Annotated in this window: 42 protein-coding genes (1 of these 42 only partly in view); 17 read left to right on the top strand and 25 right to left on the bottom strand. The window is 64.2% G+C overall.

Features of this window, described 5'->3' with window-relative positions; all coding sequences use genetic code 11:
- Positions 1–180 precede the first annotated feature (180 nt).
- From GAK28_RS13230 to GAK28_RS13215, 4 genes are read right to left on the bottom strand one after another with little or no spacing between them, the layout of a single operon-like run.
- Positions 181–954, bottom strand: coding sequence for an SDR family NAD(P)-dependent oxidoreductase (locus GAK28_RS13230; RefSeq protein WP_291779773.1), 774 nt, complete (start codon positions 952–954; stop codon positions 181–183).
- Positions 951–2,384: a TolC family protein gene (locus GAK28_RS13225; RefSeq protein WP_291779769.1), complete on the bottom strand. Its 1,434-nt coding sequence runs from the start codon at positions 2,382–2,384 to the stop codon at positions 951–953. Before GAK28_RS13225 ends, GAK28_RS13230 begins: the two co-directional genes overlap by 4 nt.
- A 3-nt stretch (positions 2,385–2,387) precedes the next feature.
- Positions 2,388–5,579, bottom strand: coding sequence for an efflux RND transporter permease subunit (locus tag GAK28_RS13220; protein WP_291779766.1), 3,192 nt, complete (start codon positions 5,577–5,579; stop codon positions 2,388–2,390).
- Positions 5,580–5,586: 7 nt separating this feature from the next.
- Positions 5,587–6,786, bottom strand: coding sequence for an efflux RND transporter periplasmic adaptor subunit (locus GAK28_RS13215; protein WP_291779763.1), 1,200 nt, complete (start codon positions 6,784–6,786; stop codon positions 5,587–5,589).
- 186 nt (positions 6,787–6,972) lie between these two features.
- On the opposite strand from GAK28_RS13215, the gene GAK28_RS13210 reads away from it, so the two are divergent.
- The gene (locus tag GAK28_RS13210) at positions 6,973–7,956 is read left to right on the top strand and encodes a LysR family transcriptional regulator (RefSeq protein WP_291779759.1); all 984 of its coding nucleotides are present in this window, start codon (positions 6,973–6,975) and stop codon (positions 7,954–7,956) included.
- Between the two features lie 15 nt (positions 7,957–7,971).
- Here GAK28_RS13210 and GAK28_RS13205 read toward each other — a convergent pair whose 3' ends face one another.
- Complete coding sequence (locus tag GAK28_RS13205; protein WP_291779757.1) at positions 7,972–9,492, bottom strand: alpha/beta hydrolase; 1,521 nt, start codon at positions 9,490–9,492, stop codon at positions 7,972–7,974.
- Positions 9,493–9,687: 195 nt separating this feature from the next.
- Here GAK28_RS13205 and GAK28_RS13200 point away from each other — a divergent pair, with 195 nt between their 5' ends.
- Positions 9,688–10,797, top strand: a complete 1,110-nt coding sequence (locus GAK28_RS13200; protein ID WP_291779754.1) for a serine hydrolase — start codon at positions 9,688–9,690, stop codon at positions 10,795–10,797.
- On the opposite strand, the gene GAK28_RS13195 is transcribed toward GAK28_RS13200, so the two are convergent.
- From GAK28_RS13195 to GAK28_RS13165, 7 genes are all read right to left on the bottom strand, one after another.
- Complete coding sequence (locus GAK28_RS13195; protein WP_291779751.1) at positions 10,785–11,645, bottom strand: alpha/beta hydrolase; 861 nt, start codon at positions 11,643–11,645, stop codon at positions 10,785–10,787. The two genes, GAK28_RS13200 and GAK28_RS13195, sit on opposite strands and share 13 nt — an antisense overlap.
- A gap of 65 nt (positions 11,646–11,710) precedes the next feature.
- A complete protein-coding gene (locus GAK28_RS13190) occupies positions 11,711–12,349 on the bottom strand; it encodes a hypothetical protein (protein ID WP_291779748.1) in 639 nt (212 codons plus the stop codon).
- A 37-nt stretch (positions 12,350–12,386) separates the two neighbouring features.
- The gene (locus GAK28_RS13185) at positions 12,387–14,003 is read right to left on the bottom strand and encodes an alpha/beta hydrolase (protein WP_291779745.1); all 1,617 of its coding nucleotides are present in this window, start codon (positions 14,001–14,003) and stop codon (positions 12,387–12,389) included.
- A gap of 22 nt (positions 14,004–14,025) precedes the next feature.
- A complete protein-coding gene (locus GAK28_RS13180) occupies positions 14,026–15,621 on the bottom strand; it encodes an alpha/beta hydrolase (protein ID WP_291779740.1) in 1,596 nt (531 codons plus the stop codon).
- A 24-nt stretch (positions 15,622–15,645) separates the two neighbouring features.
- A complete protein-coding gene (locus GAK28_RS13175; RefSeq protein WP_291779737.1) occupies positions 15,646–17,178 on the bottom strand; it encodes an alpha/beta fold hydrolase in 1,533 nt (510 codons plus the stop codon).
- Positions 17,179–17,375: 197 nt separating this feature from the next.
- A complete protein-coding gene (locus GAK28_RS13170) occupies positions 17,376–18,929 on the bottom strand; it encodes a winged helix-turn-helix transcriptional regulator (protein ID WP_291779735.1) in 1,554 nt (517 codons plus the stop codon).
- Between the two features lie 16 nt (positions 18,930–18,945).
- Entirely contained in the window at positions 18,946–19,740 is a 795-nt protein-coding gene (locus GAK28_RS13165) for an undecaprenyl-diphosphate phosphatase (RefSeq protein WP_291779732.1), read from the bottom strand.
- Positions 19,741–19,899: 159 nt separating this feature from the next.
- Between GAK28_RS13165 and GAK28_RS13160 the strand changes: the two genes are divergently transcribed.
- The 3 genes from GAK28_RS13160 to GAK28_RS13150 are packed head-to-tail and all read left to right on the top strand — an operon-like array spanning position 19,900 to position 24,299.
- Complete coding sequence (locus tag GAK28_RS13160; protein WP_291779729.1) at positions 19,900–21,396, top strand: efflux transporter outer membrane subunit; 1,497 nt, start codon at positions 19,900–19,902, stop codon at positions 21,394–21,396.
- Complete coding sequence (locus tag GAK28_RS13155) at positions 21,393–22,751, top strand: efflux RND transporter periplasmic adaptor subunit (RefSeq protein WP_291779726.1); 1,359 nt, start codon at positions 21,393–21,395, stop codon at positions 22,749–22,751. The genes GAK28_RS13160 and GAK28_RS13155 overlap by 4 nt, the downstream gene beginning before the upstream one ends.
- Positions 22,752–22,754: 3 nt before the next feature.
- Positions 22,755–24,299: a DHA2 family efflux MFS transporter permease subunit gene (locus tag GAK28_RS13150; protein WP_291779724.1), complete on the top strand. Its 1,545-nt coding sequence runs from the start codon at positions 22,755–22,757 to the stop codon at positions 24,297–24,299.
- Between the two features lie 60 nt (positions 24,300–24,359).
- Here the strand turns inward: GAK28_RS13150 and acpA are convergent, their stop codons facing one another.
- Positions 24,360–26,027: an acid phosphatase gene (gene acpA / locus GAK28_RS13145; RefSeq protein WP_291779721.1), complete on the bottom strand. Its 1,668-nt coding sequence runs from the start codon at positions 26,025–26,027 to the stop codon at positions 24,360–24,362.
- Positions 26,028–26,254: 227 nt separating this feature from the next.
- On the opposite strand from acpA, the gene GAK28_RS13140 reads away from it, so the two are divergent.
- Both GAK28_RS13140 and glnA read left to right on the top strand, forming a co-directional pair.
- A complete protein-coding gene (locus tag GAK28_RS13140; protein ID WP_291779717.1) occupies positions 26,255–26,845 on the top strand; it encodes a hypothetical protein in 591 nt (196 codons plus the stop codon).
- A 278-nt stretch (positions 26,846–27,123) separates the two neighbouring features.
- Positions 27,124–28,536, top strand: a complete 1,413-nt coding sequence (gene glnA, locus GAK28_RS13135) for a type I glutamate--ammonia ligase (protein ID WP_291779714.1) — start codon at positions 27,124–27,126, stop codon at positions 28,534–28,536.
- 54 nt (positions 28,537–28,590) lie between these two features.
- Here the strand turns inward: glnA and GAK28_RS13130 are convergent, their stop codons facing one another.
- The 9 genes from GAK28_RS13130 to GAK28_RS13090 form a co-directional block, all read right to left on the bottom strand.
- Positions 28,591–30,186 carry an alpha/beta hydrolase gene (locus GAK28_RS13130; protein WP_291779711.1) on the bottom strand — a complete coding sequence of 532 codons (1,596 nt, stop codon included), beginning with the start codon at positions 30,184–30,186 and terminating at the stop codon, positions 28,591–28,593.
- Between the two features lie 124 nt (positions 30,187–30,310).
- Positions 30,311–31,885, bottom strand: coding sequence for an alpha/beta hydrolase (locus tag GAK28_RS13125; protein ID WP_291779708.1), 1,575 nt, complete (start codon positions 31,883–31,885; stop codon positions 30,311–30,313).
- A gap of 520 nt (positions 31,886–32,405) precedes the next feature.
- Complete coding sequence (locus GAK28_RS13120) at positions 32,406–32,966, bottom strand: hypothetical protein (RefSeq protein ID WP_343161874.1); 561 nt, start codon at positions 32,964–32,966, stop codon at positions 32,406–32,408.
- Positions 32,967–33,212: 246 nt separating this feature from the next.
- Complete coding sequence (locus GAK28_RS13115; RefSeq protein ID WP_291779702.1) at positions 33,213–33,584, bottom strand: hypothetical protein; 372 nt, start codon at positions 33,582–33,584, stop codon at positions 33,213–33,215.
- A 29-nt stretch (positions 33,585–33,613) separates the two neighbouring features.
- Positions 33,614–35,200, bottom strand: a complete 1,587-nt coding sequence (locus GAK28_RS13110) for an alpha/beta hydrolase (protein ID WP_291779699.1) — start codon at positions 35,198–35,200, stop codon at positions 33,614–33,616.
- A gap of 170 nt (positions 35,201–35,370) precedes the next feature.
- On the bottom strand, positions 35,371–36,147 hold the full coding sequence (locus tag GAK28_RS13105; RefSeq protein WP_291779695.1) for a 3-hydroxybutyrate dehydrogenase: 777 nt from the start codon (positions 36,145–36,147) through the stop codon (positions 35,371–35,373).
- A 40-nt stretch (positions 36,148–36,187) separates the two neighbouring features.
- Positions 36,188–38,362: a glycoside hydrolase family 3 N-terminal domain-containing protein gene (locus GAK28_RS13100; protein WP_291779692.1), complete on the bottom strand. Its 2,175-nt coding sequence runs from the start codon at positions 38,360–38,362 to the stop codon at positions 36,188–36,190.
- Between the two features lie 148 nt (positions 38,363–38,510).
- Positions 38,511–41,375, bottom strand: a complete 2,865-nt coding sequence (locus GAK28_RS13095) for a response regulator (protein WP_291779689.1) — start codon at positions 41,373–41,375, stop codon at positions 38,511–38,513.
- Positions 41,376–41,431: 56 nt separating this feature from the next.
- Complete coding sequence (locus tag GAK28_RS13090) at positions 41,432–42,241, bottom strand: serine/threonine protein phosphatase (protein WP_291779686.1); 810 nt, start codon at positions 42,239–42,241, stop codon at positions 41,432–41,434.
- Between the two features lie 309 nt (positions 42,242–42,550).
- Between GAK28_RS13090 and GAK28_RS13085 the strand changes: the two genes are divergently transcribed.
- The 6 genes from GAK28_RS13085 (at position 42,551) to lanKC (ending at position 51,694) form a co-directional block, all read left to right on the top strand.
- Complete coding sequence (locus GAK28_RS13085) at positions 42,551–43,315, top strand: ABC transporter ATP-binding protein (protein WP_343161873.1); 765 nt, start codon at positions 42,551–42,553, stop codon at positions 43,313–43,315.
- Positions 43,312–45,669, top strand: coding sequence for an ABC transporter permease (locus GAK28_RS13080; protein WP_291779683.1), 2,358 nt, complete (start codon positions 43,312–43,314; stop codon positions 45,667–45,669). Before GAK28_RS13085 ends, GAK28_RS13080 begins: the two co-directional genes overlap by 4 nt.
- A gap of 43 nt (positions 45,670–45,712) precedes the next feature.
- On the top strand, positions 45,713–47,089 hold the full coding sequence (locus GAK28_RS13075) for a sigma-54 dependent transcriptional regulator (protein ID WP_291779681.1): 1,377 nt from the start codon (positions 45,713–45,715) through the stop codon (positions 47,087–47,089).
- A gap of 9 nt (positions 47,090–47,098) precedes the next feature.
- Positions 47,099–48,463 (top strand): ATP-binding protein, encoded by a 1,365-nt coding sequence (locus GAK28_RS13070; protein WP_291779678.1) that lies wholly within the window; start codon positions 47,099–47,101, stop codon positions 48,461–48,463.
- A gap of 216 nt (positions 48,464–48,679) precedes the next feature.
- Complete coding sequence (locus GAK28_RS13065) at positions 48,680–48,805, top strand: hypothetical protein (protein WP_291779675.1); 126 nt, start codon at positions 48,680–48,682, stop codon at positions 48,803–48,805.
- A gap of 168 nt (positions 48,806–48,973) precedes the next feature.
- Positions 48,974–51,694, top strand: coding sequence for a class III lanthionine synthetase LanKC (lanKC, locus tag GAK28_RS13060; RefSeq protein WP_291779673.1), 2,721 nt, complete (start codon positions 48,974–48,976; stop codon positions 51,692–51,694).
- On the opposite strand, the gene GAK28_RS13055 is transcribed toward lanKC, so the two are convergent.
- From GAK28_RS13055 to GAK28_RS13045, 3 genes are all read right to left on the bottom strand, one after another.
- On the bottom strand, positions 51,691–53,988 hold the full coding sequence (locus GAK28_RS13055; RefSeq protein WP_291779671.1) for a TonB-dependent receptor: 2,298 nt from the start codon (positions 53,986–53,988) through the stop codon (positions 51,691–51,693). The two genes, lanKC and GAK28_RS13055, sit on opposite strands and share 4 nt — an antisense overlap.
- Positions 53,989–54,029: 41 nt before the next feature.
- On the bottom strand, positions 54,030–54,383 hold the full coding sequence (locus tag GAK28_RS13050; protein WP_291779668.1) for a DUF2946 family protein: 354 nt from the start codon (positions 54,381–54,383) through the stop codon (positions 54,030–54,032).
- Between the two features lie 213 nt (positions 54,384–54,596).
- Positions 54,597–55,058, bottom strand: a complete 462-nt coding sequence (locus GAK28_RS13045) for a hypothetical protein (protein WP_291779665.1) — start codon at positions 55,056–55,058, stop codon at positions 54,597–54,599.
- A 290-nt stretch (positions 55,059–55,348) separates the two neighbouring features.
- Between GAK28_RS13045 and modA the strand changes: the two genes are divergently transcribed.
- The 4 genes from modA to GAK28_RS13025 all read left to right on the top strand — a co-directional run.
- Positions 55,349–56,107 (top strand): molybdate ABC transporter substrate-binding protein, encoded by a 759-nt coding sequence (gene modA, locus GAK28_RS13040; RefSeq protein WP_291779662.1) that lies wholly within the window; start codon positions 55,349–55,351, stop codon positions 56,105–56,107.
- A 7-nt stretch (positions 56,108–56,114) separates the two neighbouring features.
- Positions 56,115–56,789, top strand: coding sequence for a molybdate ABC transporter permease subunit (gene modB / locus GAK28_RS13035; RefSeq protein WP_291779659.1), 675 nt, complete (start codon positions 56,115–56,117; stop codon positions 56,787–56,789).
- Positions 56,786–57,445 (top strand): ATP-binding cassette domain-containing protein, encoded by a 660-nt coding sequence (locus GAK28_RS13030; RefSeq protein ID WP_291779657.1) that lies wholly within the window; start codon positions 56,786–56,788, stop codon positions 57,443–57,445. The genes modB and GAK28_RS13030 overlap by 4 nt, the downstream gene beginning before the upstream one ends.
- A 62-nt stretch (positions 57,446–57,507) precedes the next feature.
- A protein-coding gene (locus GAK28_RS13025) for a YbhN family protein (protein WP_291779654.1) crosses the window boundary here: on the top strand, positions 57,508–57,671 show its start. 781 nt of this gene lie beyond the right edge of the window; only the first 164 of its 945 coding nucleotides appear in the window; its start codon is at positions 57,508–57,510; its stop codon lies beyond the right edge, outside the window.

Here is a 57,671-nt window from a genome sequence, read left to right as displayed (position 1 = left end):
AGCGGCTCTCCTTTCCCGAGGGACACCGCAGGCCGGCGCGCCAAGGGCCGCCCCCGCCGTCTCTGCATCGCCACGTACGAGCGCCGAATGCGAGGCCGTGAGGCGAGCCCTTCCAACGAAGCGCAACGTTTCAGACGGTCGCGCGCAGAGCGCGCTCCTACCATGGCGGCTCGCCACGCTTTACCACCCAATCCGCGCCCGATCCCGATAGAACTGCCCCGTCCCCGACTCACGTTCGGAAACAAGCGCAGCCCACACCACGCCCTCGGCGCTCTCGGCAGCAGGGCGTCCACCCTTGCCACCCATCGTCGTCGCGGTCCAACCCGGTGACACGGCATTGATAAGGATGCCGCTACCGCTCATCTCGCGCGCGATGACTTGCGTATACGCATTGAGCGCCGCCTTGGAGACACGATAAGCGGGGGCCTTGTCGCCGCACATGGCGACGGTGGCGCATTCGCTGGAGACGTTGACCACGCGGCCGTAGCCGTGGCGTCGCATCAGCGGGAGGGCGGCGGCGGTGAGCATCCAGGCGCCGAGCAGGTTGACGTCGAGGGCGCCGCGGATGCCTTCGATGTCCGGACGCTCAGCGCGCGCGTCATGGTCGAAGTATCCGCCCGCGTTGTTGACCAGGATATCGAGGCGACCGTACTTGCCGTCGATGCTGGCGATGGCGGCTTCGATGTCCGCCGCCTTCGTCACGTCGAGTTTCAACGCGTAGGCGTCGCCGCCGAGTTCGCGTACTGCTTTCACGGCCTTGTCGTTCTTGCCGGGCTCACGCATGCCCATGAACACCGTGATGCCAAGCGAGGCGAGTTGCTTCGCCACCTCAAGGCCGATGCCGCGGTTGGCCCCCGTCACCAGCGCGATGCGCTGGGTCAGGGGCGGTTCCACGGCGGTCGGTGACGCACGCTTGTCCTTGACGGGCAAGCGGTGGACCTTCGCCGTGTTCATGGGGCGGCGGCCACTTGCGAACAAGCGGTGTCACCGCACGCCTGCCAGCCGCCGCCGAGTGCCTTGTACAGCTGGACGGCACGGGTGTTGATCGCGGCTTCGGCTTCGGCGAGCTGGTCTTCGGCGGAGAGCTGGGTGCGCTCGGCGTCGAGCAGTTCGAGGTAGTCGGTGCGGCCGGCGTCATAGCGGAGCTTCGCGAGTTGCGCGGCCTTGCGGCTTTCGTCGGCCTGCACGATCAGCTTTTCGACGCGGTCGCGCTGGAGGTTGAAGCCCACCAGCGAGTTGTCCACGTCTTCCAGCGCGGCTAGCACGGTGCGGTCGTAGTTGGCGCGGGCTTCTTCGGCTTGCGCCTTGGCACCCTTCACGCCCGCATTGACGCGCTGCACGTTGAGGCCCTGCCACGAGATGCTCGGGGCGATGGACCAGGCGCGCGACTGTGCGCCACCGAAGTCGTTGCTGCGGCCGGCGAGGAAACCGACGAAACCGCCCAGCGAGATATGCGGGAACCAGTCGGCCTTGGCGACGCCGATGCGCGCGTTGGCGGCGGCGAGCTGGCGTTCGGCGATGCGGATATCCGGACGACGCGACAGCACTTCGTCGGCGCCGCCGATGGCGAGGCTGACGTCGATCGGCTTGAACGTGGCCGGGGAAAGATCGACATCGAGCTCGCCCGGGCGCTCGCCCAGCAGCACCGCGATGCGGAACTGGTCGGCGCGGGCCTGGGTTTCCAGCACGGGCAGCTGCGCTTCGACGGCGGCGAGGCGAGCCTTGGCGCTGGCGAGATCCTGCTCGGCACCGGTGCCGACCTCGACACGGGCGGCGATTACCTTCAGCGAATCCTGCTGGTTGGCGATGTCGCGCTTGGCCACGTCGATGCGCAGCTGGGTGCCACGAAGGTCGAAGTAGTTGCGCGCGACTTCCGCGAACAGGCTGACCTGCGCGTTCTGCAACGCCGCCTCACCGGCGTCGGCATCGGCGCGGGCCGCTTCCACCGAGCGGCGGATACCGCCGAACAGGTCCAGCTCCCAGGAGGCGTCGAAGCCGGCCTGGTAGCTGGTGACGGTCTGTCGCTGATCGGTGAAGCCCGGCTGCTGCTGGCGTGCCCGGGAGTAGGACACGCCAGTGGAGACATCCGGGATCTGCCGCGATTCTTCGCTGCCCAGCGCGGCACGCGCCTGTTTCAGCCGGGCCACCGCGATGCGCAGGTCGGGCGCGTTTTTGGCGGCGCGCACGATCAGCGAATCCAGGGTGGGATCACCGAACTGCTTCCACCACTGCGCCTGGAAGTCGGTGGCCTGCTGCTGCGTCGTGTCGACGCCTTGCAGGGTCACCGGGGCTTGCTTCGGTGCGTGGTAGTCCGGCCCCACGCTCGCGCAACCGGCGAGCACGAGGGCAGTGAACAGGGCGGTACTGCGGAACAGCGTTTTCATGACTTACGACTCCCGTGCTGCATGGTCGAGGAGGCGGCGTTCGCGGCGTGCCGCGCGACGGGCCTCGGTGCGCTCGTTCCACGCGCGGATCAGCACATAGAAGAGCGGGGTGAAGATCAGGCCGAAGAAGGTGACGCCGAGCATGCCGGAGAACACGGCCACGCCCATGGCATGACGCATTTCCGCACCGGCGCCGTGCGAGGTGACCAGCGGCACGACACCCATGATGAACGCGAACGAGGTCATCAGGATCGGGCGCAGTCGCAGGCGGGCCGCTTCGAGCACGGCGTCCACGCGGTTCATGCCTTCGATTTCGGCTTCGCGGGCGAATTCCACGATCAGGATCGCGTTCTTGCACGCCAGGCCCACCAGCACGATCAAACCGATCTGGGTGAAGATGTTGTTGTCGCCGCCGGTGATGAACACACCGAAGATCGCCGACAGCAGCACCATGGGCACGATCAGAATCACGGCCAGCGGCAGGGTGAGGCTTTCGTACAGCGAGGCCAGCACCAGGAACACGAGCAGTACCGACAGCGGGAAGACCAGCACGGCGGTGTTGCCGGCGAGGATCTGCTGATAGGTCAGCTCGGTCCATTCGAAGGTCATGCCGTTGGGCAGGTTTGCCTTCACCAGCGCTTCCATCGCGTCCTGCGCCTGGCCCGTGCTGTAACCCGGCGCCGCGCCACCGTTGATTTCGGCGGTGGGGAAGCCGTTGTAGTGCTGTACGCGATCCGGGCCGTTGGACTGACGCACGGTGAGGAACGAACCCAGCGGCACGAGGTCGCCGGCGGCGTTGCGCGTCTTCAGACCGACGATGTCGGACGGCTCATGGCGGAACGACGGCTCCGCGGACACGTTCACCTGATAGGTGCGGCCGAAGCGGTTGAAGTCGTTGACGTAGAGCGAGCCTAGGTAGGCCTGCATGGTCTGGAACACGTCGCCCAGGTCGATGCCTTCGGACTTGGCCTTCTCGCGGTCGATGTCGGCGTCGAACTGCGGCACGCTCACCTGGTAGCTGGTGAACAGTCCGGCAAGCTCGGGCGTCTTGTGGCTGGCCGCGATGATGCCCTGGGTCTGCTTGTACAGTTCCTCGAAGCCCATGTCGCCACGGTCCTCGATCTGCATGCGGAAACCGCCGATCGTGCCGAGGCCGTTGACCGGCGGCGGCGGGAAGATCGCGATGTACGCATCCTGGATCGAGGCGAACTTGGCGTTGAGCGCACCCGCGATGGCACCCGCCGACAGGTCGGCCGAGCGGCGTTCCTCGAAGGGCTTCAGTGTGACGAACACGATGCCGGCGTTGGTGCTGTTGGTGAAGCCGTTGATCGACAGGCCCGGGAACTGCACGGCGCTTTCCACGCCCGGCTGGGCGAGGGCGATGTCGCCCATGCGGCGGATCACGTTCTCGGTACGGTCGAGCGAGGCGGCATCGGGCAGCTGCGCGAACGACACCAGGTACTGCTTGTCCTGCGGCGGCACGAAGCCGGTCGGCGTCTTCGAGAAGCCGAGGAAGGCCAGGCCGACAAGACCGGCATAGAGCACCAGTACGATGGCCGAGAAACGCAGGATCTTCTGCACGCCGCCGACGTAGCCGTTGGCCGCGCGTTCGAAGGTGCGGTTGAACGGACGGAACAGCCAGCCGAGGCTCTTGTCCATCCAGACCGTGAGCTTGTCCTTCGGCTCGTTATGGCCCTTGAGCAGGATGGCGGACAGCGCCGGGCTCAGGGTCAGCGAGTTGAAGGCCGAGATCACCGTGGAGATGGCGATGGTCAGCGCGAACTGGCGATAGAACTGGCCGGTGAGGCCGCTGATGAAGGCGGCCGGCACGAACACCGCGCAAAGCACCAGTGCCGTCGCGACGATGGGGCCGGTCACTTCGGTCATCGCCTGGCGCGTGGCCATCTTCGGATCGAGGCCGTGCTCGATGTGACGCTCGACGTTTTCCACCACCACGATGGCATCGTCGACCACGATGCCGATGGCCAGCACCAGGCCGAACAGCGACAGCGCGTTGAGCGAGAAGCCGGCGACGTACATCACCGCGAAGGTACCGATCAGCGAGACGGGCACCGCCACGAGCGGGATGATCGACGCGCGCCAGGTCTGCAGGAACAGGATCACCACCAGCACCACGAGGATGATGGCTTCGAACAGCGTATGCACCACGGCGTCGATCGAGCCGCGCACGAACACGGTCGGATCGTAGACGATGGAGAAGTCCACGCCCTGCGGGAAGTCCTTCTTCAGCACGGCCATCTCGGCGCGCACTTCGTCGGAGATCGCGATCGCGTTCGAACCCGGGCGCTGGAAGATGGGGATCGCCACCGCCTCGCGGTTGTTCAGCAGGCTGCGCAGGGCGTAGCTGTTCGAGCCCAGCTCCACGCGCGCGACGTCGCGCAGGTGGGTGACCGAGCCGCTGGCGTCACTGCGGACGATGATGTTGAGGAAGTCATCCTCGGTGACCAGGCGGCCGCGGGTGTTGATGTTGACCTGGAACGCGTTGGTGTTCGGACCGGGGGGCGCGTTCAGCGCACCGGCCGCCACTTCGATGTTCTGCTCGCGAATCGCCTTCACCACGTCGCCCGTGGTGAGGTTGCGCACGGCAAGCTTCTCCGGATTCATCCAGATGCGCATGCTGTACTCGCCGGCGCCAAACAGCTGCACGTCACCCACGCCGTCGAGACGGGCGAGCTGGTCCTTGATGTGCGTGCGGGCGTAGTTCGACAGGTAGAGCATGTCGTAGCGATGGTCCGGCGAGGTGAGGTGGACCACCATCGTCAGGTCGGGCGAGCTCTTGTTGGTCGTGACACCGAGGCGCTGTACTTCCTCAGGCAGGCGGGGCAGGGCCTGTGACACGCGGTTCTGCACCTGCACCTGGGCGTTGTCCAGGTCGGTGCCGAGGGCGAAGGTGACCGTGAGGGTCATCGCGCCGTCGCTGGTCGACTGCGAGGAGGTGTAGAGCATGCCTTCCACGCCGTTGATCTGCTCTTCGAGCGGCGTGGCGACGGTTTCGGCGATCACCTTGGGGTTCGCGCCGGGGTAGGTGGCTTTCACCACCACCGTGGGCGGCACCACTTCGGGGTATTCGCTGATCGGTAGCTTGAACACGGCGATACCGCCCGCGATCAGGAACAGCACCGACAGCACACCCGCGAGGATCGGCCGTTCGACGAAGAATTGGGCGATTTTCATGGAAGGATCAGTCCTGGTTCTGGGCGACGCTGTCGACGCCCGCCGGGCGCGACGCGACGCTGCGTCCGTTGTCCGGCGTGAGCGAAGCCATCGCGACGCGCTTGGCGTTCACTTCCACGCCCGGGCGGATGCGCTGGATGCCGTTCACCACCACCACGTCTTCGGCGTTCACGCCATCGACGACACGCAGGCCGTCCACAAGCGCACCGGTGGACACGCGGCGGTATTCCACCTTCTTGTCCTTGCCGAGCACGTAGACGAACTTGTTGCCGAGGTCGGTGCCCACGGCCTTGTCGTCGATGAGCGCGCGCGGCTGCGTGTTGCCGCTTTGCAGTTCGATGCGGGCGAACAGGCCGGCGGTGTAGGAGCCGTCGGCGTTCGGGAACACCGCGCGCAGGCGGATCGTGCCGGCGCCGGTGCGCACCTGGTTGTCGACGAAGTCGATCTTGCCCTTGTGCGGGTAGCCGTCTTCGTCGGCCAGGCCCATCTCCACTTCCGGCGCGCGGCCGTTCTGGCGACGCAGGCGGTCGAGCTTCAGGAAGGTCTGCTCGTCCACGTCGAAGTAGACGTACATCGGGTCGACGCTGACGACGCTGGTCAGCGTGTCGGTCGGCGTGACGAGGTTGCCCGGGGTGATCTGCTGGTTGCTGACCTTGCCGTCCACCGGTGCGCGCACCTGGGTGAACGAGAGGTTGAGCTGAGCGGCGTCGAGCGCGGCCTGCGTCGAGGCGATCTGTGCGCGGGCGCTGGCGGCGGCGGTGTCGAGGCGGTCGGCCTCTTCACGCGACACGGCATGCTGCTCCACCAGCTTGTTGCCGCGGGCGGCGTTGGCGTCGGCCAGCTTCGCCTCGGCCTTGGCCTGCACGAGGTTGGCGGCGAGGCGGTCCACTTCGGCCTTGTACGGGCGCGGATCGATGGTGAAGAGCAGGTCGCCCTTCTTCACCGAGGCGCCTTCGCGGAAGTGGGCCGAGTCGATGTAGCCGCTGACGCGCGGACGGATCTGGATGGTGTCCACCGACTGGATGCGGCCGGTGAAGGCTGCCGTGTCGGCGACCGGGCGCAACAGCACCTGGGCGACCGTCACTTCGGGGGTCGGCATGGCGGCCGCCGGTTCGGCGGCATGGCTGGGGCCGCCTGCGCTCAGCCAGAGGGCCGACGCAACCGCAACCGCCAGGGCGGACGAACCGAGCAGGATTTTCTTCTTCATGGGAGTCCTGGTGAACTGATCGGATTGGCGTTGCGGTGCCGCATCATCGAGCCTCAACTTAAGTTGAGGTCAAGGCGGTCCGCTTCAGGTGGCGAAATCTAGGTCTTGCCCGTCAAGCGAAAAATGGGTCTACAATCACCTCGCCTGTGACGGCCAGTCACGAATGCATCCTCTGGGGAGTCGGCGATGGAAGACTTTTCCGCTATCAGCGTGTTTGTCCGGGTGGTCGAGGCGAAGAGTTTTTCCGCCGCGGCGCAGCATCTGGAGATGACCCCCTCGGGGGTGAGCCGGGCGATCTCCCGGCTGGAGGAAAACTTCGGCGCGAGGCTTTTCTTCCGTTCGACCCGTTCATTACGTTTGACCGACGATGGCTCCGCGTTCTACGCGCGTTGCAAGGAGATCCTGGCGGATCTCACTGAGGCGACCGAGGCCCTGGGCTATGCCCGGACCAAGCCGGCGGGCAAGCTGAGGGTGGCCGCATCGTCGGCCGTGGGGCGCGCGGCGCTCATCCCGAACCTCGCGGAATTCGAGCAGCGCTTCCCCGATATCCGCCTCGAAATGACCATGTGCGATTTCCCGTTCGACCTGAACGAGGAAGGTTTCGATTGCGCGATCCGCATGGGCGAACTGGCCGATTCCAGCCTCATCGCGCGCAAGATCGGCCACTTCAGCAACGTGCTCTGTGCGTCGCCGAGCTATCTCTCCCGCCATGGCACGCCCTCGACCATCGAGGAACTGCGCCAGCACAAGACCGTGAACTTCGTGCACCCGAGCACGGGCAAGCCGTCGCAGTGGCAGTTCGACACCCCGGGCGGCCGCGTCTCGGTGGACGTGGACGCGCACATGCTGATCAATGACGGCGAGTCGGTGATCCAGGCGGCCGTCGCGGGCCTGGGCATCATCCAGGCACCGCATTGCCTTGCCGCCTGCGCACTGCAGAAGGGCATGCTCGAGATCATCATGACCGACACGATCTCGACCGGCTCCAACCTGTGGATCGTCTACCCGCAGAAGCGTCATCTCTCGGCGCGCGTGCAGGCCTTCATCGAGTGGACCAGCGAGCTGTTCCAGCGCACCAGCGAACCGCAGTGCAAGATCGTGGAACAGCAGCAGGCCGAGCTGATGAAGCTCCAGAAGAAGGTACTGCCGGCGGTGGCGAAGGTCGCCTGACCGCCGGCCGGCCGCTCAGTCGCCGCCGCAGGCCACGCTGGACGTGGCGGGGCGGCGACCGTCGAGCAGGAAGTCCCGTGCGTAGGCCGCGCTGCATACGCCATCGTCGGGATGGGCATGGGTGGCGGACGCTTCGTCCACCACCAGGTCGCCCTGCATCGTCGCTTCCATGGCCTTGACGATATCCGCATGCAGCGCGTTGTCGTCGTGCCGCCAACGCAGCGCCATCACCGGCGTATCGCCGAACGTGGGATGCACCGGCGTCGGAGGCACCGGCCAGTGCGTGCAGACCAGGCCGGCGAAGCCTTCGCTGTACTGGGCGAGGGGGAAGGCGCGACCGAGATCGACGATGCGTCGCTTCCACGTCGCCAGCGGTGCGCGCAACGAGTCGTCGTCGACGCAGGCGCGGGCGAGATAGTCGCGGGTAAAGGCGTTGGTGTTCGCCTTGTGTCCGCTTCCCAGCAGGTTTTCGCGAGGTTCCCGAGGTGGGGCCGCGATCAGCTCGGCCGTTTCGACCGGCATGTAGTCGGCGCCGGAGCCACCATAGGCATGTACGCAGTATCGACGTGTCCACGGGGATGCCGCCGCCACGCAGCGACCCGCATCGAGCGCGTTGCGCAGCATGTAGGGATGGGCGATGTGGTCGTCGGTCAACAGACGGAACCATTCGGGCAGGGCACCGAAGGCGGCCACCGGGTCGGTCGTCGCGGGCAGGCGCGACAGAGCGGTGGCGTAGTGTTCTCCGCGTGCGGCGATGGCGGAGTTCATCACGCCCCAGCGCGTGTTCGTGAAATCGACGGGTCGCACGAGAAGTGCTCGCTGCACCGCATGGGGGTGGATCGCCAGGTAACGGGCGGCGGTCCAGGCGCCCTGGCCGACGGCGATAATGGCATCGATCCGGCTACCGAGCCGCTGATGGACGGCGTCGAGATCGCCGACGCGTTGTCGGATACCCGCGAAGGCAGCACCCGGGTCGTCGCCGCAGACGAAGGCGATCAATTGGGCGCGATTGGCGGCGGCCGTGAGATTCGCCTCGGAGGTATCGATACCGAAACGGTGGTGTGGATGTAGCTCGCCGAGGCCGCCCGAGGCCACGCAATTCGCGTCTGGCCCCGGGGTGAGGCCGCGCGGTGCGACCGTGACGACGTCGAAGGCGTGTCCGATCTCGTTCCAGCCGTCGACCTGGCTGGCGCGCCAGCGCCCCACGTGCCGACGCAACGCGTCACCGGGCGATTCGTCGATCTCATCCGGCAACAGGAGCAGGGTGCCGCGCCTTGTCGCCTGGGGGGCCTGGAGACGACATACGTCGAGGGTGTGATCTCCAGGCGAAGAATGCCCGTGGTCGAGAGGAACGACGATGCGGGCGCATTCGACGGTCTCCGATATGGGGGCCGGTCCGGGGCGTGGACAGGCGCCAGGGCGCGGGAGGTCAGAAGGTGGGCAGGCTACCCAGTCGAGGGGTGTCGTGGTCGCGTGGGTCGGCAGGCAGGCCAGGGCGACCAGGTAAAGCCATGCGTGGTGCTTGGAAGAGTTCATGGGATTCATGGACAAAAAAACGGTCGTCACTGTAGGTAACGACAGGCGTCGTCCTGAAGCGGCGCGCGCCGACATTCGTGTCCGGTACGGCCGCTGCCAACGGCTCCAGGCGCGCTTCATGAAACTTCATGGAGATTTCAGGCACTTCATCCGGCATCGCGGTGCACTCGGTCTTCCCACACGGAGACCCGAACCATGCGTCACTTCCTCACCTGCCTGCTGTTCCTGGCCAGCACCGCCGCCTTCGCCGGCACCCCGCCGGACTGGCCGACAGCCAGTCCGGTCAGCCTCGGTTGGGATGCCGACCGACTCGCGTCCCTAGACGCGAAGATCGCCGACGGCACCTACAAGAAGATCACCAGTGTCCTGGTGGTGGACCACGGGCGGCTGGTGTTCGAGCGCTACTACAACGGCAGCGCCGTCGATCGGCTCAACGATATCCGTTCGGCCAGCAAGAGCCTGACGGCGATGCTGGTCGGTGCGGCCATCGCACGTGGTGCGATCCATGACGTGCATGCGCCGGTCTACGCGTTCTTTCCCGACGTGCACCTGGAGCGGGACGACCCTCGTCGGGCCGCGATTACGTTGGAGGACCTGCTGACGATGAGTTCGATCTGGGAGTGCGACGACGACAATCCGTTTTCGTCGGGCAACGAGGAGCGCATGTATGTCAGCGAGCGATGGCTGGACTTCGCCCTGAACCTGCCGGTGCGCGGTTACGCGCCCTGGGTGAGCAGGCCAAAGGATTCACCGTATGGGCGCACCTTCGCCTATTGCACGGCAGGTGCCTTCGTCGCGGGTGCGGTAGTGGAGCGCGCCACGAAGCGTCCCCTGGCCGCCTTCGCCCGCGAGGTGCTGGAAGCGCCACTGGGCATCGCGACCTCGCAATGGAACGTGTCCAGCGAAGGGATCGGCATGGGAGGCGGTGGAACGCGATATCGGTCGCGTGACCTTGCCCGCCTTGGCGTGATGGTTGCCGACGGTGGCCGCTGGCAGGGGCGGCAAGTGCTGCCGTCGGCCTGGGTCGACGCCATGCTCACGCCGCACGCCAAGGCGCGCGACGACGCGGACTACGGCTACCTATGGTGGCGTTTCCGTTTCCCCATCCACGGCGTGGAGACGCCCATCTGGGCGATGAGCGGCAACGGTGGAAACTATGTCTTCGTGTCGCCCGAGCGGGGGCTGGTCGTGGTGATCACCAGTCAGGCCTACAACCAGTCCTACGCGCATCCGCAGTCGCAGGCGATCTTCCGTGACATCGTGCTGGAAGCCTCGCCTGCGAGCGCTACGACTCAAGGGCGCTGAACGCGGCAGTTCGTCACCTTCTTCAACGGCGCGAGGCCGGTAAGCAGGTAATGCGAGACGGCATGTTCGACGCAGCGCGATGGACCGCTATCGATCACCCGTCCCGATCCACGCCGCAACAGCACCGCACGGGAGGTGCGCATCAGGCCCATGGTCTTCTGCGCACCATCCCATGGCGTGTGCCTGTCGTATTCGCCGTTGAGCACAAGCACGGGCGGAAGAAGCGATAGCCGGGTGAAGTCCGGTGCCGTCGAGGGGCGTCGGGGCCATTGTGCGCAGGTCAGGGCCGTGACCATGTCGGCTTCATCGAGGCTGAGGGACCAGCTCATGCCCTTGCGGAACAACGCCGACCACTCGTCCACACGACGCCGCCAGGCACCATCATTGCAGCGTGTCGCCAGCGTGACGCTGAAGGACGAGTTACCGGCTTCTTCCTGCGTACCCGCGACCATGGGGGCGGTAAGTGCACGCAGGAGGCGTTTGGCGGAATCGCGCGCGGTGAGGTCGACCTCGGGCGATGGACTGAAGCGGTGCGTGTCGATCGCGGGTTCGATCTGGCGCAGCATGCGTCCTTCCTTGAGCCAGTCCGCCAGCGTGAGCGCGGCCAGTACGTCCGCCGGTTCGGCGATCATCATCTGCCAGACCACGCGCGTAGCAAGGGGAATCCGCATCAGACGGCCGCTGAGATGATTGATGTCGGTGCCCAGGCCGTACAAATGCGGCGCGTCGGTGACGGGCTGCAACGCGGCGTTGATGAGGATGCCGTCACGCAGGTCCATACCTTGGCTGAGCTGATCCTCCTCGCCGATGCTGACATCCATCGTGCCGTCGAGGATCGTACGCTCCACACGATCCGGGTAGATGGCGCCATACCATAGCGTCCGCAGGCTGCCGTGGCCTGCGCCGTAGAAGCTTAGTTTTTGTAGCCGGCGACCTCGCGGAACGCCTCGATGTCGCTCACGCGCGTCGCCGTATCGATGCCTGTGCTGGTAGGGTTCGTCGCGCAACGACCGGCAAGATCCCGGGCCGAGTCAATCAGTCCGCGCCAGGCGGCACTATCGTTCCGATCCGCGTAGATGGCGTTGAGCGGCGACACGCCGAGGAACGGACAGTCGAGCCGGTCCGCGCCCTTCATGCCACGCGGCATGATCGCGATGAGGTCGAAGCGATCCGCGATCGCACGGTACGTATCCGAGGTGGCCGGTGCGGCGAGCCACGCAGAAGCTGTGCTGCCAAGCGCCACGAAGGGATCGTTGCCAGGATCGCCGATCTCGACGACCAGCGCCTTGCGCGATTCATCGGTGTGGCCGGCACGGATACGCATGGCATCGATGGTCGTCGAACTTCGATGTCCGTCTTCCGTGCCGGGCCGTTCGAAGGACGCGCAACGGATATCGTTATCGGCCGGCAACGCCGCATCGGCGATGGATTCATCGCAGGGCCGCCACGTAACGGAGGCTGGTGCCGCGAAGACGGGGCCGGTTCCGATGGACGACAGTGCCGCGACAAGGATGAGTGGGGAAAAGGGGCGGGAAACGCGTTGCTTTGCCATGGTGATTCCTTTCGAGTGGTACTCCGTAGGGAGCAGGCTATCGGTCCGCGTACAGCGGAAGGTAGTCATCGCAATGCGTGATCTTCTTCACCGGAACCGTGCCATGGAGAAGGAACTGCGCCACGGTGGGCTCGATGCATCGCGAGCGGCTCGTGTTAAGCAGGCCGTGTGCCGTGGTGTCCCTCGCAAGAAGGACTCGGGCCTGCGGCATCAGGGCGAGTGTCTTCTGCGCGCCGGCCCAGGGCGCGCGGCGATCGTATTCACCGTGGATCATCAGCACGGATTTCAGGCGTGCGACCGAAGCGATGTCGGGCGCGACGATATCCGTTCTCGGCCACTGGGCACAGACGAGCGATCCGACGATGTCACCTTCGGCCAGGGTGAAGGTATAGGCGAGGGTATCGACGACGAAGCGACGCCAGCTCGCAACGTTGCCGTCCCACGGCGAGTCGCTGCATTGCACGGCGAGGTTGACCGGCCCCGAGGTATCGGCGATGGCGGAAGCGGCCTGCTGCACCATGCCCTGACCCGGAAGAAGGTGGCTTCGATGCATCAGGCGATAGAGTCGCGCAGCCGAATGGATGGCCGCATTGTTCACCTCGGGAACCGCGCTGAAATCGTATGTGTCCAGCATGGCCCGGATCTGCGGCGTGGTTTTCCCGGCCCGCATCCAGCGGTCCATCGTCACGGCGGCCAATACGTCTTCCGGGCCCTGAATCGCCTCCTGCCAGGCCATGCGCAGCCATAGCGGCATGCGCATGAGCCACGTATAGGCCACGCCGGGGTGCGTGCCTAGATCGAAAGCCCTCGGATCGTCGGTGGCCGGTTGCAGGGCTGCGTCGTAGAAAGCCATGCTCCGCTGCTCGGGCCACGCCTTGGTGAGCTGGGCCCAGGTGCGAGTCACGTCCAGGCTACCGTCGAGCACGACGCGATGTACCTTCTCCGGATGGGTGGCGCCGTACCACAGGGCCACCTTCGTGCCGTACGACGCACCATAGAAGCTCAGCCGGTCGTAGCCGGCGGCCTGTCGGAACATCTCGATATCACCGACGTAGGTGGTGGTATCGATACCGGCATGCTTCGCACGGGGCGCGCAGTTGGCCGCGTAAGTCCGGGTGGCATCGATCAGCCGCTGCCAGGCACGCTCGTCGTTGCGTTTCTCATAGATGTCATCGAGGCCCGGGTCCTTGTCGAAGTCGCACTCAAGCGGATGAGCGGCATCGATCCCGCGCGGCACGACGGTGACCAGATCATAGTGATCGGGAATACTACGGTAGGCGCCGTGCACGTCGTCCTGGGCCGGTATGTCCAGCCAATTGACGACGGTGCGTTCCATCTGGTCGCGCGGATCGTGGCCCGGACCACCGAAGTTGAAGAAGATGGCGGGGCGAATGGCATGCATGGGCCCTTTCCGGATACGCATGACCTGGACCCGCGCCGTGGTGCCATCCTCGGTCCGGTAATCGCGAGGCACGGTCATGGAGGCACATAGCACGCTTACCCCGTCGTGTTGCTCTCCGATATAGGGATTCGAACGCTCGCAGGTATCCCAATCCAGATCGGGTGGTGTGGTAGCCGACTGAGCCGGGTGCGCCATACACAACGCGACGAACAGGCCGAAGGCCAGCGCATGGCGTGCATGAGGTAAGGACATCGTGTATCTCCCTGTCGAACGTTCAGAGGGTGGTGGACGCATGGGCGTCGCAATGCGTGATCCGCTCGGGTGGCAAGACGCCCGTGAGTAGGTACTGGACGGCCCTGCGCTCCATGCAAGGCAGCATCGTGCGTCCGAAGAGGACGTGTTCGGAGGTATCGCGTACCAGGATCGCGCGGGAGTTCGGCATCATTTCCAACGAACGCTGTGCGGCGAGCCACGGCGCGCTGATGTCGTACTCGCCATGAAGAAACAGCGCATGGACGCCGACAAGTGCCGAGGGATCGGGCTTGGATGCGGGGGATCCAGGCCATTGGGCGCAGACCATCGCCAGCGTCGGCTCGCTAGGTCGCAGGCTCATCGAGAAGGCGAGCTTGTCTTCGATGAAGCGTCTCCAGTCGGCCGTGTCGCGTTCCCATGGCGTATCGTTGCAATAGGTGGCGAAATTGACGGAGAGCCTGGTGAGGTTCGTGACGTTGGCCTTGCCTTGTGCCGATGGTGAACCGGGGAACGCCATGCCGAGCAGGCGCTTGGCTTCATCATTGAGAAGCCGATCGTAGGCGGGCGAATGACTGAAGGTATGGTTGGCGACCAGGGCATCTATCTCGGCGACCGAGCGGTTTTCCCTTATCCACCGACCGACGGTGATGGCAGCCGCCATCGTCTCCGGTCGGGCAAGTTCCGGGTACCAGAGCATCCTTACGGGAAGCGGTACCTTCATCAGGCCGACGAGGACGCGCGAAACACTGTCGCCCAGGCCGTAGTACTGCGGCCGATCGGCAATGGGTTGCAGCGCAGCGTCGATCATTGCCTCGTCGCGCACCGGGATATCGTGACGGAACTGATCCGACCACGTAGAGCCGAAATTGACGGCGCCATCGAGCAGCATGCGGTCTACCTGGGAAGGAAAGAGCGACGCGTACCACAGGGCGATCCATGATCCATACGATGCGCCATAGAAACTGAGCCGCGTGGCGCCGAGGCCGATGCGAAAGCGCTCGATGTCATGGACATGGGTATCGGTATCCACGTGGATCGCGGCCGCGGCGGTGGCGCACTGCTCGGCGAAGGCTTTCGTGCCGTCAATGAAGATTTTCCACGCCTGCTCGTCGTTTCGATCGCGAAGAATATCCATGATGGAAGGAAGCAGGCTCTGGCCACACAAGAGGGGATAGGTCATGTCGGTGCCACGAGGAGCCATCGTGACGAAGTCGAAATGATCGATGAGGGTGGCGAAACCTCCGAGGGTGTCGTCCTGGGGCATCGTGGCCCAGTTGTACGTCGTGGCGTGTAGCGACGAGCGAGGGTCGAGACCGGGGCCGCCGAAGTTGAAGAAGAGCGTGCGACGTCGATCGGTAGATGATCCGGTGTGGATGCGAAGTACTTGTACTTCTGTCGATCGACCGTCGTCATGCCGGTAATCAACGGGGACGGCCAGGCTGCCGCACTCCAGTCGGATGTCCGGACGTACCTGCTTGAGCAACTCGCTGTCCACGCTACAGCGTGACCAGGTGATTCGTGTGGCATCGGTCGATTCGGCACGTGCGCCGCCTGCGATGGCGATGAGCACGAGCAGCAGCGATGCGGATCGCTGGCGTATCCTGTTCCTTGGAGACATGGGGTTCCTCGATGGTGCGCGGGGTCAGGGTGTGTCGACGGGGCAGTGCGTGATTTCCCTCGCGGGAATGCGCCCGTTAAGCAGGTACTGCGCTACCGTGTGTTCGATGCAGCGCGAGCGCGTGTCGTTGACGACGCCGTGGTGCGTATAGCCGCGCGCGAGAAGCGCGCGGGCCTTGGGCATGAGGCTCATCGTTGCCTGGGCACCGCTCCATGGCGTACGTCGGTCGTATTCGCCATGGACGACAAGCACGGGTGGGAGCTTCGCCAGTTCATGGAAATCCGGGAGCGCGACCGCATGACGGGGCCATTGCGCGCACGTCAGCGAGGTGAGGATATGCCCTTCGCCCAGGTTGAACGACCAGCCGATGCGGTTGAGGATGAAGCGACGCCAGGTGTCGACATGCCGATCCCATGGTGTGTCGTTACACTGGATGGCAAGGTTGACGGCCGTCGCAGTGGGGCGATCTTCTTCATCGAAGTCGTTGGCGTACGCAGGAAAAAGGTGGCTTCGGGCCAGGTGGCTGTAAAGGTGATGGGCTGTCTGGGTCGCCTGTCGATGGATATCGGGCGAGACGCTATAGGTGTTGGCGGGGATCGCCGCTCCGACCTGCTGGATCGTCATTCCTTCGACGAGCCAATCGGACAGCGTCAATGCGGCGATGAGGTCCGCCGGCCGGTGAAGGTCGTTCTGCCACGCCATTCGAAGCCACAGCGGCATGCGCATCAGGCGGCCGAGAAGCACGTCGTTCCGCGTGCCCAGCCCGTAGACGGAGGGTTTTTCGACGGCGGGCTGGATAAGGGAATCCATGAACGCACTGTCCGCCGACTCCGGACCGGTCTTGAGCATGGCTTCCCATGTCTGGCGGATATCGACGACGGCGTCGAGCATCATCCGCTTCACCTGCCCGGGGTACAGGGCGCCGTACCAGAGCGCGACGGTCGTTCCGTAGGACGAGCCGAAGAAGCTGAGCTTGCCGTAGCCGGCGGTGGTGCGGAAGGTCTCGATGTCCTCGACGTGGGTACGCGTGTTCATCTCCACGTTCATCAGGTCCGCGCCGCAACGTTTGGCGAAGCGCCGCGTGGTGTCGATCAGTGCCCGCCATGTCTTGTTGCTGTCGCGATCTTCGTAAAGATCGGTCAGAGGCAGTTCCCGGTCGAAATCGCAGACCAGCGGGCGTTGCGCATCGAGACCCCGGGGTACGACGGTGACGAGATCGAAGCGCCTGGCGACGGCGTGGAAGCCGCTCATGAGTTCGTCGTCGGGGGCGGCATCGATCCAGCGCCCGGCCGTGAACTCCAGCGGGACGCGCGGGTCCGAACCCGGGCCGCCGAAGTTGAAAAAGATAGCGTCACGGGGCGCGAGCTGGTCGCCAAATCGCACACGCATGACCTGCACGGGCACGGTCTGACCGTCGTTCTTTGCATAGTCGCGAGGTGCCGTCATCGAGGCACAGAGCACGCTGACATCCGTACGGCGATCTTCGATATGGCTACCCGGCCTGTCGCAGGCATGCCATTCGAGAGGAGGTGTGCTGGCGTATACGGGGGCGGACATGATCGCCAGCGCGATCGCTATCGCCGCGCGTCGTCGGCGAAGTGAATGAGGTGGCATGCGGTGGGCCCTTTATCGTATCGGGCACACAAGGTATCCATCGTCATGGTGGCGATGGCATCGGTCGTCGACGATGTGATAAGGCGGCCCATTCCTGCGTGGCGTAGGGCTCAGCCCAAGCTTCCGCGTTCGTCAGGTCGTCACATCGAACAAGGCAGTTCGGAAGGACACCATTTTGCGGTGAGTACGCGCATGCGATCGGCGTCTGCCCGGCGTCGCATCGTATCGAGAACGCGCTGAAAACTCGGGTCGCCGGATAATGACCGGAACAGCGGTGATGCCTGGAGATAGCGTGCATCGCGCCACCCGAGATCGGCCGCATCCGATAAGGCGGACACGGCACCTTGGCGATCGTCGATCGCCAGCGACAGCACGGCCAGCTCCAGGCGGCTGGCCGGCCACGGGTTGTCGATCTGGGTGGACTTGAATTGCGCGATGCGTGTTCCGACCCACGCGGTATCGACCTGCGCAGAGGCGTACAGATCGGCCAGTGTTTTGGCCACCGAGGACTGGGGGCGCAGGGCAAGCGCTTGCCGGAAGTATCGGGTAGCGGTGTCCCGGTTACCCTTGTGCAAGGCGATTTCGCCATCCAGCTGTTCGAGTTCGGCTCGCGAGACGCCGCGTTGGCGCGCTTCGGCGATGGCTGCGGCCGCTTCGTCGAAACGTTGCTGGGCGAAGAGGAAGGCCGGCCACGCGATATTGGCAAAGACATTGTCCGGCGCAAGATCGAACGCGTGTCGGTAATGCGCCTCGGCCTGCGCCATAAAGCCCATCAGTTCGTATTCGCGTGCGATCTGTACTTCGCGGTAACGCACTTTCGACGGATCGCCGCGCATGTCGAGGTTGGCTTGCAGCGCGTCCGCGAGACGCCCCATTTCCTGATAGAGATACGCGGCCGACGAACGCGTGGCATCGTCGTTCGGATCGAGGCGCACGGCGCGCTCGTAGGCGGCGATGGCACCACGTGCGTCACCGAGGCAATCGCGTGCGTATCCCAGGGCCGACCATGCGACGGCATCGTCGCTGCGCAAACCCGTCGCGCGTTCCGCGAGGCGCAAGGCGTCCCTGGCATCGTCGGCGCCATGGTTGTACAGGCAGGTACGCGCGGCGCGTGCGCGGCTGGCACCCGTAAGCGCAGCGATGTCGTCCGGCGACTGGCGCAACGCGCGATCATAGAGGGCGAGGGCGCGCTCATTGTTGTCGCGTTGGCCCATGGCGGCATACCAGCGGGCGCGCTCCAGCAGTTCCTGCTGCGGCCCGGTCACGGGTTTCTTCTGCTCACGAGCGAGAAACCCCGCGCCCAGGGCAACGGCGGCGAGCAACAGCACGGCCGCGAGAGCGGGCCATGGCGAGAGCCTTCTGTTCGTCGCGGTGTCATCGATGGCGATGGGCGGCTCGCCCAACTGGTAGCCGCGCCCCCGAACGGTTCGGATATAGCGCGGCGCCCGGGCATCGTCACCGAGCGATTGGCGGAGCAGGCGCACGCGCTGGGTGACGGTTTCCTCGTTCACCACGGCGGGCGCCCAGACGGTTTCCATCAGCTCGTCGAAGCCGACCACGCGATCGCCTCGTTCGACGAGGCAGGCCAGCAGGCGGAAGCTTAGTCCCTGTACGTCCAGGGGTGAGCTGTCGCGATCGACCCGCTGCCGGGCAAGGTCGATCGTGAGGTCGTGCAGGCGGAAGCGCGAGGGCATGCCGCCGGCTCCTGGATCACACGCCCGAGGGCAGGAACAGCAGCAACGCGGCACCGAGCGCGATGCGATACACCGCGAAGGGCGTAAAACGATGCGAGCGGATGTAGCCGAGCAGCCACTTCACCGCGGCGAAGGCGACGATCGTGGAGATGACGAAGGCGATGGCGAGACCGGTCCAGTCCTCACCTGCCGCGCCCCCGTTGTGGAAGGTCTTCAGCAGTTCGTAGCCTGTGGCCGCGTACATCGTGGGGATGCCGACGAGGAAGGCGAACTCGGTGGCGGCGGCACGGTTGCTCGTGCCGGCGAGCATGGCGACGAAGATCGTCGCCGCGGAGCGCGAGGTGCCGGGGAAGACGCCCGCAACGATCTGCGCGAGGCCGACGAGGATCGCCACCTTCCAGGTCACGGCGGTGCGATCGGGCTGCTTCGCGGCGAGCCGTTCCGCCACGATCATCCAGATGCCGCCGATGATGAGAGCCCACGCGATCGGGGTGATGTTCTCCGGCAGCTTGAAGCCGAGCTTGGTCACGATGAGGCCGAGCACGGCCGTGATCAGGAACGCCACGGCGAGCTTGGCGATGTAGGCGCGGGTTTCCGGGCGTCGCCAGTTCTGCACGAAGCTCCAGAGCGTGCGCCAGTAGATGAAGGTCACGGCGAGGATCGCGCCGGCCTGGATCGCCACGTTGAAGAGATCCGAGCGCGCGCCGAGCCAGCGTTCCGCGATCAGCAGATGGCCCGTGCTGGAGACAGGCAGGAATTCGGTGATCCCCTCGACGATGCCGAGCAGGATGGCGCTGATGAGGTCGTTCACGTGACTCGCTTTCTCTTGTGGGGCGGCGCCATAGCTTAGCCGCTGCGCGGGTCGCATCGTCACATCGTGCCCACGCGGGGCGCTGTTACTTTCGGTCGACGCATGGCGGGCGGTCCCCTTTGGCCGTCCGTCCGCAAGAACTCGCATACGGACCTGCCCATGGCGTTTCCCCTTTCCCGGATCCGCGTCGCCGTCGTGGCGGTGACCCTGGCTCTCGGTGCCTGCGCGCCACCGGTGCGGCCACCGGCCTTCGTCCCCCGCGACGAGGTGCCGCTTGCGGGCCTGCCGACCGGCAAGGCGGGCTGGCCCGAACCCGAATGGTGGCGCCGCTATGGCGATCCGCAGCTGGATCGTGTCGTCGACCTTGCCATGTGGGGTTCACCGAACATGGAGCAGGCCGAGGCGCGCTACCGTGCGGCGACCCGCGCGGTGGATTCCGCGCGAGCCGAGCTGAATCCCCAGGTGCGCGGCCTGCTCGGTGGTTCGCACGGTTACAGCGACGTTACCCTGCGCGGCCAGGTGCCGGGCATGCCCGGCAACGCCCAGGGATTCCAGCTGAGCCCCGGGCATAGCTGGAGCAACAGCGGCGTCGCAGGCGCGCTGGCGACATGGGATCTGGATCTGTGGGGCAAGCAGAAGGATGCCGTCGCCGCGGCCGTGGGCCAGGCCCGGGCCGCCGAGGCCGAGCGTGCATCGGCGGCCGCTTCGTTGCAGTACAACGTCGCCAACACCTACTTCGACTGGCAGGCGCAGCAGGCCCGGCTGGCCGTCGCGAAACACGCGGCCGAAAGCGCCGCGCAGTATCGCGAACTGGTGGCATTGCGGGTGCATGGTGGTCTCGATGATCCCACCACGCTCGACCAGGCCGATGGTCAACTGGCGCAGCAGCGTCGCGCGGTGGCCCAACTGGAGGGCGCCGCGTCGCTCGACCTCGTTCAGCTTGCCGCGTTGGCAGGCGCTTCGCCGGCGGTGTTGGGCGCGCTCACGCCAGCGCCCTTGCCGACGCCCGACACCGAATTGCCCCAGGACGCGCGCCTGGGTCTGCTGGCCCGCCGTCCGGACATCGCCGCCGCGCGCTGGCAGATCGAGGCCTCGTCGCGGCAGATCGACCAGGCCCGCAAGGCTTATTACCCCGACGTGAGCCTGATGGCCCTGGGCGCGTTTCTGCGTACCTACCCCAACCTCGGCTCCGGCACGCGCACGGATCTCACGCTCGGCAACATCGGGCCGTCCGTGCAACTGCCGATCTTCAGCGGTGGCAGGCTGAAAGCACAGTACGAGAGCGCGCAGGCTCAGCTCGACACCGCCGTCGCCCAGTACGACGGTGCCGTGGTGCAGGCGGCAGGTGATATCGCCCAGGGCGTGGCGACCCTGCGCGCACTCGATGCGCAGCGCGAACAGCAGGATCGCCAATACGACGCCGCCGAGGCGCAGAAGCGCAAGGCGGGCGATCGCCGTTCCAAGGGCCTCATCGACGATCGCAACTGGCTCAACGCCGACATGCAGGTCGACCAGCAGCGCGATGCGCGGCTGCAACTCGTCAGCCAGATGCTGTCGGCCAATCTTTCCCTTATCCATGCGCTGGGTGGCGGCTACCACGCCGATGACCTGCCCGCTCTTCCGGCCACCGCCGCCGGCGAGGAATCCTCGCGATGACCATCGAGAATGACGAACCGCGCGACGGGGACACGAACGCGCCCTTGCCATACAAGTATCGCTACAAGTACCTGCACAAGTACGGCGAGGAGTCATCGCCCGAAGAAAAGCACGACGGCGACGACGGGAAAAAGGACGACGACAAGCAGGCCAACAAGGAAAAGGACGAGGACAAGAAGAAAGAAGGTGACGATCCGAAGGCGAAGCGCCGCAAGGTCCTGGTGCTATCGATCATCGCCGCCGTGTTCATCCTGGCCGGTCTGGCATGGCTGCTTCTCTACCTTTTCGTGCTGTCCAAGCGCGAAACCACCGACGATGCCTATGTGAAAGGCGATATGGTGACTGTCTCGTCGCGCGTCGCCGGCACCGTCGTCGAAGTGGCCGTGGAAGAGACCGATCGCGTCCATGCGGGACAGGTGCTGATCCGTCTCGACCCGGTCGACGCGCGCGTGTCGCTCATGAATGCCAAGGGCCAGCTGGCGCAGGCCGTGCGCGAGGCGCAGGCAAAGATGCAACAGGCCAACCAGGCCGACGCGGCCATACCGCAGCGTCGTGCGCAGTACGAGCAGGCTCGCGACGAGTACAACCGTCGCCATCCGCTGCTCGAACGTCGCGCGGTCTCGGCGGAGGAAGTGGATACCGGCAAGCGGCAGATGCAGCAGGCACTTGCTGGCCTGCAAGCCGCGGAGCGCGAGGCGGCCGCGGCACATGCCCAGGTGGATGGCACCACGGTGGAGAACTTCCCGGCAGTGGTGCAGGCGCGCGCGCAGTTCCGCAACGCGTGGGTCAACAGCGGTCGCAATGCCATCGTCTCGCCGATCGAGGGCTACGCCGCGCGGCGTCAGGTGCAGGTCGGGCAGCGCATCCAGCCGGGACAGGACCTGCTCACGGTGGTGCCGCTGGCCGATCTGTGGGTGGATGCCAACTTCAAGGAGACCCAGCTGGAACATATCCGCATTGGCCAGCCGGTGAAGGTCACCACCGACATGTATTCCGATATCGAGTACCACGGCAAAGTGGTTGGCCTGAACGCTGGCACCGGTAGCGCGTTCTCGCTGCTTCCGGCCGAGAACGCCACGGGCAACTGGATCAAGGTTGTGCAACGCCTGCCGGTGCGCGTGGCGATCGATCCGGAAGACCTGCGCAAGCACCCGCTGCGCATTGGCCTGTCCACGGACGTCACCGTGGATACGCATGATCGCGACGGCAAGGTGCTGTCCGAGACGCCACGCAGCAAGCCGCTCATGACTACCAATGTCTACGAGCAGGAAATGAACGAGGCCGACGAGCACGCGCAGGAGATCATCCGGGCCAACACCGTCACCGTGCCCGCGCCCGTGCCGGCGAAGCGCTGACCGATGGCGGGCCATGGCAACGGTTCGCCGTCGCCGCTGCGCGGTGGGCAGCTTGCGCTGCTGACGGCGGGTGTGGCACTGGCCACGTTCATGGAGGTGCTCGATATCTCCATCGTGAACGTGTCGGTCCGGACCATTGCGGGCAACCTCGGCGTCAGCAGCAACGAAGGCACGATGGCGATCAGCGCCTATTCCATGGCCAGTGCGGTCATGCAGCCGCTGACTGGATGGGTGGCCAAACGCTTCGGCGAAGTGCGTACGTTCAGTGTCTCGGTACTGCTGTTCGTGATCTTTTCGGCGATGTGCGGGCTGGCGCAGAGCATGCCGATGCTGATCGTGTTCCGCCTGCTGCAAGGCGCGGTATCCGGCCCGATGGTGCCGTTGTCGCAAACCCTCCTGCTCAACAACTATCCACCGGCGAAGCGGCCGATCGCACTGGCGCTCTGGGCGATGACCGTCGTCGTCGCACCCGTGTTCGGGCCTATCCTTGGCGGTTGGATCACCGACAACTACCACTGGTCGTGGATCTTCTTCATCAATATCCCCGTGGGCCTGTTCGCGCTGGTCATCACCATCACGTTGCTGCGCAGCCGCGAGTCGAAGGTGGTGAAGATGCCGGTGGACGCCATCGGTCTGTTCCTTCTGGCCGTGGGCGTTGGCTGCCTGCAATTCATGCTGGACAACGGCAACGACGACGACTGGTTCACGTCGAAGACGATCACGGTGCTGGCGATCGTGGCGCTGGTCTGCATCACCTTCCTCATCGCCTGGGAGCTGATGCACAAGAATCCGGTGGTGGAGCTTCGCCTTCTGGGGAAACGGAACTTCTTCGTTGGCGTGCTATGCCTGTCGATGGGCATGTTCGCCTTCTTCGGCGGTACGGTCGTGATGCCCATGTGGGTGCAGGAGGTGATGGGATACACCGCGACCTGGGCGGGCTTTGTGGTCGCGCCCATCGGTATCCTGGCGATCTTCATGTCGCCCCTGGTGGGCGCGTTCCAGCACAAGTTCGACCTGCGCCTGCTCAACACGGTGGGTTTTGCGATCTTCGCAGGCGCCTCGTTCTGGATGGCGACGCTCAACACGACCGCGCCCTATGCCGAGCTGGCCTTACCGCGATTGATGATGGGTGCGGGGGTTGCCTTGTTCTTCGTGCCGGTGAACCAGATCATCCTGGCCGGGATTCCTGACGAGCAGGTGGCGAGCGCATCGGGCCTATCGAACTTCTTCCGTACGCTGGCAGGCAGCATCGCCACGGCGGTGAGCACCACGATGTATTCGCATCGCACGACCTACCACCATGCGACGCTGGCGGAGCATGTGGTGTCGGGTGATCGGACCACGATGGAATACCTGGATCGGTTCCAGGCGTTCGGTGTGCAGGGTCCCACGGCCAACGCGGTGCTGAATCGTATCGTGGATGTGCAGGCGGCGACGTTGGCGGTGAACGACGTGTTCTGGTTGTTCGGCCTGTTGTTCGGCCTGGCGATGGTTGCCATCTGGTTCGCGAAGCCGCCCTTTGCATCGGGCGGCTCGCCAGGTCACTGATACCCGCGACTTGTAGGAGCGCGCTTGCGCGCGATCGCGCGCCAGCGCGCTCCTACGAGATTACGAGAAGGCCAATGTTTCAGTCAGATCGCCCGGCGCAGGACCCCCTGCGGCCACCATGGCGTCCTCGCGCATCTTCAGTCCAGGCAGTTTCTCCAGTTTGAAACGGCGCGTGATGAAGCGTGCGATGGAGCCGGTATCGTAGATCGTATGTTCCACATGGCCCTTCTTGGCGAAAGGCGACACCACCAGCGCGGGGATACGGGTGCCCGGACCCCAGCGGTCACCCTTCGGCGGCGCCACGTGATCCCACCAGCCACCGTTTTCATCGAAGGTGATCACCACCAGCATGTTCTTCCACTGCTTGCTCTGGCGCAGCTCGTGGATGATCGCGCCGATATGGCGATCACCCGCTTCCACGTCCGAATAGCCAGCGTGCATGTTGAGGTCGCCCTGAGGCTTGTAGAACGCCACCGGCGGTAGCGTGCCGGCCTTGGCGTCGGCGAGGAAGCGGTTGGTTTTCGCCGTCTCGCCCAGGCCGCCGTCGCGCAGATGCTTCTTGCGGGCGTCGGTTCCCGGCGCCAGGCTCACGAAATAGTTGAGCGGCTGGTGGTGCGCCTGGAAGTTCGGCGTGGACGGGAAGCTGCCGTTCTCGCTGTCGCCCTTGCCGTCCAGCGCCGCCTGGAAGGCGCCGCCGTACCAGGCCCAGTCCACGTTCTTCGCGGAGAGGACGTCGCCGATGTGCTTGTGCGTCTGCGGCACCAGGGTGTTCGGGCTGCTGGCGTCGGCGAGGGCCGGATTCTTGTGATCCACGTTGAAGCCCGGCGAGTACGGCGGACCCATGGTGTTCACCGCGTAGAAATCCGGGGTGAGCTGGTTGTGGTGGGCGAACTTCGGCTTGCCCTGCATCGCGCTGGCCGGGGAGTCGTCCGCCATCTTCAGGCGGTAGTCGGTGGCCGAGCCGCTTTGTGTCACCGCGATACCGAACTGGGCCGGGCTCTTGTCGGCGTCCGGATAGAACGGCGGCTGGGCGGCCACGAGGTATTGGTGGTTGAGGAACGAACCGCCGAAGGCGCCCATGAAGAAGTTGTCACAGAGCGTGAACTGCTCGGCGAGGCGCCACAGGCGCAGGTGTACGGGGGCTTCGTCGTAGTGGCCCATGGTCAGCGCACCGTTGTCGCCCCAGGCCACGAAGCCGTCGTTCCTGCCGCCGTTGATCTGCAACTGGTTGTTATAGAAGGCATGTACGAGATCGCGAGTGACCACGCCATGGGGCAACGGCTCGCCGTCGGGCATGCGCAGGGCCCACGGGGCATTAGGCAGGTCGAGGATGGCCTTTTCGTCGACCTTGTAGGTACGGTGATTGACCGTCTGCGCCTCGGGCACCATGCCACCCCAGATGGGGGGCAGCTTGTCGAACGCCTTGCCGGTGCGATCGCGCTGCACATAGCGCTCGGCCGACACCGCCGAGAGCGGTTCCTTCACGCCGGGGAAATTGCCGAACAGGTTGTTGAAGCTGCGGTTTTCCGCATAGATCACCACGACGTTCTGGATGTGCTTTTCGAGCAGGGCATCCATTTCGGTCGGTGAGGGTGCCGCGGCCGCGCTCTTGCCGGCCGCGACCACTTCACCGCTACCGCCCAGCGCCAGCAGCGCGCCGGTGGTGGCCATGCCGCCAAGGAGGCGGCGTCGCCCGGCGTCGGGCTTGTCGTCTTCGGGTTTGTTCATGATCGATCTGGCTTGGAAAGGTGGTGGGGACCGCGGTGTCCGCATCCATCCATGCATGGGTCACGTGAGCCCACGCAGGGTAAACGAAAAGGTGTGTCGGGGTAACGTCATGTGGTCGATCGGTTCGTTGCACATGCCCTGGCACGGGCGCATGATCTCGCCTGTCGAAAGACCGCAAGAACTATCGGTCGGACGACACTTATCTGATTCAGGAACAGGGAAAAAGGATGAAGTATCTACAAAGACTGGCCCTCGCGGGCCTGTGCGTCGTGCTGGGTGGTTGCGCGGCGCCGCTGGCGCTCAATTACGCGCCTTCCTCGACCATGACGGTGAAGGGCGTCGAGAAGGTCGGCGATTTCGAGTACATGCCTGCCAAGAACGGTAAGGTGACTCCCAATGAAATCCACAATACGGCAGCCGGCCACGTCTATTTCGAAAAACCCATTGCCGAATACTTCCACAACGCGCTTTTCGTCGAGTCGCGGTTCGTGGGCATCGATACCGGTGGAACGTACCCACTCCTCCATGGATCGATCGACGAATTCCTGATCGACGATCTGGGCTTCAGCATCGACTGGACGCTCAACGTGACCTACGTCCTTGATAACGCCGACGGCAGCGTCTGCTATCACAAGCAACAGAAGCATTCGCGTCATACCAGCAAGTTCACCCCGGGCGCTGGCTTCGCGATACTCAACGAAGTGATGAAGAGCAATATCGAACTTCTCTTCAAGGATCCCGAGTTCGTCGCATGTATCGCACCGACGCATGCGATCGTGACGCCATCGACGGGCAGCGACTCGGCCGCCTCGCAGTAAGTTCGACCGGAAACCGCCCCGGCAACGCCGGGGTGGTCCATTGGATCAGGGGCGGATCGTAGGCGGCTTTTCCCTGCGGGCCGGCCCTGGCCTGGGACACCTGGGATTTTCCGAAATGGTGCGCTAGCAATTATTTAGCACCATACTGGTGCAATCATGCAGGCGTCTTATCTCCGTTCTATGATGCCCAGGCTTGATCCAGGCCGGTCCGTCGCAGGCGGCGCCGCTGGCATAGCGATTGCTAAATGCATTCCGCCCCATACCTATTCGAGGTTTGTATGTCCGCCGCTTCCAAAGTGCTGAACCTGATCCAGGACGAGAGCATCGAGTTCGTCGACCTGCGCTTCGCCGACATGCTCGGCAAGCACCACCATGTGACCTTCCCGGCCCATGCCATCGACGAATCGACCTTCGAAGACGGCAAGATGTTCGACGGCTCGTCGATCGCCGGCTGGAAGGGCATCAACGAATCCGACATGGTGCTGATGCCGGACCCGGAAACGGCCCACCTCGATCCGTTCAGCGCCCACAAGCAGCTGATCCTGCATTGCGACGTGCTCGAGCCCAGCACCATGCAGGCCTACGGCCGCGATCCGCGCTCCATCGCCAAGCGCGGCGAAGCCTTCCTGAAGTCCACCGGCATCGCCGACACCGCCTTCTTCGGCCCGGAACCCGAGTTCTTCATCTTCGACTCGATCCGCTGGCAGAACGACATGGGCCGCGTGTTCTACGAGATCAACTCTGAAGAGGCCGCCTGGTCGTCGCGCTACAAGTACGACGGCACCAACACCGGCCACCGCCCGGGCGTGAAGGGCGGCTACTTCCCGGTCAGCCCCGTCGACAGCCTGGGCGACCTGCGCGCCGACATGTGCAAGGTGCTGGAATCGCTGGGCCAGGTGGTGGAAGTGCACCACCATGAAGTCGCCAACGCCGGCCAGTGCGAGATCGGCACCCGCTTCAACACCCTGGTGAAGAAGGCCGACGAACTGATGACGATGAAGTACGTCATCAAGAATGTCGCCCACCAGCAGGGCAAGACGGTCACCTTCATGCCCAAGCCCATCGTCGGCGACAACGGCTCGGGCATGCACGTGCACCAGTCGCTGTCGAAGAATGGCGAGAACCTGTTCGCGGGCGACCTCTACGGCGGCCTGTCGCAGATCGCGCTGTGGTACATCGGCGGTATCTTCAAGCACGCCAAGGCCATCAACGCCTTCGCCAACTCCACCACCAACAGCTACAAGCGTCTGGTGCCGGGCTACGAAGCCCCGGTGATGCTCGCCTACTCGGCGCGCAACCGTTCGGCTTCCTGCCGTATCCCGTACGTGTCCAGCCCGAAGGGCCGTCGTATCGAAATCCGTTTCCCGGATCCGATGCAGTCGGGCTATCTGACCTTCACCGTGCTGATGATGGCCGGCCTGGACGGTATCCTGAACAAGATCGACCCGGGTGCGCCGGCCGACAAGGATCTCTACGACCTGCCGCCGGAAGAAGAGAAGAACATCCCGCAGGTCTGCGCCAGCCTCGACGAGGCGCTTGCCGCCCTCGACAAGGACCGCGACTTCCTCAAGGCCGGTGGCGTGTTCACCGACGACTTCATCGATGGCTACATCGCGCTGAAGATGCAGGAAGTGACCCGCTACCGCGCGAGCACCCATCCGCTCGAGTTCCAGATGTACTACGCGATCTGACGATTCGCGGAAAGGTTCGATGAAAAGCCCCCGGTGGTGAACCGGGGGCTTTTTTTATCTTTCGTGACGAGAGGCGGTCCGAGGCTGTGGATCGCCCGGCGAGCAGTAGTTTTTCCTGGCGCCGGGTAATTCGCCGGTCAGAAGGTAATGCGTACCCAGGTGCCGGTAGCAGGAAAAGCGATGATCCGAGATATCCGCACCGGCCGATTCGCGTACCACGAGCGTCGCATTGGGTAGCTTGTCGGTGGCTTGCTGGATGTTCCATAGCGGCTGCCAGGGATTCTCCTCGTCATGCATGACGACGAAGGCGGGAATCCGTCGAAGATCGTCCAGCGAAGGGCCTTCGTGCGTCGCCGCGGGCCATTGCGAGCATACGAGCATCTGTTCGACCGCCTGTTTCGAAAATGCCGCCCTCAGGGCGACTTCCTTCGTCAACCAGTCGCGAACCACTTCAGGCTCGGTCTTCCAGCGGGCATCGTTGCAGATGGGTGCGATGTACGAACCATCAAATGCCTTGAATGTATCCAGGATCGAACCGCCTTCCCGCGGAAGGCGCTCGACGAGGGGGCGCGATGCCTTGCGGACCAGGGCGTCGACCGCCGGATCATCGGCGAAGCGATGGGAGGCGACATCATGAATCAGTCGCTCACGCCCGCGAACATCGACGGGCACCATCAGATAGAGGTGGGCGATATCGATGGCCGTGCGGATATGTTCGGGACGGCGCATCAAGCCAGACCACAGGTAGCGCAGTTCGAACGGAATCTCCATGAAGCGCTCGCGTACGTCGGAAGGGTCCCCACCCAGCTTCCAGCGCCCTTCGTCGTTCGCGGCGGGAACGAAGGCGTTGCGCCAAAGGACGAGTTCGAGGCCATAGGGTGTACCGGTATAGACGGCATCGAGCCCATCGGTGAAGTCCATGGCACCCTGTAGCAACAGGCGCCCCGCGTGCTGCGGAAAGGTGACGGCATACGTGGTGAGGACACGGGCGCCGAGGTCCTGACCGTAAAGATCCAGACGTTCGACGCCCAGTGCCCGGCGCAGGTCGTCCATGTCGCGAACCTGCTGCCAGGTATCGACCTCCTGGGTGACCGGCGCGCAGCGCGTCGCGATATCGCGGGCGTTGCCGATCACGCTGTCCCACATGGTGTCATGGTCGGCGCTTTCCGGCGGCATGGCGAGCACGGCAACGGCAGATGCATAGTCAAACTTGCCGCAGCGCTGCCGGAATGTCTTCGTGTCGCCGCGATGGGACAGGAAGACGATGTCAAAGCGATCGACAAGCTTCCTGAACCCGGAGGTTTCGGGATCATCCGCGTTCGACGTTCGCCATTCGAGTACGGTCGATGGCATCGTCTCGAAGCGCTGGCGCCCGAAGTCGACGAAGAGCGTCGGAGGGGGCGTGTCCTGGCCGAGGGTGGCGCGAATGCGGATCACATCCCGCGCGACGGCTGGGCTGCTGGAGTCGCCGTGATCCCTGATCGTCGTCAGCTGGCCGCACTGGAGGTGGGCGCCGAATGTCTCCTGGACATCCATGGGAATGATGCCGTCGCACGACTCCCAGCGAATGGTCGGTGCGTCGCTGGCGCAGACGCCGTGGTATGTGGCTACCACGGCGAGGGCCAGCGTGTGTTTCAGCAATCCATGCATGATCGTTTACGTCCTTGTCGGTGAGGGTGGGATTGTCGCGTCGCCCTTGTCAGGGGTGGAAGACGACAAGGGGCGCGTGGGTCATGTCCGCTGACGCTCCTGGCCAGCGGACAAAGGGGATAGGTCAGGGTATCGAGCGGGCCGGCCCGTCGTTGCAGCGGGTGACGGATGCGGATGGTACGTCTCCCGTAAGCAGGTAGTGGCCTGCCATCCTCGAAGCGCATCGTGCTCGATCGTCGGCGACGACGAAGGTGGACGAGGCGTTCTGTTGTACGACAAGGCGAGCCGTACCGAATGTCCTTGTCACACGGATCGCTGTATCCACGGGGGCTGCGTAATGAACGGCGGCGTGGACCATGAGAAAGGGTGATATCCGATGGAGCGGGCCAGGCCCAGGGCGGCCGGATGCCACGTAAGGCCACGCCTGGCAGGCGATACCGTGGATTGATCGTGTCGGATTGGGTAGGGCGAACACGCCGAGCTCGAACCGATGCTTCTCCATGAGTTCACTCGCCGTTTCATGCCACGCGATGTCATTGCATGCCGTAGCCATCGTTGCGCCATCAAGTGCGTACTTCTTCGAGGAAGAAGGGCCGCCATCCACCATGTCATTCAGCAATCGCAGGGCCGTCACGTGCAGCGATTCATCGATGGAGGCATCGGGATGGAAGCGATAGGCCGCGACATATGCCTTTATCGATGGGAGGGATGGACGTGCCGTCGGGGGCCATGCCTCTGCGATGGCCAGCGCCGCCGCGATATCGTCTCCCGTGATCAGGCGGTCCCACCATCGATGTCGCAGCGCGACCGGCATGCCCCGAAGACGCTTCATGACGGTGTTCGGCGACGTACCGAGCCGGAAACGGGACGGATGCGAGACGACGTCGCGGACAGGACCATTCCATAGGACCGATTCGGCATACATACTGCTACCGGCGGATTGGGCGGGCCATGCGTCGCTGCCGAACCCCAGGCTGTTGTCCAGGAGAAGGCGTTCGGTACGTGTCGGGTGCAGCGAGGCATACCACGAAGCCACCCAGCCGCCGTGTCCTCGTGCATAGATATGCCACGTCGGCGCGCTGAGCGCTTCACGCAGGACGTCCAGATCAGCCACGTAATTGCGAGTGCTGACGTGCCGGGCATTATCTCCGCAGGCGCCGACGAACATGCGTACGTCTCGCTCCCATGTTCGCCAGGCTTCGGCATCCCCCGTGATGAGTGCGTTCGCCGCGAGATCGCCATCCGTCGGTTCACAAGGAAGCTGCGTGGTGCCAACGCCGCGCGGCTGCAAGGCGACAAAGTCGTAACGGTCGGTAGCTCGACGAAGATCCCCGAAGTCGACATCGTCAGCCGGGTGGGACCGCCAGCGTTGCGCGACGTCTACCAATGCATTGCGCGTGTCGCCTGTAAGGTCCAGGGGAAGGACGAGCACCGTGCCTTCGATAGAGGAAGGCGCGGCGGCAGGCACGCGATAGAACGGTATCCACATCGAATCGGCCAACGGTCGATCGTGGTCGACGGGAACGCGAAGCCGTCCGCATTGCACGCGGATGGCATCCTGCGATGACGACGCGGTCGATGGCTCGGATTGGCAAGGCAGCCATTCAATGCGTGGCGATGTGGACTGCGCCGGACTCGCCACGGCTGACGTGGCAAGGAACAGAGCAGCAGACGAGTGCAGAAGGGCAGATGGCTTCACGGCGGTATTCCTCGGACGGGACAGGAAGTATTTCCGTTTGCCGATCTTCGATTGCCCGTCAGGTTATCCGGGGCAATGGCGTCTCCGTATAGGTGAAGCCCTCGTTTGGTGTAGGGAGGTTCCGTCGTTGTCAGTGTCGAAGCGAGACGTCGCAGGAGGTATGTTTGAGTTCAGGCGTGCGCCCGGTGAGGAGATAGTGGCTCGCCGCCTTCTCAATGCATGGCGTATGGGTACGGTCGAGCAGGTAATGAAGACTTAGGCCTCGTGCCATGACCAGGTGCGCCTGCGGGATACCGTCCGCCAGGCGTACGGCGCCACGAAGCGGTGTGCTGGGATCGTACTCGGCATGGATCATCAGGAAGGGAGGTAACGCGGAGAGTGTCGCCGGCCGCACTGCATTGTGCTGGGCATGGGGCCACTGAGCGCAGACCAGACCTTGGGCCACATCGTGTCCTTCCCACGTCGCATAGGTCGACGACTGCCTTTGTGCATGCTGTCGCCAGCCGGTGGGTGTTCGAGCTCAGCGGTGGTCGTTGCAGAGCGTCATGAGGTTCACCGCAAGCATCTGATCCCCGGCCCGGGACTCTGCATCGGAGACGGGAGCGGGCGATTCGAGAAGTGCGTCGATCATTTGCTGTAGGCGTTCGTGGATACGCCAGTCCAACGCATCGTCGTCGTTTAGCCTCTTCTTCGCCAGCGTGGCACGAAGATCACTGGCCGGCATGCCCGGGGTATCGTCGAGCGTATCGGCCAAGGCAAACACGGCGATCAGTGATTCAGGGCTGTCGATACCAGGCATGAGGCTGACGCGTAATGATGCCGGTATACGTCGTAGGCGGTCCAAGAGCGCCTGCCGATTGTTACCGAGATGCCAGCGATCCGGATGGCGGACCGCTTCGCCGATCGCCAAGCGGCCGACGATGCGCTCGCGATCGGCAGTGGAAGCCTGAAGCGTTCGGTCGAGTTCGGTGGTGGCGTCGAGGGACGAATCCAGAAGGATTCTGCGCAGATGGCCCGGATAGATCGATGCATAGCTCAGCCCGACGAAGCTTCCATAGGAAATACCGACGAAGTCGATCACGGGTTCGTCGAGCGCGACGCGAACGGCTTCCATGTCGCCGGCATGCTGACGTGTATCGATGTAACGGGCCAGTGGGTGCTGCCTGCAAGCGTCGACGAGGGCACGTGTATAGGTGAGCGCCGCGGTCCACGTGGCGTCGTCTAGCTTGACGCCAAGCGGTTCCGGCTCCACTGCCTGGATGGGAGCGCAGGCGACCGTGGTGCCTCCATCCAGGCCACGCGGTATGACGGCGACAAAGTCGTAGCGTTAGGCCAGGAGGCGTTTGCCCCCGTGCAACGCGTCGTCGGCATCGTAGCTCGACCATCGTCGCCTCAGTTCGGGCAGGAAATCCCTGGGATGCAGGCCCGGGCCACCGAAGTGGAAGAAGAGGGTTCCCTCACGAGATGCGCCACTGAGAGCGGGTATGCGCATGATGCCGACCTCGATGCGCTGGTCCTGTAGCCCATCATGGTCGGCAGGGAGCGAGAGCCTGGCGCATTGCACGGCGCTATCTTCCGATGCCGAAGAGGTCTCCCAGGCGCAGTGATCCCATGCCAGTGGTGCCGTCGTCGAATGACAAGGCCCGAGCAGGCACAGGCCTGTAACGAAGATGGCCGTGGCGGAAGATCTGTTCGACATACGATGCATCCGGTAGTCCGTTCGCTGCCTCATGTGCGGGGAACGTAGGTGCATTCGCTGTGCTTCAGCGTGGGCAGTTCTCCCGTGAGGAGGAATCGGGGGCCATCGCGCTCGGCGCAAACGCTGCGCGATTCACCCAGCACGCCGTGACTGCGCATGCCACGTACCACCACCAGGTGTGCGTTGGGCACCGTATCCGCTGCCCGGGAGGCCCCGCCAAGCGGCGTGGCGTCGTCGAATTCGGCGTGGATCATCATGAAGGCGGGCGCTTGGGCCATTTTTTCAAGCTTGAGAGGCGCGGACCACATTGACCATGAGCGAGCACAAAGCAGGCCCAGTGCGACATCGTCACCATTCCATGTAAGGAGGTTGGCCGAACGCCATGCGACCATCGATCGCCAGCTGTCGATGTCGGGCCATTTCGTGTCATTACAGGTGGTGGCGCGATTGACGGCGATACCGTCGGGGCCGAAGTATTCGGAAGCGTCACGGCCAGAGACACGGTAGACCGAAGGAAGAAGGGCATGGGCCTGCTCGAACACAGCCTGCCGCTCGGTCGGCAACACGCCGAAATCCGCTGTATCCAGCCAGGCGATCTCGTCGCCGAGTGGTGCATCTGGATGGGCGGCCCGCCATTCACCGAGAGCGACGGCGGCGACCAGTTCCACGGGATTTTTCACGTTGGGTAGCAGTCGCGATCGCCAGGGCGAGGGCATGGCACGAAGGCGGGCGAGCAGGACATCCCGATCTTCACCGAGGCCATAGCGATCGGGCGATGCCAAGGCCGGGCTCACGGCGTCGCGGAGGAAGCTGCGTTCGTTTTCCAGTGTGGTCAGTTCGTCGACCTGCTGGAACGAGAGATGGAACGCAGCACTCGAGTCGAGCAGAAAACGGCCGGCCGTGCCAGGATGCGCCGCGGCATACCGCGATCCTACCCAGGTGCCATACGACACGCCGTAGAAGTTGAGCACCGGTTCGCCCATGGCGCGGCGCACATGCTCCATGTCCTCGACGACCTGCATCGTATCGATGTAGGGATACAGCGGGTGGTCGCAAGCCCGTGACTGGGTGTCCGCTTCGAAGATCGCCTGGGCCCAGGCATTGTCGTCGCTGGATTCCGCTAACGACATGCCGCGCCTGCCGGTGTGGATGCATTCCATGACGTCGCCACCGATCAGGCCGCGTGGTACGACGGCGACCAGATCGAACCGTTCCGTCAGTTCTTTCTTGGGGCCGTCGATGGGATCATTCCTGTCGGCGCTCACCCAGCTTTCAGCCAGCCAGGGTAGGTAGTCGTAGGGCGACGCGCCCGGTCCACCGAAGTTCATGAAGATCGCGCCTTCGCGGCGCTGCGCATCGCCGGCGCGCAGGCGGATCACGCCTAGCGTGATCTCGCCTGTATCGGCGGCCGTATCGTGATCGAGCGCCGTGGTGGTCCACGCGCATTCCAGGCGTTCAACAGGTATGGCGTGTCCGTTGTCGACAAGCGCGATCGGGCATGGCGACCAGGTAAGGGGAGCGGCTCCAGACGGGGTGGCTGAGGCGGGGAAGGTGACCAGCAGCGCACCGGCGACCGGCAGGAAGGCACCGAGGTGGCGTAAGAGGCGAAGCGTCATGGGAATGGTTCCCTCCGTCGATGCCGGGGCGTCGTGCCCAGGGCAGGGACGGAGAGACTAGGCCGCTGTATCGTGCGACCCCATCGGCCCATGCCGCCGTGGGATGCGGTGCGGGCCGGATGTTCGTGTGGGCGGATGGTCGGGCGGCGCCGCCCGGGATCGACCCCGGATCAGTGCATGTACCAACCGTGCGTGACGACGATCGACTGTCCCGTCAACGCATTGGATCGGAAGCCGGCGAGGAAGATGGCGGTGTCGGCGATGTCCTCCAGCGTGGTGAATTCGCCATCCACGGTGTCGCGAAGCATGACATCGCGGACGACGGCATCTTCACTGATGCCCAGCGTCTTCGCCTGCTCGGGAATTTGTTTTTCTACCAGCGGCGTGCGGACGAATCCCGGGCACATCACGTTGGCGCGTATGCCGTCCGGGGCGCCTTCCTTCGCGATGGTACGCGCCAGGCCGAGCAATCCATGCTTCGCGGTCACGTAAGGTGCCTTGAGGCGCGAGGCGACGTGCGAATGCGCCGAACCCATCAGCAGGATGGAGCCGCCGCGGCCGGCGTCCTTCATCTGGCGCATGGCGGCACGCGCGGTGAGGAAGGCGCCGTCGAGATGGATCGCGAGCATGCGTTTCCAGTCGTCGAAGCGGAAGTCGACCAGCGGTGCCACGATCTGCACGCCCGCGTTGCTGACGAGGATGTCGACAGGACCCAACTCGCGAAGCGTACGGGCGAATCCATCCTCGACCTGTGCCTCATCCGTTACGTCCATGGCGATGCCGATGGTGTTTCCACCGATGGCGATGGCGGCCTCTTCCGCCTTGTCGGCGGCGAGGTCGGCGATGACGACCCGGGCGCCCGCCTTCGCATAGGCTTGCGCGATGGCGCGACCGATACCGCTGGCCGCGCCCGTGACGAGGGCGATCTTGCCTTCGAGTTCCTGCATGGGGCTGCTCCGTCGAGGGGATGACGAAGCTTAGCCGGTATCAGGGTTTGACCAGGGTGAACGCGCTCGCGTCGCCGGTGGTGGATGAACCGGTGATCCAGACATCGAATACGCCGGGCTCCGCATCGAATGTATGGCCGTCGACGTGGGTAAAGGCAAGGTCCAGACGGGTCAGTTCGAACGAGACCTCTTCGGAGGCGCCCGGTGCGAGCAGGATCTTCCGGAACGCCTTCAGCTCGCGCACGGGGCGCACACGACTGGCGACGCGATCATGCACATAAAGCTGCACGACCTCCTCGCCCGCCAACTCGCCGGTGTTGGTGACCGTGGCGCTGACGATGATGGTCTCGTCCCAGCCGACCTTGGCCTGCACCACCGGCTGGGTGTATCCGAATCGCGTATAGCTCAGGCCGTGGCCGAACGGATAAAGCGCCTCGAAGGTCACTTCGCGGTAACGCGCCTTGAACGCGGGTGGCTGGTCGGACAGTTCCGGGCGGCCCGTGCGTGCGTGGTTGTAGAAGAAGGGTTGCTGTCCCGAATCCTGCGGAAAACTCACCGGCAGACGGCCGGACGGGTTGTAGTCGCCGAACACGACATCGGCGATCGCCGGGCCGGCCTGCGTGCCGAGGAACCAGGTGACGAGGATCGCGTTTGCATCGCGCACGGCACCGGACAGGGCAAGCGCGCGACCATTCTTGAGTAGCACGACCACCGGCGTGCCCGTGGCCACGACGGCCTCGGCCAGGGCCTGTTGTGCGGCGGGCACCACGATCTGCGTACGCGCCTGCGCTTCGCCGGAGTAGTTCTGCGGTTCGCCGATGGCGAGCAGCACCACGTCGGCGCGTTTAGCCGCCGCGACGGCCGCGTCGATGCCACCGTCGATGGGGTCTTCGATGCCGCTACCGGCCACGATGTCGAGCTGACCGTCGGATACGGCGTCGCGGATACCCGTGGCGATATCGACGTAGCGGCTCTTGTCGCCGAACAACGTCCAGCAACCTTCGATGTTGTCGCGGTCTTCCGCGAAGGGGCCGATAAGGGCGATGCGTGTGTCCTGCTTTCGCAGGGGAAGCACGCCGTCGTTCTTCAGAAGGACGATCGAGCGCCGCGAGGCATCGCGCGCGAGCGCATCGTGCTCGGGCAGCTTCGAGGTGTCGGCTTCCGCAACGGGATCGAGCGAGCGGTACGGATCGTCGAACAGGCCGATGGCATCCTTCACGCGCAGTACGCGACGTACGCCTTCGTCGAGCACGGCCATGGACACGTCGCCCTTCTCCACGAGGTCGGCCAGGTGAGCGGCGTAGTAACCGCTCTGCATGCTCATGTCCACGCCGGCGAGGAAGGCCAGGCGCGTGGCATCGCGCTCGTCCTCGGCGTAACCGTGGGCGATCAGTTCCATGTCGGCGGTGTAGTCGGAGACGACGAAGCCATCGAAACCCCACTCATCACGCAGGATACCGGTCATCAATGCGCGGTTGGCCGACGCGGGCACGCCGTTGATGTCGTTGAAGGCGCTCATGATGGTGAGGGCGCCGGCATCGAGCGCCGCCTTGAACGGCGGCAGGTGGACATCGCGCAGCGTCTGCGGTGCGATATCCACGGTGTTGTATTCCATACCGCCGGCCACGGCGCCATAGGCGGCGAAGTGCTTCGGCGTAGCGAGCAGCGAATCCTTCGCGGTCAGGTCGGGACCTTGGAAGCCGCGCACGCGGGCGGCGGCAAACGCCGAGCCGAGCACCACGTCCTCGCCCGCGCCTTCGGCGACACGGCCCCAACGCTGGTCGCGCGCGATGTCCACGGCCGGAGCGAAGGTCCAGTGCACGCCGGCTGCGGTCGCTTCCACGGCAGTGACGCGGGCGGTGCGCTCGGCGAGATCGGGTTCGAAGGTCGCCGCTTCACCCAGCGGAATCGGAAACACGGTGCGCATGCCATGGATCACGTCGGAGCCGAACAGCAACGGGATGCCCAGGCGGCTTTCCTCCACGGCCACCCGCTGCGCCTCACGGCCTTCCGTCGCGCCGACGCCGTTGAACAGTGAGCCGACCTTGCCGGCGCGGATCTGCTCGAGTACTTCGGCGGCACCCTTGGCGTTCACCTCGGGGTTGATGTCCGGAGCGAAGGGGCGCACGGCATCGGCGAAGACGCCGAGCTGTCCGACCTTCTCCTCCACGGTCATGCGGGCAATGAGGTCTTCGATGCGGGAATCACGGGTCATGTCGGTCGATCTGCAAAGCGGGTGGCCGTAGCCGGGAGCGGGCTAGGATACCGGCATCGCGTCGCTTGGTGGGCACGTAAATGGCGTTACATGTAAACGATTACGTCGTTGGGCGCCAAGACCTTCACTGAGGTGAAGGTCTTGGCGTTCAGGATGTGCCGCGAGCGGGGAACAGGCGGGCGATCGCGCCGGCCAGCGCATCGGAGCCATAGGGCTTGCCGAGCACCACGGTGCGGGAGTCCGCCTGCACGGAGGCCACGTTGGCGTGTCCGGTAGCGAAAATCACGGCCAGGCTTTCGCGGCGGCCCCGCGCCTGCGTCGCCAATTCGACACCGGACATGCCGGGAAGGCCCACGTCGGCAATAAGCAGGTCGATGGCCTGCCTCTCCAGCACGTCGAACGCCTGGTTCGCGTCACCGGCCTCGTAGACCTCGTGTCCGCGCAACTGCAGCATTTCGACGACCGTGGTGCGGACGAGCCAGTCATCTTCCACCACGAGGATGCGTACCTTCCGGTGGGCGGGCGGCGTGATGGAGGGTACTGTCATTGGCTGGGCGGCGTTGCGTTGCGCCTGCGCGGCGAACACCTGGCGAAGCTTGCGGGCCAGGGATTCGCGCGTATACGGCTTGCTGAGCAGTTCGACGCCCTCGTCGAGGCGGCCACCGTGGACGATCGAGTTTTCCGTATAGCCTGAGGTGAATACCACGGCCATCCCAGGCAGGCGTTCGCAGGCCTTGCGGGCGAGTTCGGTGCTCTTGAGCGTGCCGGGCATCACCACGTCGGTGAAGAGCAGGTCGATCGGAATGCCGCTATCCACGATGGAAAGCGCGCTGGATGCGTCGCGTGCCTTCAGCACGCGATAGCCCAGGTCGGCGAGCATGGCTACGACAGTCTCCCGCACCGCGTCGTCGTCCTCGGCGACGAGGATCGTCTCGCTGCCACCGGTCACCGGACCGACGTCGATATCCACGATGACGTCTTCCGTCTGCGTGGTGCGCGGCATGTAGAGCTTTACCGTCGTGCCATGGCCGGCTTCGCTGTAGATGCGGATGTGGCCGCCGGACTGCTTCACGAAGCCGTACACCATCGACAGACCAAGGCCCGTGCCGCGTCCTTCCGGCTTGGTGGTGAAGAAGGGATCGAACACCTTGTCGACGATATCGGCGTCGATGCCGTGGCCCGTATCGGTGACGGCCAGCAGCACATACTGTCCCGCGCTCACGTCGTCGAGGGCATCGACATAATTGGCGTCGAGATAGGCGTTGCCCGCCTCGATCGTGAGGCGGCCTTGTCCGTCCATGGCGTCGCGCGCGTTGATCGCGAGATTCAGGAGCGCATTCTCGATGTTGCCCGGGTCGATCAGCGTGTTCCACAGGCCGCCGGCGATAATCGTCTCGATCTCGATGGCCTCGCCGAGCGTACGCCGAAGCAGGTCGTCCATGTCGCGGATGAAGCGACCGATATTGACCACCTTGGGCGCCAGCGGCTGGCGCCGACCAAAGGCGAGCAACTGCGCGGCCAGCTTGGAGCCGCGCGTCACGCCTGCCATCGCGTTGGACACGCGACGGCTCGCCCGATCGTTGCCTGCCGTGTCTTCCGCGAGTAACTGGAGGTTGCCGCTGATGACCTGGAGTAGGTTGTTGAAGTCGTGTGCCACGCCACCGGTGAGATTACCGATGGCTTCCATCTTCTGACTCTGGCGCAGGGCGTCCTGGGTGCGCAGGAGTTCGGCGGTACGCTGGGTCACGCGCTCCTGCAACGTGGAGGCAAGATCGGCCAGCGCCGCTTCCGCCTTCTTACGGTCCGAGATATCGACAAAAAGAGCGGCGAAGCGATCGTCGCCGATGGCGCGGGCACGCGATTCGAACCAGCGTCCGCCGAGCGCGGGGACGTTCACCTCGAACTCGGTGGAACCACCCTCGTCGAGCAGGCGCGCATAGCGTTCGATGATCGCGTCGTCGATATCCGGGATCACTTCCCGCACGCGGCGGCCATCGGCGTCGGCGGTGGGGATGCCGGTCTGCCGTTCGAAGGCCGGGTTGAGTTCGGTCATCACGAAGTCGGTCACGCGTCCCGCTTCGTTGCGCAACGCGCGGCCCATCACGAAGCCTTCGTGCATCTGCTCGAACAGTGTCCGCCAGCGTTGCTCGCTGGCGCGCAGCGCATCCTCGGCCGCCTTGCGATGCGTAATGTCCATGGCGATGCCGATGTAACGGCGCCGGGCGCGGCCTTCATGGCGGACGACCTCACCGCGCCGGGCGATCCAGCGGATCTCGCCCGTGACGGGATCCACCCGGCGATATTCCACGTAGTCCAGTGGATTGCCTTGCTCCATGCGGTTCATCGCCGCCGATGAGCGATCGTCGGGATGGAGCATCATGTACAGCATGGTGTCGGTGACAGGCCCCTGCGCGGGGAGCCCCCATATGCGACGGTATTCGTCGGAGACCTCGAGCCGGCCGGTTTCCGGGAACCACTCGAAGGTGCCCACGCCACCGGCCTGCTGGGCGATGCGAAGGCGCTGCTCCACCTCCACCCGGTGCGTGGTCTCCTTGATGAGTACCACTACGCCGCCGACCTTGCCGTCGTCGTTCATCAGCGGGCTGTAGTCGAGGTGAAGCCAGACGTCTTCCGGTTCGCCGGTGCGGTTGAGCATCACGTGCTGGTCGCGAAACGAAAGCGTGCCCCCCGCGAACACCGTGGCGAGCACTTGGCGGTTGAAGTCGGCGACCTCCGGCCAGCCCAGGGTGACGGGCTGGCCCAGCACGGAAGGATGGCGCAGTCCGGCGATGGCGCGATACGCGTCGTTATAGAAGAGCACGCCTTCCGGACCCTGGAACAGGGCCATCGGGGCTTCGGTGCGCAGCATGGTGGCGAGCACGTGGCGCAATGCGTCCGGCCAGGTGTCCATGGGGCCCAGCGAACTGGCGCGCCAGTCCATGTCGCGGATCAGTCGCCCCAGTTCGCGATCGGCGGGAAGAAACCAGGTCGGGTCGATCGGCGTTACGGACATGCGGCGAGCCTTCGCGGATCACATGGATGACCCGCGATGGTAGCGTGCGGGGCGTTTCAGGTGGCCGCGTGACTTACCACGTCGACCATGGCGAGCCACATGTCGCAGTCGCCATCACTGAGTACATCGATCAGGACGGCGGCGATGGCCAAGGTAGCGAAGCCCTTGCGTATCGCACCGATCGCCGCGCCCATCGCTGCCGCCTTGCGGCCCAGGAGGCGCCCTGCGCGTTCCAGGAAGCCCAGCCGGCTTGCGATGCGGTGGACTTCGCGGGCGACCTGCGGCTCGGCCTGGCTTGCCTGGTCACGGATAAGATCGCTCAGCACATCCATACGGTCGGTGAAATACGGACCCACGCCGGTCGTGAAGATCACCCAGTCGCGTGCCTGGGCCTGCGCAAGGCTCATGATCTCGCTGGGGTCCTCCTCGAAATCGATGAAACCCACGCCGGTGTCGCCGACCGTGATGTTGCGCGCGAACGCCTGGCCCAGGTAGCCACCATGGCGATGCAGCTTGCCAATGGCCTGTGCCGTCTGCCGCACCAGGATGTCGGCGTCGTTGGCGCTCTTCAGACGCTTCAGGCGGTGGGCGAGGGTCGGGCCCATGTCGCTGAGGATGAGGCTGCGAGGTCCTTCGCCCAGGATGCGCGGCACGGGTGCACCGCAAGCACGCAACGCCTCGAGACGGCGCAATTCGATGTTCTTGGCCTGTTCGCCCGAGTAGCGTGGTGGCGAGCGCAGTGCCATCAGGTCGAGACGGGACGCCAGGGCGTTCCAGACGCGCACCAGTGAGGGCCTGAGCCAGTTGTCAGGGTCGTAACGCTTTAGCCAGGCGGTGCGTCCGCCCAACTTGAATTGCTGCACCATTCGGGGCTCTCCGTGAACCTGGCAAACCGGCGATGAACCGCCCATTTCCCAAGAAACTCCACAGCCAGATGACTGCGTCCCAACCCCGTAAGCGAATTGTAAGCTTAGATTTTGCTTATGACATCCCTTGCCATCTATTTGTAAATAAATAGTTAATTTTCGTTATGTTGCCTGCCGTAACCGTGCATTCGATATGCAATAACGGCATATAGGCAAAAACTGCTTTCACGCCGCGTTCGCGGGACCGCGACAACCGACATGATCCGGGCGTAGGCTCGATCGTACTTGCCTGACAAGCGAGGTCATGCCGTGTTGACGGAATCCGTCCCCTCCGTCGTCGAGATGCGCGGCATCGGTAAGGTGTTCCATGCCGGTGCGATGGAAAACCACGTGCTGACGGATATCCACCTGGATATCCGTCAAGGTGAATTCGTGTCCATCGCCGGACCTTCCGGATGCGGCAAGACGACCCTGCTGTCCCTGATGGGCTTGCTCGACACGCCGACGTACGGCGAGCTGCACGTCGCCGGCCGTCCCGTGCAGGGATTGGGGCGGCATGCGCGCGCGGCGATGAGGAACACCCTTATCGGCTTCGTCTTCCAGACCTTCAACCTCCTTCCCGACCTGACCATCGCGGAGAACGTGGAGCTCCCCCTGACCTTCCGCCATGGCATGGGACGTCGGGAGCGCATGGAGCGCGCCGCGGAGTCGCTCTCCAGCGTAGGCATGGCCCATCGCATGAGCCACTACCCGGCGCAGTTATCGGGCGGGCAACAGCAGCGTGTCGCCGTGGCACGGGCCCTGGCCGGCGATCCGGCGATCCTTCTGGCTGACGAGCCGACGGGCAATCTCGACCTGCCCAATGGCGAAACCGTCATGGCCCTGCTGTCGCGGCTGCACGCCTCGGGCAGGACGATCTGCATGGTGACCCATGACGAGCGCTTCGGCTTCGTGGCCGATCGCGTGGTTCGCCTGCTCGATGGTCGCGTCGTCGACGAGAGCACCTTCCAGCAATTGCGACGCGAAGCGGAGTGCGGCCTGGATGAGCGTCGTGCTCTGGAAACCTTCTTGTGAGCAGCCGACTGCCGGATCTCGTCGGACGACTACGCGGCCTGTTCCGACGCCCCACCTACCTGCTTGTTGCATCGCTCACCCTGGGGCTGGGTGTGGCGGCCATGGTGTGCGCATTTATTCCCGTCAACGCGTTACTGTTGCGACCACCGCCGTTTCCACATCACGATCGTGTCGTTTTTTACGGGTCGTCCGCGCCTCTGCGGGTGATCTCGCCGCGTCTGTACGAACTGATAGGCCGGCCAGCGGGCGTCATATCGACGGGCGTCGCGCGTACGGTGGAATCGGTCAACGCGCGACTGGGTGAGTCGATCCTGTTATTACGGGCGCAGCGCGTTGATCCGGATTTTCTGCCTACGCTGGGTATTCATCTGATAGCCGGCCAGCCTCTGTCGGGTGCCGATGACGAGGCTATCGTCTCCTGGCGCCTGTGGAAAGCGGCTCTCGGTGGTGGTCCTGAGGTCATTGGACGCGCGATCGAGGTCAATGGCAAGCCGTTCCACATTCGTGGCGTGTTGCCTCCCGACTATCGTTTCCGGGAAGACGCGGATCTCCTTTTGCCATTGCACCCTAATGGTCCGATCTCGAATCTGACCTCCAATCTGATGGCGGTAGCCTGGTTGTCGCCCGACGCCTCGGTCGAGTCTTTGGCGACACATGTCAGGACGGTGGCAAGTCGCCACGCGGTCGAGTTGCACATTTCGGAGAATCGGTTAGCCGGGTTTGGCGCATCCACGCTTTCAGCGCAGATCACCGTGTCGGCACGTCCCCTGCTATTGCTCTTCCTCGGCTGCGGTGTACTGGTGATATCCATCGCCGGTCTCAACCTGTCTGCGCTGATGCTGGTCCGTACGATGTCGAGATCCCGAGAGGTCGCGTTGCGCGTCGCGTTGGGCGCGCGTGGCTATCGACTCTGGTTGCCCGGGTTGGGAGAGGCGGCCGTGATCGCCACCCTGACGGTCATCGTTGGTTTGCAACTGGGTGGGCTGCTCGCGGGTATATACACACGCTTCCTGCTCGACGATTGGTTTGCACCCGAAAGCTTGTCGCATATCAACTGGCGCGTACACGTTTTTGCGATCATCGTGACGGCGATCGTCCTCGCCTTGGCCATGCTCGGTGATCCGATGAAGGCTCGGTCGGCCGATTTGTTGGGACACCGTTCGCATCACTTTCTCCCCGGCGCTGGCATCGGTCGCCGTACGAGGCAGGTTGTTACCCTCGCACAGACGGCGCTTGCCACCATGCTGTTGGTGCTCAGCGTTGGCATGATTGCCCGCTGGTGGAACCTCGATCGCGTGCCGGTCGGTTTCAAAGCGAAGGATGCCCTGGTCTTCGACATCGCTCCCGATGCGGGGCAGTACCTGACCGTCAGCGATGTGGCCACGCTGTTCGAAAAGCTACGCCAGAGACTTCATGCCTTGCCGGGGGTGACCAGCGTGGGCATGTCCAGCCTGTTGCCCATATCGGGCCGTTTTGTGATGCCGTTCGCCGATGCGAACGGTCTGATACATCAGGTTCAATACGGTGTCGTCACGCCCGGTGCCATCGACGCCATGGGTGTTTCCCTTGTCCTCGGCCGGCAGTTTGACGAGGTTGAAAACGTGCCGGTGGCGCTGGTCAACCAGGCGTATGTACGTGCGTTCGGACAGGATAGCGTGGTGAGGCCGGCACTGCTTGGTGCGCATGATGCGCCTCCGCCCATAGTCGGCGTCGTTGAAGACACACGCCAATCGGGGCCGGACAGGGAGCCGCCACCCGCCGTGTTTGTTCTGCTGTCCCAGGTACCCGAATCAACATTCGACAACATAAGGACCTACTTGTCGATGCACGTCTTCTTGCGTGGGACGCATATGAATCGCCCTGATCGGAAGATGATTGACGACCTGGTCCATGAGGTAGCTCCTCAGTTGGCCGTGGCGAACGTCCGTTCACTGCAGGCCGATGTGGATCGCATGATGGATGCTTCGCTGCGTGACGCGGCCTTCTCGACGGCCTTCGCGATGGTGGCGCTGATACTGGCGTGTATCGGCCTGTATTCCAGTCAGTCGGTCGACGTTGCCATGCGGCGAAGCGATTTCGCGATGATGAGCGCGTTGGGTGCGACGCCAGCCGATGTGCTTGGTGTCGTGTTGTCCCAGGGATGTGGATCCGCATTTGCCGGTGTCGCCAGTGGTCTTGTCCTCGCCGCGTGGCTGTCGGGCCGGGGGTGGCTTGAGCGCATCACCGATTGGCGCATCGTCGATGCCGGTGTCGTCGCCTCCGTCAGCATAGCCATGATCGTGCTTACCCTGGGCGCAGTGGGTATCCCCGCTGTGAGAGCTTCCCGTATCGATCCATTGCACGTTATCCGCTAGCCGACACCTACCGATATGAGTACGACGAGACGGGAGTATCGCCATGCATGATTCTTACGAACGCCTGCCCGTCTTGGTGGTCGATGACCACCCCGATGTGCGGTTGGCCTTGAACATGCTGTTGCGCACGGAAAACATCGCGTCGGTCCAGGTGGAATCGCCTGCAGCCGCCATGGTTGCCGTTTCGACAAAGGTGTTCTCCTGTGCGGTGCTGGATCTGAATTACGGCGCAGACACCACATCGGGTCATGATGGACTGGCGCTCGTCGCCCGTCTTCGCGAGGAATATCCCGATCTTCCGCTACTGGTGATGACGGCATGGGGTAGCGTCGAGATAGCCGTCAAGGCGATGCAGCTGGGGGCCGCGGACTTCATAGAAAAACCATGGAACAACATGCGAATGCTGCATTCGGTGCGCAGTCAGATAGCGCTCGGCCAAATGCGCGAGGAAAATCGTCGCCTTCGCGGCGAAGCCTTGCTGGCCAGGCAGGGATCCGATGTGGTGCGTGTCTGTGAATCCTCGTCCATGCGTCGTGTGGTCGACCTGATATCGAAAGTGGTGTCAACGCATTCCAATGTGTTGCTTCTGGGGGAGAATGGCACGGGAAAATCGCTTTTCGCACGAGAGATTCATGCGCTTTCGCCGCGTAGCGAGGAAACGGTCATACGCGTCGACATGGGCAGCCTGTCCGAGGCCCGTTTCGTCGAAGACATGTTTGGCGAAGACAAGCCCACGCCGAAACCGGGGCGCTTCGAGCTTGCACATGGCGGTTCACTGATTCTTGAGGAAGTGGTGAACATTCCGTTCTTTCACCAGGTGAAGTTGCTCCGTGTGCTGGAGGAGGGTGAGCTGGAGCGGGAGGGGGCGGCACGTACGCGCCGCGTGGATGTCCGGGTCATCTCCACCACTAACGCCGATCTCGAAGCGGCGATTCGTTCGAATCGTTTTCGGCGCGACCTGCTTTATCGACTCAATGCAATGCAAATCAAATTGCCTCCCTTGCGCGAGCGCGTGGAAGATGTCGTACCGCTGGCGCGGCACTTCCTTTTACGCGAATGCCGGCGATTGGGCCGGTGCGCCATGATCTTCACCCCTTCAGCGGAGCGTCTGATGCGTGGCTATCACTGGCCGGGAAACGTTCGCGAGCTGGAGCACTCCATCGAGCGCGCGGTACTGCTGGCGAGCCATGACGAAATCGATGCGTCTGGACTGGCGTTGTGCTCGAACCAGGACGACTCGCCTCTGCTCCTGGACCGCCTTACGCTTCCGGAGGCCGAGGAAATGTTGATACGCAACGCCCTGGAACGAAATGACCATAACCTTCAGCGCGCCGCCGATGCCTTGGGTATTTCCCGCCAGGCACTGTACCGGCGCATCGAGAAGATGAAATCGAAGGGCCACTTCGAGCACGTCGAGTAAGAGGTGCTTATGACGACCCCGTCGGAAGTACCCTCTGCATCTGTCGCCCATCCGCGTTTGCTTCGTCGTCGAGCCATGGTCTGGGCTTTCTGGTACACCTTACCGCTGGCGCTCGTGGCCGTGGTATTGGTATGCCGGAACGATCTGCCGCTATCGGCTCGGCTCATGCTTTTGCTCGCAGGTGCCCTGGGAAGCGGTCTCGTAGGGCGCTTCCTCGGGCGACGTCTGCTCGCATCCGTGGGCACGGCGTTCGATTTGCTGGCCTCGCTGCGCGAAGGCGATTACGGTCTGCGTGGTCACGTCCAATGGCGCCGCGATCCGCTACAGGCGTTGATCGCCGATATCAACGCCCTCTCCGACGAGTTGAGGGATGGCCGGAGAAAACGCACCGAGGCCTCGCGTTTCCTGGGAAAGACGTTGGTTGCGCTTAACAGTGCGGTCTTCGTGGTGGACGATACCGGGGTCCTGCGGCTTATCAATCCCGCCGCGCGGCGACTCTTGCACGCCGAGCGTACGGCGGTCGTGGGCCGCGCCGCCGACCAGCTCGGTCTCGGTCCGGCATTGGCTGCCCGTGACGACAGCATCCTGGATCATCATTTTCCCTCGGGGAGGGGGCGTTGGGTCGTGAGACGGGCCGTCTGGTACAGCGCGGGACGCGAGCATGTCCTGGTGATGCTGCACGACATGAGCGCTGCGCTGAGCGAAGAGGAGCGGCGCGCCTGGCAGCGGCTGATCCGCGTGTTGAGCTACGAGCTAAACAACTCGCTGACACCGATCGGTTCACTTGCAGGGAGCCTGGCTGTTTTGCTGGACAAGGAGTCCCCCGAGACGGCGCGACAGACGGTAAAGGATGGTCTGGATGCCATTGAGCGCCGTGCCGCGGGTCTGGCCCGGTTCCTCGCCGGTTACGGTCGACTCGCGCGCCTGCCACCGTTGCAGCGCACGCGTTTTCGTCTCGACGAATCGCTGGCACGATTGGTCCGGCTGGAGTCTCGTCTGGTTGTTGAAATGGTCGGGCAGCGGTCCGCCGTGGTCGATGGCGACGAAGACCAGTTGGGGCAGGCTTTCGTCAACCTCTTGCGTAACGCGGTGGAGTCGGCCCTTGCGCGGGATTCGGAAGGCCGGGTCTGGCTCGACTGGCGTATCGAAATCGAGCATGTCGTCGTGACCATCGAGGACGAAGGCGTAGGGCTGCCGGCCAGCGACTGCCTGTTTGTGCCGTTCTTCACGACGAAACCGGACGGGGCGGGGATTGGCTTGAGCCTGAGCCGGCTCATCGTCGAAGCCCACGGTGGCTCGGTCGAGCTGAGATCGCGGGACGCGGGGCCAGGCGCCCTGGCGGTGGTGCGACTTCCCTTTGGCATCCCCACCTGAGCGTCCGCTAGCGAACGGATCTGTCCGCGCGCGGACGCCCGACATGACCGAATTCGGCCAGGCGACGCCGAAAGTCGGTCGTACTGGCCTTCTTTTCATTGAAATGCATGTGCGCCGTATTGCTCCGTCACGTCGCTGCTACGTAGATTCACCCCGCACCCCCCGGACTTCCCAGGTGGTGCAATACGGGACCATACCGACACGGAGGATAAGGACATGAATGACCATGACAAGGACAGCGCAAACGTAGTGCCGTTGCTTCAGATGTTCGAAGAAGAAGGCATGACGGCATGGTGGGCCGTTACCGATACCAGTACGTACAGCCTTGGTTGCTTCGGCTAATCGCCGACTATGTAACGCCAGGCATGACAAACGGGTCGGGACGACCTGCGGGGTCAAGGGATTCCGTCAGGTAGGACCGTAAAGGTCACGCAAGACCTTATAAGGGAAGCGGCATGCAAGGGGGTCCGGCCCCTTGCATGCCGGTACTTTGTATAGGAATGGGTATCCATGGAACCTCGCGTCGATTTCACGCCCTTTCTCGGCGTCGATAAGCTCTACTTCGATTCTCCCAGCCAGCGGCTCATCCAGGATGAGGATTTCGTCGATCTAGCGAAGAGCATTCTCGATCGTCGATGCAGTCGTGCGGGACATCCGCTGAGATTTCGTGACTGGAAGCTGGTACGTTCCGATATCTGGATGCATTGTCGGCCGGCGACGCTCGTCCTTCCCGCCCAGGGCTGGAAAATCCACGTCTCCTCGGTGGAGGATACGGCGCGCATCGTGCTCTCCATCGTCATCGCGCTTCTGGTGGAGCGCGGCGTCGCGTTCAAGTTCGCCGCGGATCTTCCTTTCCTTCGTGCTATCAATGGAAAGCGTTGCTCGCGGTCGTCCTCCGGCAAGTTCATCACGATTTACCCGCGTGATATCCACGAATTCCGCAGCGTCATGGAGGACCTGCATTCCTCCCTGTCCGGATATGAGGGTCCGTGCATCCTGACCGACCGACGCTATCTTGATTCCAGCGTACTGCATTACCGGTATGGCGGCATCGTGTCCGACTCTCGGATTCGTACCGATGGGCGGCGCGAGTGGCTGATCACCGCACCGGATGGAAGCAAGCTCGTGGATACGCGTCAGCCCCTGTATTGGCTACCCAACTGGCTGAAAGATCCCTTCGGCAACGAGCCGGCGGGTGGCTCCACGTCGAATGTCGTCATCGGCGGTGGGCGGTTCAGGGTTCACAAGGCGCTGGCGTTTTCCGCGGCGGGCGGTGTGTACCTTGCCGACGATCTCCACGATGGCCGACGCGTCGTCGTCAAGGAGGCTCGGCCGAACGTGGGCGAAGGTGTCGGGGCCACGGCTACCTTGCGCAAGGAGTTTCGATTGCTCCAGCGCCTGTCCGAGCTCGATGTCACGCCTCGGCCCTTCGCTCACTTCCGGGATTGGGAGCACACCTTCCTCGTGGAGGAGTACCTAGAAGGCAATACGCTTCGAGCTTGGTTGGGCCGGCGATATCCATGGGTGAAGTGCAGGGCGACCCGTGGCGACGTGACGTCCTATCTCAAGGACATCTGCAAGGTCTTCACCCATCTTGCCGACGCGATGGAACGCGTGCATGCCGAAAATATTTCCATTGGCGACCTGTCGTCAGACAACTGCATCGTCGATGCCGATGGCCGTGTCCGCTTCATCGACCTGGAGGCGGCTATCGAACACGGCATGGATGCGCCGATCGATTTGCGGACACCCGGATTCACGTCGCTCTGCCCGGACCGATCAGAATTGTCATTGGCGATCGAGGAGGACTACTACGCATTCGGCGCCAATCTGTTCGCAGCCGTGATGCCGGTCAACACCATGCTTACCCTGGACCGCGGGGCAGCCTCGCGTTTCGTCGCGTCGATGGTACGCAGCATGGGCTATCCCCCCATCCTGATCGATCTGGTGGAGCAGTTGACCTGCTGCGATCCAGCGAGCCGGCCCCGGCCGCAGTGGGTCATGGCTCGCTTGCGCGAGGTGGTGGCAACGATGGACGAAGGGACTCTCCCGGTTCCCCATCGCGTGGTAGAACATCCCACTGTCTGTGAGCCGGTCGCTGAACTGGTGCGATTTATCGATGCACGGGCCTCGCAGTCCAGGCCCGATCGCTTTGTGCCAGCGGATGTCGGTGTATTCGAAACCCATCCCTGGGGTATCGCCCATGGTGCGGCGGGTATAGCGCATGCCTACCGCACGATCACCGGCAAGGTCCATCCCGAGACCCGGCGGTATCTTCTCGAGGGTACGGTCAAGGCGGGTGGTCGAGGGGCCAGTTTCATGACGGGCGATACCGGTATCGCGTGGGTCCTGTTCGATATGGGGGAGGATGACAGGGCCGGGACGTTGATGCGCAATCTGTCCGGGATGACTCCAGCCGCCTGGGTGGAGCCTGGTTTGTATCAGGGTATGGCGGGGTGGGGCCTTGGATGCATCAAGGCGTGGCATGCGACATCGAACACCGGTTTCCTGACGGACGCAAAGGACGTGGGTGAAGCGCTGTTGCGTGCGGCTGGTCGTCACGAGCAGGGTATGCACTGGTCAATGAATGGGCGACAGCCGGTCGGTCTGGCGCAGGGGGCCTCCGGCATCGCCCTTTTCCTCATGCATCTTCATGTGGCGACCGGCGAGCGGGCGTTCATCGAAGCGGCTCAGTCCGCCCTGGAGTTCGACTTCGCCCAACGGCGCCCGAACCCCGACGGGGACCCCAGTTGGCCGTCATCGCTGGAGTACGGCATTCCCTCTCCCTATCTGGCGCAGGGAACGGCGGGTGTCGTCGCGGTGGCGGCTCGCATGTACGCGGTCACGGGCGATCGGCGCTACCAGGACATGGTGCTTACCGGCGAAGCGGACCTATTTCGTCCCTATGCCATGCATCCGAGTCTGTTTGAGGGCTTGGCGGGCATTGGCGAGACCCTGCTCGACCTGGCCACGTTTCTTCCCGATCGCGCGGACATCTATCTGCGCGAGGCACGCAAGGTGGCTACCGGGATCGAGCCGTTCCTGATCCGGCGGCCCGATGGACTGGCCATTCCAGGGAGCCGGTTACTTCGCTTGAGTTGCGACCTTGCGACCGGCAGCGCGGGCGTCGCCATGTTTTTCCATCGGCTGAGGCGGGGTGGTTTTGCGTCCTTCATGCTCGACGAGCACCTGCCATCCATGGCGGATGCACAAAAGGCGGTGTCCGCTTAAAGGTGAAACTTTGCTTCGACCAGCCATGTTCGTGACGGGTAGGGGTAGTAAACGTAGTAACGGCGGTTGGTGAGGTTGTCGACACCGACGCCGAGGTCGACATGCTCATTGGCTTTCCAGGTCAGCTTGCCGTCGAAGGTGAGGAAGTCGCTGGCACCGCCGAACGTGTCGGGGTTCACGTCGCTATGGTCGAGCGTGTTGTATTGCCGCCCCGAATAGCGACCCGCCAAGGTCAGCGCGATACGCTCGCTCGCATGCCAGGTGGCCACCAGGTTCGCACGCCAGCGTGGAATGCGATAGAACTGCTTGCCCACCGAGGCAGGGTTGCGCGGATTGCGCACGGTCGTTGCCTGGGTATAGGTCGCATTCGCCGTCAGGTCGAGCCAAGGCCAAAGCACGCCCACGCCGTCGTAACTGGCTTCCGCACCGCGTGTGCGCACCAACGAGACGTTCTGCACGTTGGTGATATTGGGAAATACCGTTGTGTCCGTCTGACTGAAGAGCGCGTTGCGGGTATCGCTGCGGAACAGGGTGAAGCGCGCCACGCCGTTGATGCGATACCACTCAGCGGACAACTCCCGCGACAGATCGTTTTCCGGCTTGAGGTTCGGGTCGTTGTTGACCAGTGAAATACCATTGAACGTGCCCTGGAACAGTTCGCTCACCGTCGGGAAGCGATAGGCGCGCGCGCCGGAGAGGCGCAGTGTGAGCGAATCGCTGGCCGCGTAGCTGAGCGACGCCTTGGGCGAGGTATGCGATTCCTTTCGTTCCGGGTAACCCGTGGTCGCCGCGGCGGTGGAGCGTGAGCCTCCGAAGGCGCGCCACTGCTCGTAGCGTGCGCCGGTGGTGAGTTTCCAGCGTTCGTCCAGCTGCCAGGCATCCTGTAGATAGACCGCCTGGGTCTGCGTACTGCCGCCGTTACCGCCTGTGAACGCGCCTGCGCCACCGTCGCGCCACTGGTCGAGCGCGTAGTTCTCGTTACGCAGGCGATAGCCATCGAAGTGATAGCCGAAGCTGACGGTGTGCGTGTTGGGTCCCTGTGTATCCGGGGTATGGCTGGCGCGCAGGTCGAAGGTTCGCCAGCGACTGCCGTCGCCGGCGGTCAGCAGGCCTGGGCCATTGTCGGTAAAGGCGGATGCCACGCGGTCGCGATTGCGATCCATGTCGAAGTAGGAGGCGTTGCCTTCTACGTTCCAGCCCGTGTCGCGATGCGTGCCCAATGAGATGCCATAGAGATAGTTTCGGCTCTGTCGAGTGCTGGGCGCGAAGAAGTTCGCGGGCAAGGTGTAGGTGCGACCGCCAATGCTCACCGGACCCGACCAGACCGGTTGCCCCGAGGCATCGCGCAGGAAGGTATCGGTGCGGTGCGAGAGATCCTGTTTCCAGTAACCGGCCGTGACGCCGCCCGTCAGCTCGGGCGTGATGTCATAGGTCAGGCGCAGGTGTGCCTCGTCCTGGCTCGTCGCCTCCTGGCCTTCGCTGTTGATGCCGATCACCTGGCGGGGCAGGCCATTGGCCCCGGTATCGCCGATGGCGCCGGTCACCGGGTTCAACGTGCCTGGGCGGGTCGATTGGTTTTGCGTGGCGTACACCAGGGGTTGGCCATTCGATTGCAGGTGCGATACGCCCACGAGGAAGGCGAAGCGCCCCACGCGGTCGCCGAAGCTCGCGCTCTGCCGGCTACCACCGTAGTCGCGGTTCAGGCCATAGCTGTCCACATGCTGCGTGAACGCCTGCACTTCGCCGGTAGCCTCGAGCTTGTCGGGCATGCGGGTGGTCATGAGCACGGTGGCGCCGATGGCGTTGCCCGGGTACAGCGCAGAGTACGCGCCATAGATCACCTCCACGCGGGCGAGATTTTCCGGAAACGCCATCGACCAGCGAGGCGGTGTACCCCAGGTGTTGCCGAGCAGGTTGGAGAGCAGCAGGCCATCGAGATACACCAGGCCGCGTGCACTCTGCTGGTTGCTGGTTCCACGTACGGAAAAAGTCGAGTTCTCGTCGCCGACGAAACGCTTGCGGATCCCGAAGGCGGGAAGGTACTTGAGCGCGTCTTCCGCATTCACGACATTGAGTCGATCGAGCTTGTCCGCGGTGATCGTTTCCACGGCCGAAGGCATATCAGGGTCGACCGCGCTGGCCTGCCGTGCGGCGGAGACCTTCACCTCGCGAAGGTTGGTCGCGTGTTGCGGCACATCGGGTACGTCGGCGGCATGCGCGGAAAACACGGTCGCGCCAAGGGCGCAGGCGAGGGCGCGCGCAAGCGTGCGGCCATCGTGGGCTGGGATGGTCATGTCAGGGTCCGGAAAGTGGTCGTACGGCGGATCGGAAGCGATCAGGCGGTAGCGACGACAGGTGGACCCCGGGCATGGATAAGGAGGGATGTGGCGGTGATCGCGCGAGACGGCACGGGTCCAGCGGCCACGACGGATGGGGCGAGGTAAGCCACGCCGGTGGCGAACGTTCCGCCGCCGAGGCTCGGTGTCCCGGAGAACAGCGTGCAGTAGCCGCACGCCGCGTCGCCATCGTCATGGTGCGCAGGGGCATCGTCGTGGTGGTGCCCGACCGGCTCGCACCAGGCGCCGAGATCGGGAAACTCGAACGCGGCCGTGCGGGAGACCGTTGGCGCAAGCACGGTGAGCCAGACGGCGACCAGCGCCATCCACCGCCACACACATTTGCCTGTCACGCCACGACGCACGTCGGTGCCCCTGAGATAACCCTGGACCAGGGTCTAAGGATGATGGCATGAACCCGAGGTGGCGTACTGCGACACGGTGTCGCGTAACCAGCCCTTGTAGGAGCGCGCTTGCGCGCGATCTCGCGTAGCGGGCCAGGTTGCCGCTGCCGCAGGATCGCGCGCAAGCGCGCTCCTACAAAAGCCGAGGATGTGCGGCCGTTGTCAGGATTCGTTCTCGCGATAACTGACATGCTCGGTCATCGCGGGAATCGAGGCCGTCGAAGCGACATCGCGTTCCACCACGGCATGCCCTTCCACATGCAGCCGGGCCACGTAGGCCAGTGGCCCCTGCGCACCGCCGATCACGATGTCGTATCCCTGGCCGGCCAGTTCCACCGCCAGGCGCAGGGGGTTGCCTAGGTCCAGGAAGGCTTCGCGCGGAACGCTCACCGTTCCGTCCTTGCACTTGGCACGCAAGCTCGACGCCAGCGTGGCCGGTCGTGCGCCTTCGGCACCCCAGATGGTTGGCGGACCCGTGAGTTCATCGATGGAAAGCGTGACGCGGCATGCGACGCCATCGGCACGCTGGAAGGCGACTTCTTTGATATCCGATCGGGCCTCGGCCCTCGCGCAAAGCATGCCCAGGGCGGCGATCGCCGTGGCGATGTACTGCAATGTGTTCAATGTATTGGCTTCCTGCGGAGCTAAAAGGTCGCTGTCCTGTCACGCCCTGAACGATCAAGGGGTTTAACCTTAATGGCAATCCAAACGTGATTATCGTCCATATACGGCAAGAATCTGCGAAGGGCTTTTGAGTGGGTAGATTCTTGCATTTTCATCGGCCATGGAGAAGATTGAGTCAAATTTTGACACTTCATTATTGGCAATCATGTCGACTATGGCCCAGGTCGGCTGTAGGCGTCGCCCTCGTATTCCTCTTCGTCGTCGCCCAACTTCATGGCTATAGTCCCGCCATGACTCCGACGCCCTCCCTTTTGCGCCTGTGCGCCCTGATGCTCTGCACCGCTTCGGGCGTGGTATCCGCCACCGACCTCGTGGTGTCGGCCGCGGCGAGTCTCACGGACGGATTTCGCGCCGTAGGCGTGGCCTACGAGAAGGCGCATCCCAGTAGCCACGTGGTCTTCAACTTCGCGGCGTCGGATGTGCTGCTGCGGCAGATCGAGCAGGGGGCGCCGGTCGATGTGTTCGCCTCCGCGGACGAGGCGGCGATGGATAAGGCGGTGGCCGTGCAGGTGGTTGACGTGGCGTCGCGGCGGGACTTCGCGACGAATGCCCTTGTGCTGATCGTGCCGCACGACGGCAAGACGACGATCACGGTGCCGGCGGATCTGGCGGCGCCAGGGGTGAAGCGCGTGGCGTATGGCGATCCTGCCTCGGTGCCAGTGGGGCGCTATACCAAGGCGGCGCTTGAGTCCGAGAAACTCTGGGGCGCCGTATCGGCAAAGGGTGTATTGGCGCAGAACGTACGTCAGAGTCTCGACTACGTCGCGCGTGGCGAGGTGGACGCCGGTTTCGTCTTCGCTACCGATGCCGTGGTCGCCAAGGACACGGTCCGTGTCGTGGCGACCGTGCCCACGCCGACGCCCATCCGTTATCCGATCGCACTGGTGAAGGACACGAAACAGCCGGCCGATGCGATGGCCTTCCGTGACTTCGTGCTGTCGCCGGCCGGGCGAAGCATTCTCGCCCGCTACGGCTTCGGCTCGCCCTGAGCGGCGCGTGGACGGTATCTGGGTTCCGCTGGCGTTGTCGCTGAAGGTGGCCGGATGGGCCACGGCGATCGATCTCGTCCTGGGGGTGACGGTGGCCTGGTGGCTCTCGCGCTGGCGCTCTCCGGCGCGTGAGCTGGTCGATTCGGTGCTGACGCTACCCCTGGTGTTGCCGCCGACGGTGCTCGGTTACTACCTGCTGGTGTTGTTCGGCCGACGCGGTGCGCTAGGCGCGTGGCTCGACCGAATCGGTATCGACCTGGTGTTCACCTGGCAGGGTGCGGTCATCGCCTCGGCCCTGGTCGCCTTCCCACTGGTGCTGAAAGCCGCGCGCACGGCCTTCGAAGCTGTGAACCCGCAGATGGAGAACGCGGCCCGCGTGCTCGGCATGGACGAGTTGGCGATCTTCTTTCGCGTATCGCTGCCGCTCGCGGCGCGCGGCATCGTGGCGGGCGCACTGCTGGCCTTCGCGCGGGCGATGGGCGAGTTCGGAGCCACGCTGATGATCGCGGGCAATCTCCCTGGACGTACACAGACACTTTCAGTAGCAATCTATGCGGCGGTGCAGGCGGGAGACGACGGCGGTGCGGCGATCATGGTGGGCGTCACCTCGGTGACCTGCGTGGTGGCCCTGTTGCTGGCCGGCTGGCTAGCGCCGAAGCATCCGCCGAGGGCCGCCGCGTGAGCGTGGATATCGCGATCCGCATGACGCTGGGCGGAAGCGATCGCCGTTTCGAACTCGATGTCGCGTTTGCATCGTCGCACCGCCGGGTGGTGCTGTACGGCCCTTCCGGTGCGGGCAAGAGCCTCACGCTTCGCGCCATCGCGGGCCTGGTGACGCCGGCCGCCGGCCATGTCCGCATCGATGGGCGCACCCTGTTCGATGCCCGGATCAACGTGGCCGCGCGCGATCGCGGCGTGGGCTACGTGTTTCAGGACTACGCCTTGTTTCCGCACCTCACCGTGGCGCAGAACATCGGCTTCGGACTGACACGGGGATGGTCAAACCCACGCCGCCGCCAGCCGGACCCCCGCGTGCGACGCTGGCTCGACCTGTTCGAGCTGGGCGCCGTGGCGGACCACCATCCGGCACAACTGTCTGGCGGCCAGCGCCAGCGGACGGCCCTGGCCCGGGCCCTGGCGCCGGGCCCCCGCATCGTCCTGCTGGACGAGCCATTCTCCGCGCTCGATCCCGCCCTGCGCGGACGCATGCGCGACGAGCTGCGCGACCTGCAGGCACGCCTCGATCTCCAGTTGCTCATGATCACGCATGACCCGGCCGACGTGGCGGCGCTCGATGGCCATACCATCGAGATCCGGGACGGCCGTGCGGCGCCGTGACTTGAGATCGACGCGTCCACGCGGGATCATGCCGCCCTGACGAACGCCCCACGAGTGACGCGGTGACCCCAACGGACGACAAGCCCACCGGCAGGCAGCTGGCGAGCCGCGTGACCAAGTACGTCGTCACCCTGGCGATCGTAGGCGCCGCCGTGTTCCTGTTGCATCGCTATATCGCCCGGATGGCCTGGCACGACGTGCGTGCCGCGATCGATCGCATTCCCCG

The organism is Luteibacter sp., from assembly GCF_009912395.1.
Lineage (GTDB): Bacteria > Pseudomonadota > Gammaproteobacteria > Xanthomonadales > Rhodanobacteraceae > Luteibacter.
The sequence above is the reverse complement of the archived record's forward strand: the minus strand, read 5'-3'. Positions and strand labels throughout refer to the sequence as shown.

Bases quoted from the DNA above. Each gene is read 5' to 3' on its own strand.
- GAK28_RS13065 (WP_291779675.1), top strand. From the start codon at position 48,680: ATGAATGACCATGACAAGGACAGCGCAAACGTAGTGCCGTTGCTTCAG.
- GAK28_RS13180 (WP_291779740.1), bottom strand. From the start codon at position 15,621: ATGTCTCCAAGGAACAGGATACGCCAGCGATCCGCATCGCTGCTGCTC.
- GAK28_RS13170 (WP_291779735.1), bottom strand. From the start codon at position 18,929: ATGCCCTCGCGCTTCCGCCTGCACGACCTCACGATCGACCTTGCCCGG.
- GAK28_RS13225 (WP_291779769.1), bottom strand. From the start codon at position 2,384: ATGAAAACGCTGTTCCGCAGTACCGCCCTGTTCACTGCCCTCGTGCTC.
- GAK28_RS13205 (WP_291779757.1), bottom strand. From the start codon at position 9,492: ATGAACTCTTCCAAGCACCACGCATGGCTTTACCTGGTCGCCCTGGCC.
- GAK28_RS13055 (WP_291779671.1), bottom strand. From the start codon at position 53,988: ATGACCATCCCAGCCCACGATGGCCGCACGCTTGCGCGCGCCCTCGCC.
- GAK28_RS13105 (WP_291779695.1), bottom strand. From the start codon at position 36,147: ATGCAGGAACTCGAAGGCAAGATCGCCCTCGTCACGGGCGCGGCCAGC.
- GAK28_RS13220 (WP_291779766.1), bottom strand. From the start codon at position 5,579: ATGAAAATCGCCCAATTCTTCGTCGAACGGCCGATCCTCGCGGGTGTG.
- GAK28_RS13190 (WP_291779748.1), bottom strand. From the start codon at position 12,349: ATGGCAAAGCAACGCGTTTCCCGCCCCTTTTCCCCACTCATCCTTGTC.
- GAK28_RS13095 (WP_291779689.1), bottom strand. From the start codon at position 41,375: ATGTCCGTAACGCCGATCGACCCGACCTGGTTTCTTCCCGCCGATCGC.
- GAK28_RS13130 (WP_291779711.1), bottom strand. From the start codon at position 30,186: ATGCATGGATTGCTGAAACACACGCTGGCCCTCGCCGTGGTAGCCACA.
- modA (WP_291779662.1), top strand. From the start codon at position 55,349: ATGACTCCGACGCCCTCCCTTTTGCGCCTGTGCGCCCTGATGCTCTGC.
- GAK28_RS13210 (WP_291779759.1), top strand. From the start codon at position 6,973: ATGGAAGACTTTTCCGCTATCAGCGTGTTTGTCCGGGTGGTCGAGGCG.
- GAK28_RS13160 (WP_291779729.1), top strand. From the start codon at position 19,900: ATGGCGTTTCCCCTTTCCCGGATCCGCGTCGCCGTCGTGGCGGTGACC.
- GAK28_RS13115 (WP_291779702.1), bottom strand. From the start codon at position 33,584: ATGTCGAACAGATCTTCCGCCACGGCCATCTTCGTTACAGGCCTGTGC.
- GAK28_RS13230 (WP_291779773.1), bottom strand. From the start codon at position 954: ATGAACACGGCGAAGGTCCACCGCTTGCCCGTCAAGGACAAGCGTGCG.
- GAK28_RS13200 (WP_291779754.1), top strand. From the start codon at position 9,688: ATGCGTCACTTCCTCACCTGCCTGCTGTTCCTGGCCAGCACCGCCGCC.
- GAK28_RS13110 (WP_291779699.1), bottom strand. From the start codon at position 35,200: ATGACGCTTCGCCTCTTACGCCACCTCGGTGCCTTCCTGCCGGTCGCC.
- GAK28_RS13155 (WP_291779726.1), top strand. From the start codon at position 21,393: ATGACCATCGAGAATGACGAACCGCGCGACGGGGACACGAACGCGCCC.
- GAK28_RS13175 (WP_291779737.1), bottom strand. From the start codon at position 17,178: ATGTCCGCCCCCGTATACGCCAGCACACCTCCTCTCGAATGGCATGCC.
- GAK28_RS13075 (WP_291779681.1), top strand. From the start codon at position 45,713: ATGCATGATTCTTACGAACGCCTGCCCGTCTTGGTGGTCGATGACCAC.
- GAK28_RS13185 (WP_291779745.1), bottom strand. From the start codon at position 14,003: ATGTCCTTACCTCATGCACGCCATGCGCTGGCCTTCGGCCTGTTCGTC.
- lanKC (WP_291779673.1), top strand. From the start codon at position 48,974: ATGGAACCTCGCGTCGATTTCACGCCCTTTCTCGGCGTCGATAAGCTC.
- glnA (WP_291779714.1), top strand. From the start codon at position 27,124: ATGTCCGCCGCTTCCAAAGTGCTGAACCTGATCCAGGACGAGAGCATC.
- GAK28_RS13150 (WP_291779724.1), top strand. From the start codon at position 22,755: ATGGCGGGCCATGGCAACGGTTCGCCGTCGCCGCTGCGCGGTGGGCAG.
- GAK28_RS13140 (WP_291779717.1), top strand. From the start codon at position 26,255: ATGAAGTATCTACAAAGACTGGCCCTCGCGGGCCTGTGCGTCGTGCTG.
- acpA (WP_291779721.1), bottom strand. From the start codon at position 26,027: ATGAACAAACCCGAAGACGACAAGCCCGACGCCGGGCGACGCCGCCTC.
- GAK28_RS13070 (WP_291779678.1), top strand. From the start codon at position 47,099: ATGACGACCCCGTCGGAAGTACCCTCTGCATCTGTCGCCCATCCGCGT.
- GAK28_RS13215 (WP_291779763.1), bottom strand. From the start codon at position 6,786: ATGAAGAAGAAAATCCTGCTCGGTTCGTCCGCCCTGGCGGTTGCGGTT.
- GAK28_RS13100 (WP_291779692.1), bottom strand. From the start codon at position 38,362: ATGACCCGTGATTCCCGCATCGAAGACCTCATTGCCCGCATGACCGTG.
- GAK28_RS13090 (WP_291779686.1), bottom strand. From the start codon at position 42,241: ATGGTGCAGCAATTCAAGTTGGGCGGACGCACCGCCTGGCTAAAGCGT.